Below are 57,671 nucleotides of genomic sequence, written 5' to 3'. Positions count from 1 at the left end.
TCCTGGACGGTCGGACGCATGTCCAACGTCGCCCGGAGGGGCTCGGTCACTGCGCGCACGGGTGGCAACGCCCCGTCTCGTCACTGGCTGTAGGGGACAGCGGACATTGCCAAGGCGCGCTCGCTCCGGCATGCTCCCTGGGACGCTCTCCAAGTGCGGCAAGCCCTGGGCAGGACAGGAGTGTCGCCGTACCCTGGTGGGTATGGGCTTGGGAAGATGCTTCCCGGACAGAGCTCCGTCACACTGCGTCGCCGATTTCGCCCCTGTTGCTTCCTCCAAGGACCTCTTCGCCGAGACACCCATGGCCGGTCACGAACTCCCCGAACCCGCGGACCGCAAGCGCAAACGGCTCGCCGACCCCGCGTCGGCCGCCGAGCTGCGTGCGGTGGAACAGACACGCTCCCCCTGCGACCCGGCCTTCCGGCACGGTGTCGTTGTGGGATTCGACGGATCGACGTCGAGCGAGCGTGCGCTCGCCTACGCGATCGGTATGGCCCGCCGCTCCGGATCGGGTCTGATCATCGTCCACGTGGCCAACCGACTGCCCACCACCGTGTGGGCGGGCTGTGAGCCCCCCGTCTTCGTGGACGTGCCGGACCACCGCACCGAGGTGTTGGGGCTGGAGCTGGCCTGCGCCGACTATCTGGCCGAAGTGCCATGGATTCTGGTCGAGCGCGGCGGTGACATCTGCCATGAGCTGGAGGAGGTGGGCCGGGAGTATTCGGCCGACGCCATCGTGGTCGGCTCCACGCACGGGATCGTGGGCCGGATCTTCGGCTCGGTGGCCGGGCGACTCGCCAAGCGCGCACAGCGACCGGTCGTTGTCATTCCGTGACCGCTTGTTAAGTCGATTGTGCGGTTGTGCCCTCGTGTAAAGGGTAGATAAATGCTGCTGGGACGCAGCACACAACTGCAGATCGAAGGGAGCCCGCCGTGGACAATGGTGTCTCTGCGGGAAGCACGGCCTCGACTTCGACCCTGGGGAACATCGCCCTGGGTCTCACCCTTCTCGCATTCGGTATCGGCCACACCGGCGTCATCGACGGCGTGTCCGCTGCCAGCTCCTTGCCGCTCGCGATGTACGTCGGCGGCGCCGCCCTCTTCCTCCTGGGCCTCCTGGAGTACCGCGGTGGCAACGGATTCAACGGCACCGCGTTCGCGGGCCTCGGCGTCTTCTGGTTCACCTGGGCCAAGGCGGCGGGCGGATCCGCCTCCGACGAGGCCGCCGGAACGTTTCTCGTCCTCTTCGCGATGCTCGCGCTGACCCTCACGGTGGCCGCCGCGAGCGGAGTGTTCAGCCAGGGCGTCCACGCCCTCCTGACCCTCTCCCTGGTCCTGCTCGCCGTGGCCTCGTTCATGGACAGCGGCGCTCTGGCCAAGGCGGGCGGCTGGGTCGCCGCCGTCTCCGGGCTGCTGGCCTGGTACGGGGCCACCGCAGCCCTGGCGCACTGGCCGATGGCCTTCGGCAGGGCCGGGCGCAGCGGCGCGGTCGCGGCGGGCTGAGCACGGCGCGCAGGAACGCGCGGGAACGCAGAGGAACGCGCGGGAATCGCAGGGACACACGGGAGCCTCCGTGCGCACAGCGCACGGAGGCTCCCGCATGGATGGTGTCCGGTGGTGGCCCGGGGCCGCTACTCGACGGTGACCGACTTCGCCAGGTTGCGCGGCTTGTCGATGTCCCGGCCCATGGCCAGGGCCGTGTGGTACGCCAGCAGCTGGAGCGGGATGCCCATGAGGATCGGGTCCAGCTCGTCCTCGTTCTTCGGGACCACGATGGTGTGGTCCGCCTTCTCCTGCTCGCGGTGGGCGACTGCGAGGATTCGACCGCTGCGGGCCTTGATCTCCTCCAGCGCCGCGCGGTTCTTCTCCAGCAGGTCGTCGTCCGGGACGATCGCGACCGTCGGCAGCGAGGGCTCGATCAGGGCCAGCGGGCCGTGCTTGAGCTCGGAGGCGGGGTAGGCCTCGGCGTGGATGTAGGAGATCTCCTTCAGCTTGAGGGAGGCCTCCAGGGCCACGGGGTAGCCGCGGACCCGGCCGATGAACATCATCGACTTGGCCTCGGCGAACTCGGCCGCGAGCTTCTTGATGTCCTCTTCGCCGTCGAGGATCTCCTGGATCTGCGCCGGCAGCCTGCGCAGGCCCTCGATGATCCGCTTGCCGTCGGTGACCGAGAGGTCCCGGATGCGGCCGAGGTGCACGGCGAGCAGCGCGAAGGCCACGACCGTGTTGGTGAAGCACTTGGTGGAGACGACGCACACCTCGGGGCCGGCGTGCACGTAGACGCCGCCGTCGGCCTCGCGGGCGATCGCGGAGCCGACCACGTTGACGACGCCCAGGACGCGGGCGCCCTTGCGCTTGAGCTCCTGCACGGCCGCGAGCACGTCGTAGGTCTCACCCGACTGCGAGACCGCGATGTAGAGGGTGTCGGGGTCCACGACCGGGTTGCGGTAGCGGAACTCCGACGCCGGCTCGGCGTCCGCGGGGATGCGGGCCATGCCCTCGATGAGGCCGGCGCCGATCAGGCCCGCGTGGTACGAGGTGCCGCAGCCCAGGATCTTGACCCGGCGGATGCCGCGCGCCTCGCGCGGATCCAGGTTCAGCCCGCCCAGGTGGACTGTGCTGAAGCGGTCGTCGATCCGGCCGCGCAGCACGCGGTCGACCGCGTCGGGCTGCTCGGAGATCTCCTTGTGCATGTAGGTGTCGTGACCGCCCATGTCGTAGGAGGCGGCCTCCCACTCCACGGTCTCCGGGGTGGCGTTCGTCGTCGTTCCGCCCGTGGTGTAGGTGCGGAAGTCGTCGGCCTTGAGGGTGGCCATCTCGCCGTCGTTCAGGGTGACGACCTGGCGGGTGTGGGCGATCAGCGCGGCGACGTCGGAGGCGACGAGCATCTCCTTCTCGCCGATGCCGAGGATGACCGGCGAGCCGTTGCGGGCCACCACGATGCGGTCGGTGAAGTCGGCGTGCATCACGGCGATGCCGTACGTGCCCTCGATCACCTTCAGGGCCTCGCGGACCTTCTCCTCCAGGCTGTCGGCCTGGGAGCGGGCGATCAGGTGGGTGATGACCTCGGTGTCGGTCTCGGAGGCGAAGACGACGCCGTCGGCCTCCAGCTTGGCCCGGAGCTCGGCGGCGTTGTCGACGATGCCGTTGTGGACGACGGCGACCTTGTTCTCCGGGTCGAGGTGCGGGTGGGAGTTGACGTCGCTCGGGGCGCCGTGCGTGGCCCAGCGGGTGTGGGCGATGCCCGTGGTGCCGGCGAAGCGCTTGGGGACCCGGGCCTCCAGATCGCGGACGCGGCCCTTGGCCTTGACCATCTTGAGCGCGCCGGCCTTCGGGCTGTTCACGACGATGCCCGCGGAGTCGTAGCCGCGGTACTCCAGCCGTGCCAGGCCCTCCAGCAGCAGCGGTGCCACGTCACGCTTTCCGATGTAACCGACGATTCCGCACATACGGTCCTGCCCCTCCTGAAGTTCGGTTCCTTGCCCGTCGTCCGCCCGCGGCCGCTCCGGCGGCGGCCGGTCAGCCGTAGACCATGCGGCGCAGCTGCCGGAGCGAGAGCTCCGGGGGCGCCACGGCGCGGTGCGGCAGCTCGGCCGCGATCCGCTCGAAGATCTCCGCGTTCACGGCTCCGCCGGCCTGTAGTTCGCGGTGGCGGCGGCGGACGAAGTCCTCCGTCGTCTCGTCGAAGTAGGCGAGCACGTCGAGGACCACCCGGGCCGCTTCGCCCCGCTGTAGCGAGGTGCTGCGCACCAGGTGTTCGACGAGATCGTCATAGGACGGGCGGCGGTCGAGCACCCGTAGATATTGACGCTTCCGGCCGCCCAACGCAAAGATCCTGCCCGATTCCGGGCAGGATCTCTCTGGTCTGGACCAGTGGAATGGATGCATCCGGTCAGAATCTACGCAAAACCGCCTGCTTCGCTGCGGCGAACTCGTCGGCCGTGAGGACTCCCGTCTGGTGCAGCTCCCCCAGCTCCCGCAGCCGCCGCAGCAGGGCGTCGTGGTCCTCCGCGACGCCGCCGGCCGGCGCGGCGAGCTCCTTCGGCGGGGCGTCCTCGACGGCCCGGTCCTGGACCGGCGCGGCCGGGTGCGGCAGCCGCAGTGCCACCGCCGCGGCGACCAGCGCCATCAGCGGGTCCTTCTTGAAACCGAACAGCTCGACCGTGTACGGGTCGTACTTGGGCGCGGCCGACTGCGCCGCGCCGGCCAGGACGAAGCGAAGCCAGCCGTTCTCCAGTCCCTTCGCCGGAGCCCACTCCACCGTCCGCAGATCCGTGACCCGGAACTCCCGCGGCCCGCCGGAGCGCTTGGCCTCCTCGGTCGTCCAGTTCCACTCCAGCGCGACCCGGTCACCGTCGAAGGTGACGGTCCCGTCACCCGCGCCCACCGCTATCGGCACGGTTGGACCGGGCAGCAGATAGCTCTCCGAGGGGCCCGGATCCACCTGCTCCAGCAGCAGGGCGTTGCGCACCGCGTCCACGAAGTACTCCGCGACCCCCGTCCGCTCCGGCTCCACGCTCAGCCGGAACGGGTCGGAGGACTCCGGCAGGCGCCCGCCCGTCACCTGGGTCAGCGGGTCGGCCCCCTCGCGCAGCCGCAGCCGGATCCGCCCCGCCTTGCGGCCCGGCTCGTAACTGATCCCCGCGAGTGCGCGCAACGGCACCACCACTTCGCCCAGGGTCTGCCGCAGCAACCCCACCCCCTTGTCACGGCCGGGCACGATGCGCACCGCGTCGCCGTCGAACGTCCAGGTTCCGTCCTTCTGGATGATTTCCGCCATTCGGCGATTCTCCCACCGTGCGCGGCAGGCCAGTTGGCCTATACCTGGGCACATGAGAGTCCTGCGACGCGCGCTCGGCACCCTCCTCGTCCTCGGTGCCGTCTCCTGCACCGCCGCCCACGGCGACGACGCGAACGCCGGTGACGACCCGCCCGCGGCCCCCGCCCCCTTCGAACGGCTCCTGCCGGCACCGGTCTCCGCGCGCGCCGGGGGCCCCGGCTACCCCTTCGGGCCGGGCACGGTCGTGCGTACGGGGCCGGGCGCGGACGAGGAGGTCCGCCGGGTGGGCCGGCTCCTCGCGGAGCAGCTGCGCGGGCCGAGCGGGCTGCCGCTGCCGGTGATCGACGGGGTGCGCGGGAACGGCATCCGGCTCAGGATCGACGCGGAGGCCGAGGGGGTCGGCCGGGAGGGGTACCGGCTGACGTCCGGGCCGACCGGGGTCGACCTCGTGGCGCGGACCCCGGCTGGACTCTTCCGGGCGGGCCAGACCCTGCGCCAGCTGGTGCCGGTGGCCGGGCCCGGGACGGTACCGGGCGGCACCGTCACCGACCGGCCGCGCTTCGCGTACCGGGGGGCCATGGTCGACATCGCACGTCACTTCTTCACCGTGGAACAGGTGAAGCGGTACGTGGACCAGCTCGCCCAGTACAAGATCAATGCACTCCACGTGCACCTCACCGACGACCAGGGGTGGCGCCTGGCGATCGACTCCTGGCCCCGGCTGGCGCAGTACGGGGGCGCCGGCGAGGTCGGCGGCGGGCCCGGCGGCCACTGGACGAAGGCCGAGTACCGCGAGCTGGTGGCGTACGCGGGCGAGCGGTACGTGGACGTGGTCCCCGAGATCGACATGCCCGGGCACACCAACGCGGCGCTGGCCTCCTACGCAGAGCTGAACTGCGACGGGAAGGCACCGCCCCGGTACACCGGGACCAAGGTCGGCTTCAGCTCGCTGTGCGTGGCGCAGGAGCGGACGTACACCTTCGTCGACGAGGTGCTCGGCGAACTGGCGGAGCTCACTCCGGGCCGCTACCTGCACATCGGCGGCGATGAGGCGCACGCCACGCCGGCGGCGGACTACGCGGCCTTCATGGACCGGGCGCAGGAGGTGGTGGGCCGCCACGGCAAGACGGTGGTGGCCTGGCACCAACTGGCCTCGGCACGCCCGGCGGCGGGCGCGGTCCTGCAGTACTGGGGCCACGACAGGACCCCGGCGGCGGACCGGTCGGCGGTGGCGGCGGCCGCGAGGGCCGGGCACCCGCTGATCCTGTCACCGGCCGACCGGGTGTACCTGGACATGAAGTACGGGGCGCAAACGGGGCCGGGGCTGGCCTGGGCGGGCCACGTCCCGGTGGCGCGGTCGTACTCCTGGGACCCGGGGGCCTATCTGGCAGGGGTGCCGGAGTCGGCGGTGCTCGGGGTGGAGGCCCCGCTGTGGACGGAGAACGTCGCGACGCGGGCCGAGTGGGAGCTGATGGCGTTCCCGCGGGTGCTGGGCCTGGCGGAGCTGGGCTGGTCCCCGGCGGCCGCCCTGGACTGGACGGCGTACAGCCGCCGCCTCGCCGCCCAGGCCCCCCGCCTGGACGCCCAGGACATCGGGTACTTCCGGGCCCCGGACGTGCCCTGGACACGGTGACGGGCGGGGCCTCCGCCCGGACGCGGCGAGGACGTGACGGCGAAGAGGGCCGACCGGCCACGCGATTGCGCCGCTACGCCGCCGGCGCGGGGGAGGTGTCGAGGGACCGTATCGGCACCTCCCCCGCCCCGTGTGTCACCGCCGGGCGAAGGCCGCGACGGGGTTCTTGAGGTTGCCGACCAGCTGGAGCGCGGCGGACGGGTCGGAGAGGTCGACCATCTGCGCGTTGTTGCGCAGCTGGAGGCGGTTGAGGCAGGACAGCTGGAACTCCTCCGCGAAGAAGTCGTAGCGCCGGAACTTCTCCGCCAGACCCGGCATGGAGTCCTGGTAGTCGTGGGCGCAGTCGGCAACGGCCTTCCAGAACGTGTCCTCGGTGCAGATGCCCTCCGTGACGAGGATCGAGGACAGGAAGCGGAAGAAGCAGTCGAAGACGTCCGTGAAGATCGACAGCAGCTTCATGTCCTCCGGGACGTCCGCCCGGATCCGCTCGACGGCGGGCGGCAGCACCGCGTCCGCGTCCATGATGACGATCTCCTCGGCGATGTCCTTGAAGATCGCACGCTGCACGACGCCGTCCTTGATGACCAGGATGGTGTTCTCGCCGTGCGGCATGTACGCGAGGTCGTACCGGTAGAAGCAGTGCACCAGCGGCAGCAGGTAGGCGCGCAGGTAGGGCTTCAGCCACTCGGCCGGGGTGAGGCCGGACTCCTCGATCAGGGCGCCGACGAACGAGGCGCCCTCGGCGTCCACGTGGAGGAGCGAGGCCATGGTGGCCAGCCGCTCGCCGTCCCCGAGGGAGTTCACCGGGGACTCGCGCCACAGGGCCGCCAGCATCTTGCGGTACGGCGAGTAGCGGTCGGTGGCGCGCTCGTACTGCAGGTGCCGGTAGCCGATGGCCGCCCGCTCACGGATGATCGAGAAGCCGACGGAGCGCAGGACCTCGTCGGACTCGATCAGCTGGTGCAGCCAGTCGTTGATGGCGGGGGTGGCCTCCATGTAGGCGGCCGACAGGCCCCGCATGAAGCCCATGTTCAGGACGGAGATGGCCGTCTTGACGTAGTGCTTGGTCGGGGTGGTGGTGTTGAAGAAGGTGCGGATCGACTGCTGCGGGAGGTAGGCGTCCTCGCCCTCGCCCAGCAGCACCAGCCGCCTGCTGGCGATCTCCGCGGCGAAGGTGACCGTGGTCTTGTTCCACCACTGCCAGGGGTGGATCGGGAAGAGCAGGTAGTGCGCCGGGTCCAGGTCCAGGGAGCGCAGTTTCGCGGCGAACAGCTCGACCGCCGCGTCGCCCAGCTCGGCGCGCAGGAAGCTGTCGTGCTCCAGGCCGGCGCCCGCGGTGAAGGTGGCGACGTCCTTGTGCGCGGCCGCCCAGATCAGGTGGACGGGGCTCGCGGCCTCCGGGGCGTACGCGTGGTACTCGTGCACGCCGAAGCCGAGCCGGCCGTTGTTGGCGACGAAGCAGGGGTGGCCCTCGGTCATGCCGGTCTCGATGTCCTGGAAGGAGGACTTGGCCAGCACGGCCGCGGCGATCTGCGGCTTCGTGTATTTGAACGCCGCGCCCGCCAGGGTGGAGGAGATCTCCTCCAAGTAGACCGGTAGGACGTCCGCGCTCAACCCCAGGGTCTGCCGGAACTCGATGTGGAAGTCGAGGGCGTCCAGCGGCTGCGGCAGCCCGTCCCGCAGCCGGGTGATGGTGGCCTCGTCGACGGCCCAGTGGTCCAGGACCTGCCGGGCGGCGTCGAAGCGGTACTCCACGGCGCCGTCGTCGGAGACGACCGCGTAGCGGTCGCCGCCGAGGGACACCGGGGTCAGCAGGCGCTCGTGCGCGAACTCGGCGAGGGCCTTGCGGACCAGGGCGCGGTTGGCGCGGTCCCACAGCTCGGGGGAGAGGTGGGAGACGGCGTCGGAGAGGCTCATGCGGACACCTCCCGGGTGATGCCGGTGGCGGCCTCGAACTGCTCGCGGGTGCAGAAGCTCAGCAGCGCCTCCTTCTCCGGCTTGGTGACCCGGCGCTCCGGCACGAAGCCGACGGCCTCGTTCAGGGCGTGCACGGCGGTGTTGGCGACGTCCGGCTCGACGACGACGCGGCGGGTGGCCGGGTCGGCGAAGAGCGCGGCCATGACGGTGGTGATCACCGCGCGGGTGAACCCGTGCAGCGGCCGGTCCGCGGGTGCGACCAGGAAGTGCATGCCGACGTCGCCGGGCCGTGCCTCGTACAGGCCGACCAGCTCCAACCGGCTCGGGTCGTAGGTCTCCATCAGGAAGGCCGGGCGGCCCTCGTGCAGGCCTATGAAGGCCTGGTGGTGCTCGTGCGCAGTGATGCGCACGTACTCGCGCTCCACGTCCGGCAGCGAGGCGTCCTGCATCATCCAGAACGAGGCCTTGGGGTGGGTGACCCAGCCGTGCAGCAGCTCCGCGTCGGCGAAGGGGTCCAGCGGGCGGATCGCGAAGTCCCCGAGGACCGGGTCGGTCCGGGAGAAGAGGGTGTCGGTGGTGCTCATGCGTGGGTGCCTTCCGGGGCGGCGAACTGCTGGAACGCGATGGACTTCTCGACCTTGTAGTACGCGCGGCCGAGCAGCTCACCGACGATGTACGCGTTGCGGTACGCGGCCATGCCCAGGTCGGGGGAGGTCAAGGAGTGGTTGTGGGTGGTGCCGTTCTGGAGGTACACCTCGTGGCCGGCGGTGTCGACGCTGTAGTTGCGCGCGGCGTCGAGGCGGCCGCGGCCGTCGAAGTTGAGGCGGCCTCGAACCGGGTTCAGGAAGTCGGGGGTGCGGTAGGTGTAGCCGGTGGCCAGCACCAGGCCCTCGGTGGCGAGGGAGAAGTCCCGCTCCTGCTCCTCCTGGCGCAGCCCCAGCGTGTAGGCGCCCGTGGTGGTGTCGTACGCGGTGCTGTTCAGCGAGGTGTTCGTCAGCAGGGTCGTCGGCACCGCCCCCGGCATGGTGACCTTCTTCTGGTAGAGCAGGTCGAAGATGGCGTTGACCAGGTCGCCGTCGATGCCCTTGAAGAGGTTCTTCTGCTGGGTCTCCAGCCGGTAGCGGGTGTCCTCCGGGAGGGCGTGGAAATAGTCCACGTACTCGGGGGAGGTCATCTCCAGGGTCAGTTTGGTGTACTCCAGCGGGAAGAAGCGCGGTGATCGCGTGACCCAGTTCAGCTGGTAGCCGTACACGTCGATCTCGGTGAGGAGGTCGTAGTAGATCTCCGCGGCGCTCTGGCCGGAGCCGATCAGGGTGATGGACTTCTTCTTCTGCAGCTCCGCCTTGTTCGGCATGTAGGCGGAGTTGTGCAGGAAGTCGCCGCCGAGGCCGGCGCAGGCCTGCGGGACGTGCGGCGAGGTGCCGGTGCCGAGGACCAGGCGGCGGGCGCGGTGGGTCTCGCCCCGGTCGGTGTGGACCTCGTAGAGGGCGGCGGCCTCGTCGTAGGTGACCTCGGTGACGGAGGTCGAGTACCGGACGTTGTCGAGGCGGTCGGCGGCCCAGCGGCAGTAGTCGTTGTACTCGGTGCGCAGCGGGTAGAAGTTCTCCCGGATGTAGAAGGAGTACAGCCGGTCCTGGTCCTTGAGGTAGTTCAGGAAGGAGAACGGCGACGTCGGGTCGGCGAGGGTGACCAGGTCCGACATGAAGGGCGTCTGCAGGTGCGCGCCGTCCAGGAACATCCCCGCATGCCACTCGAAGTGCGGCTTCGACTCGATGAACAGGCCGCTCAGCTCGTCGATCGGCGCGGTCAGGCAGGCCAGTCCCAGGTTGAAGGGACCGAGGCCGATGCCGATGAAGTCGTACGGCTCAGTGGTGGACGGCAAGGGATTCTCCCAGGAACTGCTCGGCGTGTGCGGCGAGGAGGTCGAGAACGGCTGCGATGTCGGCCGTCGTGGTCTGCGGGTTGAGGAGGGTGAACTTCAGGTACTGCCTCCCGTCCACCTTGGTGCCGGCGACGACGGCCTCGCCGGAGGCGAAGAGCGCCTTGCGGGCGTGGAGCTGGGCCTCGTCGAGGAGTTCCGCGGGAACGCCGTCGCCGGGCAGGAAGCGGAAGACGAGGGTGGAGATCTGCGGCTCGACGACGACCTCGAAGCGCGGGTCGGCCGCGATGACGTCGTAGCCGGCGGCGGCGAGGTCGATGACTTCGTCGAAGAGCGAGCCGACGCCGTCGGCGCCCATGATGCGCAGCGTCATCCAGAGCTTGAGGGCGTCGAACCGGCGCGTGGTCTGGATGGACTTGTCGACCTGGTTCGGGATCCGCTCCTCGGCCATGCGCCGCGGGTTGAGGTAGTCGGCGTGGTACGTGGCGTGCTTGAGGGTGTCGCGGTCGCGGACCAGCATCGCGCTGGAGCTGACGGGCTGGAAGAACGACTTGTGGTAGTCGACCGTGACCGAGTCGGCGTGCTCGATGCCGTCGAGGAGGTGCCGGCGGGTGGGCGAGACCAGCAGTCCGCAGCCGTAGGCGGCGTCCACGTGCATCCACGCGGAGTGCTCGGCGGTCAGGCGGGCGATCTCGGGGAGCGGGTCGATGGACCCGAAGTCGGTGGTGCCGGCGGTGGCGACGACGGCCATGGGGAAGAGGCCTTCGGCGGCACACTCCTCCAGCTCCAGCGCGAGGACGGAGGTGTCCATGCGACGGTTGCGGTCGACGGGCACGGAGATGACGGCCTCGTAGCCCAGGCCGAGCATGGCGGCCGACTTCTGCACGCTGAAGTGGCTGGCTTCGGAGGTGAAGATGCGGAGCTTCGGGAGCAGTTCGGCCTTGGTCAGGCCGATACCGGCTTCCTTGGCGCGCTTCATGACGGTGCGGCAGGCCTCATCGCGGGCCAGCAGCAGGGCGTGGAAGTTGGACTGGCTGCCGCCGGAGGTGAAGATGCCGTCCGCCTTCTCCCCGAGGCCGATGCGGCCGGTGGTCCAGTCGATGAGGCGGCGCTCGATGAGCGTGCCGCCGATGGACTGGTCCCAGGTGTCGAGGGAGGAGTTGACGGCGGCCATCACGGCCTCCGCGACCACCGCGGGGATGACGACCGGGCAGTTGAGGTGTCCCAGGTAGCGCGGGTGGTGGAAGTAGACGGCGTCGCGCAGGTAGACGTCCTCCAGCTCGGCGAGCGCGGCGGAGGAGTCCCCGAGCGGGGTGTCGAGGTCGATCCCGTCGATGACCGGGGCGAGCTCGTCGACGGATATACCGGTGTGCGGCCGTTCGGTGGTGGCGAGTTTGGCGGCGACACGGTCGACGCCCTCGGTGACGGAACGGCGGTAGATGTCCGCGGTCGTCTCGTTCAGCAGATGCCGGCGCATCAACTTTCCTCCGGACAGGGGGGAGAGGGGGAGGGTGGGGCGGGTGATGTTTAGGTTAGCCTAACCTAAGTGGAATGGCCAAATGAGGATGGGCCCCGGCCGAAGCCGGAGCCCATCGCGAACTGCCGTGCAAATCCTGGGAGCTGACTACAACTCAGAACCGGGGTCCTCGCTGGGAGCCTTGCCCGCGCACGCCTCCGCGAGGAGCTGCTCCTCGCTCGCGCCGAGCCGCCAGTAGCCGGTGAAGCGCACCGAGCGACGGTCGACGAATCGTTCCTGCACGAAGTGGCGGCGCACCGCGCGAACGGTGCCCGCCTCGCCGGCCAGCCACACGTACGGGGCTTCCACACCCTGCGTCTGTGCCTGTGCCTGTGCCTGTTCCTGCGCCTGTGCCTGCGCGGAGCGGAGCGCGTCCAGCACCCGCCCGGTCCGCTCCCGGTCGTCGCCCCCGCGCACGATCCACGTGATGTCCGCGTCGGCGGGCGCGGCGAGTGCGAGCCGGTCGTCCTCGTGTGGAACCTCGAACCAGGCCCGGACCCGGGTATCGGCCGGCAGCCGTTCCAGGATCCCGGCCGCGGCCGGCAGAGCGGTCTCGTCGGCGTACATCCAGACGGCGCCGGCGTCGGCCGGGGCCTGGAAGCGCACGGACTTGTTCTCGGCGACGGCCGGGCCGATCGCCAGGATCCGGCGGCCGGCGCTCGCCCGCCCGGCCCAGCGGGAGGCGGGGGAGGAGTCCCCGTGCAGCACGAAGTCGATGTCGACCTCGACCGCACCCGTCCCGTCGCGGCGCTGCTCGCGCACGGTGTAGGAGCGCATCACCGGCCGCTCCTCGTCCGGCATGCCGCGCCAGGCGGTGAACCAGGTGTCCTCGTCCGTGGACGGGAGCACGGTGTGCTCCGCGCCGGAGGGCGGCAGGAAGAGCGACAGGCTCTGGTCGAAGCCGCCGGAGCGGAAGTCCGCGAGGGACTCGCCGCCGAAGGTGACCCGCAGGAACGAGTGGCCCAGGCGGCGCGTACGGAGCACTTCGAGCGTGAAGAAGCGGAAGTGCGCCACAGCCGGGGCGCCGGACGCGGTGGCGGTCATGCGGGTGGTCCCCCTGGAAGTCGGTACGGCCTGCAGACGAGTCCAGGGCGTGCCCGCGCGGACCCGCCCTGGGAGCGGGCGCCCGGGGTCACCGGGCGCCGCGCGTGGGTCAGGCGACCTTCTTGGCGTTCTGGAGGGCCTTGGCGAGGTCCTCCAGGATCTGCGCGCACTTGTCGTACGAGTAGATCGGCTCGGTGGTCCGCGGGGCGACCTGGCCGGCCTTCACGGAGGGCAGCTCGGCCCAGGTGGCCTTGGCCTTCAGCTCCTCCGGCTGCAGGGTGCCGGTGCGGTTGTCGAGCAGGATGAGGTCGGCCTTGTACTTGCCGGCGTTCTCCCAGCTCAGGCTCTCGAAGAAGCCGCCCTCGTCCAGCTTGTCCGGGGTGATGAACTCCACGCCCAGGGTCTTGAAGTACTTCAGGTCGGCCGAGGTGTCCGGGGTGGAGGCGTAGAACAGGTCGGCGGAGCCGGAGCCGGCCAGGACCTTGATGCCCGGGTTGGCCTTGGTGGCCTCGCGGACCTTGGCGGCGGCGGCCTCGAAACGGGCCTTGCCGTCGGCGGCGGTCTTGGCGTTCATGTCGGCACCCAGGGACTTGGCGAGGTCCGCCGTGCGCTCCAGGGCCTTGTCCATCGAGACGTCGCCGCCGACGCCGATCGCGGCGTGCGGGGCCAGCTTCAGGATCTTGTCCTTGGAGGCCTCGGGCACGTACCAGTACGAGCCGTCCCAGGTGTTGGTGACGAGCAGGTCGGGCTTGAGGGCCGCGTACTTCTCGACGTTGAACTCGTCGTAGACGTTGCCGAGGATCTCGACCTTGGAGATGTCCATCGAGCCGGCCTGGACGTCGGGCTTGCCGTCGGCGGTCTTGGTCGGGCCGAAGACGCCCTTGACCTGGACGCCGTAGTCGTACAGCGCGGCGGCGGTGCCGGTGAAGGCGACGATGTTCTTCGGCGTGGACGTGGCGCTGACGTCCTTGCCGAGGTCGTCCTTGAAGCTCCAGGCGCCGGAGGACGCGGTGGCGGTGCTGCCCTTGTCGCCGTCGCCCTTCGCCGAGTCGGTGCCGCCGCACGCGGCGAGCGCGGCGACCAGCCCGAGGGCGCCGCCCGCGGCGACGAGGCCGCGACGGGTGAGGGAGTTGCTGCGGGACTTGGGCATAATCGATGTCCGTTTTCGTGCGTACCGGGGCGGCCACCAGCGTGCCGTTCGTGGGGAAGGTTAGCCTAACCTTGGCCGGAAACGGTAAGGGGGCCCTAAGTTTTTTCGGGCCCCCTCGCGCCGCCCGCGCCCGCACGGGCCGTCGAACTAGCCGGCGAAGCCCAACTCGCGTGCAATCAGCATGCGCTGGACCTCGCTGGTGCCCTCGCCGATCTCCAGGATCTTGGAGTCGCGCCACATGCGGGCCACCGGGTACTCGTTCATGAAGCCGTAGCCGCCGTGAATCTGCGTGGCGTCACGGGCGTTGTCCACGGCCACCGTGGAGGAGTACAGCTTCGCGATCGCCGCCTCCTTCTTGAACGGCTCGCCGGACACCAGCCGGGAGGCCGCGTCGCGCCAGCCGATGCGGGCCATGTGGGCGCGCATCTCCATGTCGGCCAGCTTGAACTGGATGGCCTGGTTGTCCCCGATCGCCCTGCCGAAGGCGTGCCGCTCCCTGGCGTACTTCACCGACTCGTCCACACAACCCTGCGCGAGGCCCGTGGCGAGCGCGGAGATGGCGATCCGCCCCTCGTCGAGGATCCGCAGGAACTGGGCGTAGCCGCGGCCCTCCTCGCCCACCAGATTGGCCAGGGGGACCCGTACGCCGTCGAAGGACAGCTCACGGGTGTCCGAGGAGTTCCAGCCCACCTTGGAGTAGGGGGCGGCCACCGTGAAGCCCGGCGTGCCGGACGGGACGATGATCGAGGAGATCTCCGGACGGCCGTCCGCCTTGCGGCCCGTCACGGCCGTGACGGTGACCAGGCCGGTGATGTCCGTACCCGAGTTGGTGATGAAGCACTTCGACCCGTTGATGACCCACTCGCCGCCGTCCTTGACGGCGGTCGTACGGGTACCGCCGGCGTCCGATCCCGCCCCGGGCTCGGTGAGGCCGAAGGCGCCCAGCACCTCGCCCGAGCACAGCTTCGGCAGCCACTGGCGCTTCTGCTCCTCGGTGCCGAAGAGGTACAGGGGCATGGCGCCGAGGGAGACGCCCGCCTCCAGGGTGATGGCGACGGAGGAGTCCACCCGGGCCAGCTCCTCCAGGGCGATGCCGAGGGCGAGGTAGTCCCCGCCCATGCCGCCGTACTCCTCCGGGAAGGGCAGACCGAACAGGCCCATGCGGCCCATCTCGGCGACGATCTCGTAGGGGAACTCGTGCCGCTCGTACAGGTCGCCGATCTTCGGGGCGACGACGTCGTGGGCGAACGCCTCGACGGTGCGGCGGAGTTCCTCGTGCTCAGGGGTGAGCCGGTGGTCGAGGGACATGGTGTGACTACTCCTTGTGGGAGAGGGCGCGGACGGTACGGGAGGGGCTGGGGCGTCCCAGCCGTTCGGCCATCCACACGCTCGTGGCGGTGAGGGCGGCCAGATCGACCCCGGTCTCGATGCCGAGACCGTCGAGCATCCACACCAGGTCCTCAGTCGCGAGGTTGCCGGTGGCGCTCTTGGCGTACGGGCAGCCGCCGAGGCCGCCCGCGGAGGCGTCGACGGTGGTCACCCCGTGCTGGAGCGCGGCGAGGGTGTTGGACAGGGCCTGGCCGTAGGTGTCGTGGAAGTGCACGCCGATCCGGTCGGTGGTGACACCGGCCTCGTTCAGCGCGGAGAGCAGGGCCTGGACGTGGCCCGGGGTGGCGACCCCGATGGTGTCGCCGAGGCTCAGCTCGTCACAGCCGAGGTCGAGCAGGGCCTTGGCCACGGAGACGACCTGGTGGACCGGGACGGCACCCTCCCAGGGGTCGCCGAAGCACATGGACAGATAGCCGCGCACGTGCGCCCCGCCCTGCCGGGCACGGGCCACGACGGGCTCGAACATCGTGAGGGACTCGGCGACGGTCCGGTTGAGGTTGCGGGAGGCGAAGGTCTCCGTGGCCGATCCGAACACCGCGATACGGGTGGCCCCGAGCGCGAGCGCGCGGTCCAGGCCGCGCTCGTTCGGCACCAGGACGGGCAGCGCGGCGTCCACGTCGGCGAGCAGCGGGAAGAGCTGCTCGGCGTCCGCCAGCTGGGGCACCCACTTGGGGTGCACGAAGCTGGTCGCCTCGATCGTGGTCAGGCCGGCGGCGGCGAGGCGGCGCACGAACTCCGCCTTGACCTCGGTGGGGACGGTCGTCTGCTCGTTCTGCAGGCCGTCGCGGGCGCCGACCTCGTGGATGCGGACCCGGGCCGGCAGACCGGTGGCCGGGACGGTCATGGGCAGCCCGATCATGCGCCCTCCTCCTCGTCCGGGGTGACGACGGCCAGGACCTGGTCCATGGCGACGGTGGTGCCGGGCGAGACGTCCAGCTCGGTGACCGTGCCGGCGTGCGGTGCGGACATGACGTGTTCCATCTTCATCGCCTCGACCACCAGCAGGCTCTGACCTGCCGTCACCCGGTCGCCGACGGCCACCTTGACGACGGTGACGGTGCCGGGCATGGGGGCCGCGAGGGTGTCCGCCCCGGCACCGGCCGCGCCGTGGGCGGACACCGGGTCGTGGCGCTGGACGTGCCAGGAGTCGCCGTCGCGGCCGAGCCAGGTCCCCTCCGGGGAGGCGGCGTGGCTGAAGCGGTGGGTGACGCCGTCGAGTTCGACGGTGACGGCGTCACGGGTGAGGGCGACGATCCGGCCGCGGGCCGGTGCGCCGCCACCGACCGCGTCCAGCAGGATCTCCTGCTCGGCGCCCAGTTGCCGGGTACGGACCTCCACCGGGTCCTGGCCGGGGAGGCGGAAGTGGTGGGCCGTCCAGGCGGGGGTGCCGCCCAGGCGCCAGCCGCTCGCGGCGTCGAAGGGGTCGACCCATCCCGCCGCCGGCGGCTCCGGCGCGGTGCCCGCCAGCAGCGCGGCCGCCGCGTACACCTCGTCCGGCACCCCCTCCGGGAGCAGGGCCGGCAGGTCCCGTTCGACCAGACCCGTGTCCAGCTCCCCGGACACCACATCGGGGTGGGCCAGCAGCCGCCGCAGGAAGCCGGCGTTCGTCTGGACGCCCAGGATCACCGTGTCGGCCAGGGCCCCCCGCAGCATGCGCAGCGCGGTGGCCCGGTCCGGCCCGTGGACGATGACCTTGGACAGCATCGGGTCGTACGTCGAGCCCACCGGCACGCCCGCGGTCAGCCCGGAGTCGGTGCGGACCGCACCGCCCGACGGCTCCGACAGTGCCAGGACCGTGCCGCCGGACGGCAGGAAGCCGCGCGCCGGGTCCTCGGCGCAGACCCGGGCCTCGATGGCCTGCCCGGTCAGCGTCACCTCGGACTGGGTGAGGTCGAGGGGCGCGCCCGCGGCGACGCGCAGCTGCTGCTCCACCAGGTCCAGGCCGGTGATCAGCTCCGTTACCGGGTGCTCGACCTGGAGGCGGGTGTTCATCTCCATGAAGTAGTAGGAGGACGGGTCGCCGCCCGGGACGATGAACTCCACCGTGCCCGCGCCGACGTAGCCGCAGGAGCGGGCCGCGTCGACCGCCGCCGCGCCCATGGCCGCGCGGGTCTTCTCGTCGAGCAGGACCGAGGGGGCCTCCTCGATGACCTTCTGGTGCCGGCGCTGGAGCGAGCACTCGCGCTCGCCCAGGTGGACCACATTGCCGTGGGCGTCCGCCAGGACCTGGATCTCGATGTGCCGGGGCCGGTCCACCCACCGCTCGACCAGCAGCGTGTCGTCGCCGAAGGACGAACGCGCCTCGCGGCGGGCCGCCGCGATCTCCTCGGCCAGCACCGCCTCGTCGCGTACGAGCCGCATGCCCTTGCCACCGCCGCCCGCGGAGGGCTTCAGCAGGACCGGCATGCCGATCTCCGAGGCGGCCGCGACCAGTTCGGCGTCGGTCAGTCCGCTGCCCGAGGAGCCGGGCACCACGGGCACGCCCGCCGCCTTCACGGTCTCCTTCGCGCGGATCTTGTCGCCCATGAGGGAGATGGCGGAGGCGGGCGGGCCGATGAAGGCCAGCCCGGCGTCCGTGCAGGCCTGCGCGAAGGCGGCGTTCTCGGCGAGGAAGCCGTAGCCGGGGTGGACGGCCTCGGCGCCCGTCCGCCGCGCGGCATCCAACAGCCGCTCCACCGACAGATAGCTTTCCGCGGCCGCCGCCGGGCCGATCCGGACGGCCGTGTCGGCCTCCCGTACGTGGCGGGCGTCGGCGTCCGCGTCGCTGAAGACGGCCACGGAGCGGATGCCGAGCTCCCGCAGGGTGCGGATGACCCGGACCGCGATCTCGCCGCGGTTCGCGACCAGAACAGTGCTGAACATCAGTGAGGTCCTCACGTCACATCACGTCACATACGGAAGATGCCGAAGCCGCGATCGCCCAACGGGGCGTTCGCGCACGCGGTCAGGGCCAGTCCCAGCACCTGCCGGGTCTCCAGGGGGTCGATGACCCCGTCGTCCCACAGCCGCGCCGTGGCGTAGTAGGCGTTGCCCTGCTCCTCGTACTGGGCGCGGACCGGGGCCTTGAAGGCCTCCTCGTCCTCGGTCGGCCACTCCTGGCCGGCGCCCTCGATCTGGTCGCGCTTGACCGTGGCCAGGACGGACGCGGCCTGCTCGCCCCCCATGACGGAGATCTTGGCGTTGGGCCACATCCACAGGAAGCGGGGCGAGTAGGCCCGGCCGCACATCGAGTAGTTGCCGGCGCCGTACGAGCCGCCGACCACCACCGTCAGCTTCGGGACGCGAGCGCAGGCCACGGCCGTCACCATCTTGGCGCCGTGCTTGGCGATGCCGCCCGCCTCGTAGTCGCGGCCGACCATGAAGCCGGAGATGTTCTGGAGGAAGAGCAGCGGGATGCCGCGCTGGTCGCACAGCTCGATGAAGTGCGCGCCCTTCTGGGCGGACTCGGCGAACAGGATGCCGTTGTTGGCGATGATCCCGACCGGGTGGCCGTGGATCCGGGCGAAGCCGGTGACCAGCGTCTGGCCGAACTCGGACTTGAACTCCTGGAAGCGGGAACCGTCCACGACCCGCGCGATGATCTCGCGGGCGTCATAGGGGGTGCGCGAGTCGACGGGCACCGCGCCGTACAGCCCAGCCGGGTCCACCTTCGGCTCCTCGGGGGCCTCGACCGACCAGGGCAGGGCCCCGCGCCCGGGCAGGGTCGCCACGATGTTGCGGACGATCCGCAGCGCGTGCGCGTCGTCCTCCGCGAGGTGGTCGGTCACGCCGGAGATCCGGGAGTGGACCTCGCCGCCGCCGAGCTCCTCGGCCGTGACCACCTCACCGGTGGCCGCCTTCACCAGCGGCGGGCCGCCGAGGAAGATCGTGCCCTGGTTGCGGACGATGACGGCCTCGTCGCTCATGGCCGGCACGTACGCCCCGCCCGCGGTGCAGGAGCCGAGGACGGCGGCGATCTGCGGGATGCCGGCGCCCGACATGCGCGCCTGGTTGTAGAAGATGCGACCGAAGTGCTCCCGGTCCGGGAAGACCTCGTCCTGCATCGGCAGGAAGGCGCCGCCGGAGTCGACCAGGTAGAGGCAGGGGAGACGATTCTCCAGGGCCACCTCCTGGGCCCGGAGGTGCTTCTTGACGGTCATCGGGTAGTACGTGCCGCCCTTGACGGTGGCGTCGTTCGCGACGACCACGCACTCGCGGCCGCTCACCCGGCCGATGCCGGCGATGACCCCGGCGGCGGGGGCGGCGCCCCCGTACATGCCCTCGGCGGCCAGCGGCGCCAGCTCCAGGAAGGGCGAGCCCGGGTCGAGGAGGGCGTCCACGCGGTCGCGCGGGAGGAGCTTCCCGCGGGCGGTGTGGCGGGCGCGGGCCTTCTCGCCGCCGCCGAGCCGGGCCGCGTCGAGCCGGGCGCGCAGGCCCTCGGTCAGCTCGCGGTGGGCGGCCTCGTTGGTCCGCCAGGCCTCGGACGCCGGGTCCGCGGCGCTCGTCAGCACTGGTGCCTGCTGCATCGGTCGAGCTCCCTTGCTCGTTCCAGGCGGTTAATGAGCGTTAACGCTCGTGAGCTCAGGTTAACGACCGCTAACGGCCCTGTCTAGAATGGTTTCCCATGAGCACCAGAGCGGCCGCCCCGACCCGACGCGAGCAGATCCTCAGCGAGGCCGCCCGCCTCTTCGCCGCGCGCGGGTTCCACGGCGTCGGCGTGGACGAGATAGGGGCCGCCGTGGGCATCAGCGGCCCCGGCCTGTACCGGCACTTCGCGGGCAAGGACGCCATGCTCGCCGAGCTCCTCGTCGGCATCAGTGAACGGCTGCTCACCGGCGGCCGCCACCGGGTCGCGGAGGCGGCGGGGGACCCGGCCCGGGTCCTGTCCTCCCTCATCGACGGCCACATCGACTTCGCACTCGACGACCGGGCGCTGATCACCCTGCACGACCGGGAGCTCGACCGGCTGCGGGAGGAGGACCGCAAGCTCGTACGGCAGCTCCAGCGCCAGTACGTGGAGCTGTGGGTGGAGGTCGTACGGGAACTGCACCCCGAGACGGGCGAGGCCGAGGTACGGGTCGCCGTGCACGCGGTCTTCGGCCTGCTCAACTCCACCCCGCACCTGGCGGCCCTCGGCCGGGAGGCGACGGAGTCGCTGCTGCGCAGGCTCGCGCACGGGGCGTTCGGGGCGCTGTCGGCGTGACCCGGGGCGTCCGCCGACTGGAATGGACGCGCCGCCTCCGGCCCGGCGGCGGCAGAATGGCCCGTATGCCGAAGCCGATAGAGACGCCCGACCGATCCGTGGGAACGCCGAGCCGCGCCGAACTCGTCGACCATCTGGTCCGCACGCGGATCGCAGGGCAGGTCGCGACGCCGCGCGAGAACAACCTCTCCCACTACCGCAAGCTCGCCAACGGCGACCGGCACTACTGGCTCGGCCTGGAACTGGGCGACCGCTGGACCGACGAGCAGGACGTCCTCGCCGTGATGGCCGAGCGCTGCGGCGTCGTGGACGACCCGGCGTTCCGCTTCGGCCAGGACACCATCGACCCCGAGCTGACGGTGGCCGGCCTGGACCGGCTGGCGGCCCGGCTGCGCAAGGCGGCGGCCGACCGGCAGAGCGTGCTGCTCGCCACCGGTCACCCGGGCGGCCTGCTGGACGTCCACCGGGCGACGGCGGCGGCCCTGCGGGCCGCGGGCTGCGAGATCGTGGTGATCCCGCAGGGCCTGATGGCGGACGAGGGCTCGGTGTGGCAGTTCGCGGACGTCGCCGTGCTGGAGCGGGGCGCGACCCTGTGGCACACCCACTCGCCGGAGCCGATGGCCGCCATCCTGGACGGGCTGACGGCGCAGAACCGGCCGCAGCCGGACCTCGTCGTCGCCGACCACGGCTGGGCGGGCTGCGCGGCCCAGCGCGGCCTGGACGCGGTGGGCTACGCCGACTGCAACGACCCGGCCCTCTTCCTCGGCGAGGCCGAAGGCACCCTCCAGGTCGCGGTCCCGCTCGACGACCACGTCCGCGACCCGCGCTTCTACGACCCGATGGTGGCGTACCTGCTCGACGCGGCAGGCCTGAGCTGACGGCGGGCCCGGGCGGGCGGCGAGAAGGCCCCGGCCGCGATTCCCGGCCGGTGTCCGGCACGCCGTCGGCGGCCGGGGTCGCGGTCGTCGCACGGCGAAGCCTCTGAAGCGGCGCGATCCGCTCTCCGTCCAGGCCGATGACGCTCAAGGGCGTGCCGCGGGGGTCGGACTTGCCGCCGGGCGGGGTCGTCCGCAGGCCCGGGCGGCACCCGCGGGGGAATGTCCCCGAGCCGTTGGTGAGGGTGTCCGGCGTGGCTGCGCACCCCGCGCGCCGCACCCCGGAAGGCACGGCCGCCGAGTGGCGGACGGTGCCGTCGCAGGACCGCCCGGGGGCGCAACGCCGTTGGCGGAATGGCGAGCTCGCGCCGGAGCGGGTGTCCGGCCCCGATGGCCGCCACGTCGAGCCGGTGCTGCGAGAGTTCTGGAGCGGGGCGGCGGTCCCGGACTCCGGTCCGCCGCGCCGTCAGGTCCGCGGGACGCGGACCACGCCCTCCTGGATGACCGTGATCGCCAGGCGGCCGTCCTGGGTGTAGATGCGGGCCTGGCCCAGGCCGCGGCCGCCGTGGGCCGAGGGGGACTCCTGGTCGTACAGCAGCCATTCGTCCGCGCGGAAGGGCCGGTGGAACCACATCGCGTGGTCGAGCGACGCGCCGACCACGTCGCCCACCGCCCAGCCGCCGCGCCCGTGCGCGAGCAGGACCGCGTCGAGCAGGGTCATGTCGGAGACGTAGGTGGCCAGGCAGGTGTGCAGCAGCGGGTCGTCGGCCAGCTTGCCCTGCGTGCGGAACCAGACCTGCGAGCGCGGTTCCAGCGGTTCGCCGACGGTGCCCCAGGGCGGGGTGGTCGCGTACCGCAGGTCCACCGCGCCGCGCGCCTCCAGCAGCCGCTCGACGGTGCCCGGGTCGCGGAAGGTCTCGCGGTACCGCGGCAGCGCCTCGGCGGCCGTCGGCAGGGACTCGGGGTCCGGTGCGGACGGCATCGGGACCTGGTGCTCCAGCCCTTCCTCGTACGTCTGGAAGGACGCGGAGAGGTGGAAGATCGGCTGCCCGTGCTGGACGGCGACCACGCGCCGGGTGGTGAAGGACCGCCCGTCGCGGATCCGGTCCACGGAGTAGACGATCGGGGCGCCGGAGTCGCCGGTGCGCAGGAAATAGGAGTGCAGCGAGTGCGGCAGACGGTCCGCGGGCACCGTGCGCCCGGCCGCGACCAGGGCCTGCGCGGCCACCTGGCCGCCGAACACGCGCGGCACCAGGGAGGTACGGCTGGTGCCGCGGAAGATGTTCTCCTCGATCTGCTCCAGGTCGAGCAGATCGAGGAGATCCGTCAGTGCCTCGTTCAAGGGGACTTACAGACCCATCGACTTGGCGATGATCGACTTCATGATCTCGCTGGTGCCGCCGTAGATGCGGTTGACGCGGTTGTCGGCGTACAGGCGGGCGATCGGGTACTCGTTCATGTAGCCGTAGCCGCCGTGTAGCTGGAGGCAGCGGTCGATGACGCGGTGCGCGACCTCAGTGCAGAACAGCTTCGCGGAGGCGGCCTCGGCCGGGGTCAGCTCGCCGGCGTCCAGGGCCTCCAGGGCGCGGTCGGCGACGGCCTGGGCGGCGTCCACCTCGGCCTGGCAGGCGGCCAGTTCGAACTTGGTGTTCTGGAAGTGCGCGACGGGCTTGCCGAAGACGGTGCGCTCAGTGACGTACTGCTGGGCGAACCGGACGGCCGCGGCGGCCTGGGCGTACGCTCCGAAGGCGATGCCCCAGCGCTCGGAGGCGAGGTTGTGGCCGAGGTAGTAGAAGCCCTTGCCCTCCTCGCCCAGCAGGTCCTCGACCGGGACCTTCACGTCGACGAACGCCAGCTCGGCGGTGTCGGAGGTCTTCAGGCCCAGCTTGTCGAGCTTGCGGCCGATGGAGTAGCCCTCGGACTTGGTGTCCACGGCGAACAGGGAGATGCCGAAGCGGCGGTCGTCCTCGCTCGGGGCGGAGGTGCGGGCGCAGACGATCACGCGGTCGGCGTGCACGCCGCCGGTGATGAAGGTCTTGGCGCCGTTCAGGACGTAGTGGGTGCCGTCCTCGGAGAGCTTGGCGGTGGTCTTCATGCCCGCGACGTCGGAGCCGGTGCCCGGCTCGGTCATGGCCAGCGCCCACATCTCCTCGCCGGAGACGAACTTCGGCAGGAAGCGCTTCTTCTGCTCGTCGTCGGCGAGCATCTTGATGTAGGGCAGGGCGAGCAGCACGTGCACGCCGGAGCCGCCGAAGTTCACGCCCGCGCGGGAGGTCTCCTCGTAGAGGACGGCCTCGAACTTGTGGGTGTCCAGGCCGGCGCCGCCGAACTCCTCGGGCACGTTGATGCCGAAGACGCCCAGCTCGCCGAGCTTGTAGTAGAAGTCGCGCGGCGCCTGGCCGGCGGCGAACCACTCGTCGTAGACGGGGACGACCTCGGCCTCGACGAAGGCGCGGATGGTCTCGCGGAACGCCTCGTGGTCCTCGTTGAAAACGGTGCGGCGCACGGCCGGCTCCCTTCGGTCGCGGCGGTCCGCCGCCTATGGCTAAGCGCTTGCTCAGACTAAGTTACCGGTCGGTCAATCTGGCTGTCCAGAGCGGAGCCGCCGCGGGTGGAGTGGGGTGGCTCACCCGCGTGGCCGACGGCGGTCGACGTGCCGCCTCCGTCCGGTCGCACCGCCCTGCCGCCCGCACGGCCGGGGTGCCGCGCGGCGTCCGTCCCACCGCCCGACGCCGCCCCGCCGGATGAGCCTGTGCCGCCGCTCGGCTCCAGGGTGCGCGGCTCCGGGGTGCGCAGCGCGAACCACAGCTCCATCCGGACGTCCGGGTCGTCCGCGTCCCGGTCCAGGAGTGCCGCGGCGCGGGCGATCCGCTGGCGCACGGTGTTGCGGTGCACCCCCAGGGCGGCTGCCGCGCGGTCCCAGCTGCCGTGGTGCGCCAGCCAGGCCCGCAGCGTCTCGCGCAGCGCGGGGGAGAGCGGGCCGAGCAGGGCCTCGGCGTGGGCGCGGGCCTCGGCCTCCCCGACCAGGCCCGCGAAGCCGGTATCGGTGTGCCGGGCCAGCGGGGTGCGGGCCGCCTCCGCGCGCCGGAGGGCCCGCTCGGCCTGGGCGCCGGCGGCCGGCAGCGCGTCCGGCGCCGCCGGGGCGCTCACGCCCAGCCGCCAGCCGGGCTGCGCGCCGGGCTCCCGCTCGGTCAGCAGGCGTACGCCGCCCTCGTGCGGGTCCAGCAGTACGGCGCCCAGCGCGGCCGCCAGGGCCCGCGGGTCCCCGGTGCCGCGGGCGTGCACGGCGTACCACGGCCCGGCCGCCAGGGCGGCGGCCGGATCCCCGTCGAGCAGCAGCCGGGTCAGGGCCGCGGCCTCGACCCCGGCGGGCCGCTCGGCGGTGAGCAGGGTCAGCAGTACGGCGGCCACCGAGGCCACGGTGTGGTCGCCGGGCGTGCGGGCCGGGGTCGCGGTGCCCAGTGCGGCCCGCCCGGCCAGGGTGTAGGCGGCCAGGTGGTGTCCGCCCGCCCGGTCCGTCGCCGTGGCGGGACCGTCCTCGCGGCCGACCCGGGCCAGCAGCGCGGAGAGCGCCTCCCGGGCGAGGGGCGGCAGCTCCGGGCCCGCCGTCCGGCCGCCCGGCCACAGGGCGACCGAGCCGCCCAGGCTCGCGGCGAGCCGGGCCAGCACCGCCGGGACCGGATCGGGCCGGGCCGCGGCCGCCGCCAGGGCCTGCTGGGCCTCGGTGGTCCGGCGCAGCTCCCGGGTCCGGGCCTCCGCGGTCAGCCGCCCCACCGCGCGGGCGACCGCCGAGAAGGGGGTCCGCGGGGGAACCTCCAGCAGCGGCAGCCCGTGCCGGGCGCAGGCTTCGACCAGTGCGGCCGGGACCTCCTCGTGCACCGGGGCCACGCCGAAGCCGAGGGCGGCCGCCCCCGCCCCGGCCAGCCGGGCCACGTACCCGTCGGGGTCCTCGGCCGGGCCCGCCCCGGCGGTCAGCAGCAGCTCGCCGCCGAGCAGGTAGGGGGAGGGGTCGGGCATCTCGGAGGCGTGCACGCCGTGCACCCCGGCGGCGGCCGGTCCGGCCAGGTGGCGCAGGCCGAGCTCCCGGTCGGCGAGCAGCGAGGTGAGGGACACCGGCGGGGTGAACGGCTCACCTGCCGGTCCGTTGCCGTACTCCGGATCACGAGCAGCGGCAGCCATGGATACTCCGTACACATCAGCAGGGCCAGATGGATGAAACGTACACTCCCCACCCGCGTGTGGCGCACTTACGCTCGAAGGACCGCACACGTCAGGCCAGAGAAAGAGGCACAGCCATGAGCACGCAGCCGCGCGGACCCGTCGACTCCTCCCGCATCCCGCGCTACGCGGGCCCGGCGACCTTCGCCCGGCTGCCCCGCCTCGACGAGGTCGGCTCCGCCGACGTCGCCGTCGTCGGCGTGCCCTTCGACTCCGGCGTCTCCTACCGCCCCGGCGCCCGCTTCGGCGGCAACGCCATCCGCGAGGCCTCCCGCCTGCTGCGCCCCTACAACCCGGCGCAGGACGCCTCCCCCTTCGCCCTCGCGCAGGTCGCGGACGCCGGTGACATCGCGGTGAACCCCTTCAACATCAACGAGGCCGTCGAGACGGTGGAGGCCGCTGCCGACGAGCTCCTCGCGGGCGGCTCCCGCCTGATGACCCTCGGCGGCGACCACACCATCGCCCTCCCGCTGCTCCGCTCCGTCGCCAAGAAGCACGGTCCGGTCGCCCTGCTGCACTTCGACGCGCACCTGGACACCTGGGACACCTACTTCGGCGCCGAGTACACCCACGGCACGCCGTTCCGCCGCGCCGTCGAGGAAGGCATCCTCGACACCGAGGCCCTCTCCCACGTCGGCACCCGCGGCCCGCTGTACGGCAAGCAGGACCTCGACGACGACGCGAAGATGGGCTTCGGCATCGTCACCTCGGCGGACGTCTACCGCCGCGGCGCCGACGAGGTCGCCGACCAGCTGCGCCAGCGCATCGGCGACCGCCCGCTCTACATCTCCATCGACATCGACGTCCTGGACCCGGCGCACGCGCCCGGCACCGGCACCCCCGAGGCGGGCGGCATGACCTCCCGCGAGCTGCTGGAGATCATCCGCGGATTGTCCTCCTGCAACCTCGTTTCCGCCGACGTCGTCGAGGTCGCCCCGGCGTACGATCACGCGGAGATCACCTCGGTCGCGGCCTCGCACACCGCGTACGAGCTCACCACCATCATGAGCCGCCAGATCGCGGCGTCGAAGGCGAAGTAGGCCGAAGGCGAAGCAAGGCGAGGCGAAGCAAGGAGGGCACCGCACCCCGTGACGCACGACCACGACCTGGTACTCCGTCCCACCGCGGCCCAGACGGCCGCCGCGCTCGCGCCGCCGCCGGGGCGCACGGGCGGAGACCTGGTCGTGGAGACGCTGCGCTCGCTGGGCGCCACCACCGTGTTCGGACTGCCGGGGCAGCACGCCCTCGGCCTCTTCGACGCGGTGGGGCGCTCCGACCTGCGGCTGGTCACCCTGCGGGTGGAGAACAACGCCGGATTCGCGGCGGACGCGTACGGCCGGATCACCGGCGAGGCGGCACCCCTCCTGCTGTCCACCGGCCCCGGCGCGCTCACCGCCCTGCCGGCCCTGGCGGAGGCGGCGGCGGCCTCCGCGCCGGTGCTCGCCATCTCCTCCCAGGTGCCGGTCGCAGGCCTCGGCGGCGGGCGGCGCGGCCACCTGCACGAGCTGCGCGACCAGTCCGCGTCCTTCCGCGACGTGGTCAAGTCGGTCCACGAGGCGCGCACCGCCTCCCAGATCCCCTCGGTCGTCGCCGAGGCCTGGGAGTCAGCGCTCACGGCCCCGCACGGCCCGGTCTGGGTGGAGATCCCGGAGGACGTCCTGCAGTCGGAGACGATCGTCCCGCAGGTCACGGGCATGGACGCGACCCCGCACGAGCTCGCGCCCCGCCCGGAGCTGACCGCGGTGGCGGCCCACTGGCTGTCGCGGGCCTCCCGCCCGGTGATCATCGCGGGCGGCGGGGTCGTCCGCTCGGACGCCTCCGGCAAGCTCAGGCAGCTGGCGGAGCGGCTGGGCGCACCCGTGGTCACCACCTTCGGCGGCAAGGGCGCCTTCCCCTGGACGCACCCGCTGTCCCTCCAGTCCTGGCTGGAGGACCGCCACATGACGGACTTCCTGGAGGACGCCGACGTGCTCCTCGTCGTCGGCTCGGGCCTGGGCGAGCTGTCCTCGAACTACCACACCTTCTTCCCCACGGGCCGGATCGTCCAGATCGACGCGGACCTCGGCAAGCTGGAGTCCAACCACCCGGCCCTGGGCATCCACGCCGACGCCCGCCTCGCCCTCCAGGCGCTGCTGGAGACCGTGGACGAGCGGCAGGACGACCACGCCCCCGAGCGGGTCCGCATGGTCCTGGAGGACATCGCGGCCCGCCTCGCGGACCAGGACCTGGCCCTGGAGCAGTCCCTCCTGGCCTCGATCCGGACCGCGCTGCCGGCCCGCTCGCCGTCCTTCTGGGACATGACGATCCTGTCCTACTGGGCGTGGTCGGCCTTCGACGCCAGGCACCCCAACACCATGCACTCGGCCCAGGGCGCGGGCGGCCTCGGCTACGCCTTCCCGGCGGCCCTCGGCGCCTGCGTCGCGGAGCCGGGCACCCCGGTGCTCGCCGTCTCGGGGGACGGCGGCGCGATGTACTCGCTCGCGGAGCTGGCGACGGCCCGGCAGCACGATCTGGACGTCACCTGGCTGATCGTGGACGACGGCGGCTACGGCATCCTGCGCGCGTACATGACCGACGCCTTCGAAGGCCGCACCACGGGCACGGACCTCACCCGCCCGGACTTCGCCGCCCTGGCGCGGTCCTTCGGCGTCCCGGCGGCCACGACCACCCCGGAGTCGCTGACGGGTGACCTCAGGAAGGCCCTCGCCACCCCGGGCCCCTCGGTCCTGGTCCTCCCGGCCACCCTCAGGATGTTCGCCCCCACCCACCTCTGAACCCGTACCCGTCTGAACCCGTACCCGCGCGAAGCGGCCCCGCGACCCGGACGGACCACGAACCGGGGCTCCCCGGGTGCGCCGGAGGCGCCCGGAGTACACGTTCGAATGGTTGCGGCGGGATGAAATCCGCCGGTCGGGGCGTTCCCGCTTCCGGCAGGACAGGACCGAACGGGGAGGCCTACGTGGCGGCGGCACAGACAGCGGCGGGGGAGAAACGGGGCTGGGTCAGGCGGCTGGCCGCCCACACCTGGCGGTACAGGGCGAACGTGCTGCTCGCGCTCGGCTCCTCGCTGGCGGGGATGGCCGTCATGGCGCTCGTGCCACTGGTCACCAAGGTGATCATCGACGACGTCATCGGGGACCGCTCCAAGCCCATGGGTCCCTGGGCGGGGATGCTCGTGGCCGCGGCCCTGCTCGTGTACGTGCTCACCTACATACGCCGGTACTACGGCGGACGCCTCGCCCTCGACGTGCAGCACGACCTGCGCACCGAGATGTACGACACCATCTCCCGCCTCGACGGGCGGCGCCAGGACGAGCTGTCCACCGGGCAGGTCGTCGGGCGCGCCACCACGGACCTGCAGCTGATCCAGGGCCTGCTCTTCATGCTCCCGATGACCATCGGGAACTTCCTGCTCTTCGGGATATCCCTCGGGATCATGCTGTGGCTGTCGCCGCTGCTGACCGTCGTCGCGCTGCTGATGGCGCCCGCGCTCTGGTTCATCGCCAAGCGCAGCCGCAGGAAGCTCTTCCCCGCCACCTGGCACGCGCAGAGCCAGGCGGCCGCGGTCGCGAGCGTGGTCGACGGGGCCGTGACCGGCGTACGCGTCGTCAAGGGCTTCGGCCAGGAGGAGCAGGAGACCGGCAAGCTCCGCGAGGCCGGGCGCCGGCTGTTCGCCGGGCGGATGCGGGCCATCCGCCTCAACTCGCGCTACACCCCCGCCCTCCAGGCCGTGCCCGCGCTCGCCCAGGTCGCCATGCTGGCCCTCGGCGGCTGGATGGCCACCGAAGGGCAGGTCACCCTCGGCACCTTCGTCGCCTTCTCCACCTACCTCGCGCAGCTCGTCGGCCCCGTCCGCATGCTCGCCATGGTCCTCACCGTCGCCCAGCAGGCCCGGGCCGGCGCGGAGCGGGTCTTCGAGCTCATCGACACCGAGCCCGCGATCCGGGAGGGCGTACACGAACTGCCCGCCGACGCGCCCGCCACCGTCGAGTTCGAGGACGTCCGCTTCGGCTACGACCCCGAGCGGCCCGTCCTCGACGGCTTCTCGCTGTCGGTGGCGGAGGGCGAGACCGTCGCCGTCGTCGGCGCCTCGGGCAGCGGAAAGTCCACCGTCTCCCTCCTCATGCCGCGCTTCTACGACGCCGACCGCGGCACCGTCCGCATCGGCGGTCACGACGTCCGCGAGCTGACCTACACGTCCCTGCGCGGCGCGATCGGCCTCGTCCCCGAGGACTCCTTCCTCTTCTCCGACACCATCCGGGCGAACATCGCCTACGGGCATCCCGACGCCACCGACGAGCAGATCCAGGCCGCCGCCCGCGCCGCCCAGGCCGACGGATTCGTCCGGGCGCTGCCCGCCGGGTACGACACCAAGGTCGGCGAGCAGGGCCTGACCCTCTCCGGCGGCCAGCGCCAGCGCATCGCCCTGGCCCGCGCCATCCTCACCGACCCCCGGCTGCTGCTCCTCGACGACGCCACCTCCGCCGTGGACGCCCGCGTCGAGCACGAGATCCACGAGGCCCTGCGCGCCGTCATGGCCGGCCGGACCACCCTGCTGATCGCCCACCGCCGCTCCACGCTCGCGCTGGCCGACCGGATCGCCGTGCTGGACCGCGGGCGGCTCGCCGAGATCGGGACGCACGAGGAGCTCCAGAAGCGCTCGCCGCTCTACCGCAGGCTGCTGACCGACCCCGACGCGCTCGGCGCCGGTTCGCCGCGGACCCCGGACGCCCTCGCGATGGCCGAGTTCGAGAGCGAGCTCGACCGCGACCTCGAACGCGACATCGAGCTGGAAGCCGAGATCGACTCCGAGCCCGTCAACGCCAAGCGCAGGGTCCCCGCCGGGATCACCCCCGAGCTGTGGCGCCGACGTGAGGAGCCGGACGCGGCGACCGGCCCCGGCACGGCCCCCGCCGCCGGTGCGGGCGTGCCCGGAGCCGGCCACTCGATGGCCGGTGCGGTGGCCGGGACGCCCGCCACTCCCGAACTGCTCGCCCAGGTGGCCGCGCTGCCGCCCGCCGACGACCGGCCCGACGTGGACGAGACCCGCGCGGCCGCCGCCGAGGACAGCTATGGGCTGCGCCGCCTGCTCAGGGGGTTCTGGGCACCGCTCGCCATCAGCCTCGCCCTCGTGGCCGTGGACGCGGGATCCGGACTGCTCCTGCCGATCCTGATCCGCCACGGCATCGACCAGGGCGTGGAAGCGGCCGTGCTCGGCGCCGTCTGGGTGGCCGCCGGGCTCGCCCTCGCCGTCGTCGTAGCCCAGTGGGCCGCACAGTTCGCCGAGACCCGGATGACGGGCCGCACCGGCGAGCGCGTCCTGTACTCCCTCCGCGTCAAGATCTTCGCCCAGCTCCAGCGGCTGGGGCTCGACTACTACGAGCGCGAGCTGACCGGCAAGATCATGACCCGGATGACCACGGACGTGGACTCGCTGTCCACGTTCCTCCAGACCGGGCTGGTCACGGCCGTCGTCTCCGTCTTCACCTTCTTCGGGATCCTGATCGCCCTGCTCGTCCTGGACGTCGAGCTCGCGCTGATCGTCTTCGCGACCCTCCCCGTCCTGGTCGTCGGGACGATCGTGTTCCGCCGCAGGTCGGTCGCCGCCTACGAGCTCGCCCGCGACCGGGTCAGCCTGGTCAACGCCGACCTCCAGGAGTCCGTCTCCGGCCTGCGCATCGTGCAGGCCTTCCGCCGCGAGGGCTCCGGCGCCACCCGCTTCGCCGAGCGCAGCGACTCCTACCGGCAGGCCCGGGTCCGCGGCCAGTGGCTGATATCGGTCTACTTCCCGTTCGTCCAGCTCCTGTCCTCGGCCGCCGCGGCCGCCGTGCTCATCGTCGGCGCGGGCCGGGTGGAGGCCGGGACGCTCACCACCGGCGCCCTCGTCGCGTACCTGCTCTACATCGACCTCTTCTTCGCCCCGGTCCAGCAGCTCTCCCAGGTCTTCGACGGTTACCAGCAGGCCACCGTCTCCCTCGGCCGCATCCAGGGGCTGCTGCGGGAGCCCACCACCACCCCGCGGCCCGCCGCCCCGCGTGAACTGCCGGAGCTGCGCGGCGAGATCGCCTTCGAGAACGTCCGCTTCCAGTACGGGACGGCCGCCGAACGCGGCGAGAAGGGCGACGCCCTGGCCGGGATCAGCCTGCGCATACCCGCCGGGCAGACCGTGGCCTTCGTCGGCGAGACCGGGGCGGGGAAGTCCACGCTGGTGAAGATGGTGGCCCGGTTCTACGACCCGACCTCCGGGCGGATCACCGCCGACGGCACCGACCTGCGGGAGCTCGACCTGACGGAGTACCGCCACCGGCTGGGCGTCGTCCCCCAGGAGTCGTACCTCTTCCCGGGGACGGTTCGCGACGCCATCGCCTACGGTCGGCCGGACGCGAGCGACGCCGAGGTGGAGGCCGCCGCCCGCGCGGTCGGCGCCCACGCCATGATCGCCACCCTGGACGGCGGCTACCTGCACACCGTCGCCGAACGCGGCCGCAACCTCTCCGCAGGCCAGCGCCAGCTGATCGCGCTGGCCCGCGCCGAGCTGGTCGACCCGGACGTGCTGCTGCTGGACGAGGCCACCGCCGCCCTCGACCTGGCCACCGAGGCCCAGGTCAACCAGGCGACGGACCGGCTGGCGGGCCGGCGCACCACCCTGGTCGTGGCGCACCGGCTGACCACCGCCGCGCGCGCCGACCGGGTCGTCGTGATGGACCGGGGCCGCGTCGTCGAGGACGGCCCGCACGCCGACCTCCTCGCGCTCGGCGGGCGGTACGCGGAGCTGTGGCGCACCTTCGTCGGGGAGGACGAGCACGCGGCGGCCTGAAAGGCAGGGCCCCCGGGTCAGAACTCGCCGAACAGCAGGTTCCCCGGGGCGTCCTCGTCCTCGCCGGTGTAGTAGTCCCGTACCGCGCCGAGGAGTTCGTCCACGGTCAGGGTGCCGTCCCCGTCCGCGTCGATCCGCCGGAACAGCGCCTCGGTGTGGGCGGGGCTCAGGTTCGTGTCGAAGGCCTCCTGCGCCCGGTGGAACTCCTCCGGGCTGATGCGCCCGTCGCCGTCGGTGTCCACGATCGTGAGGAGCGCCCGCATCATCGGGCGGAAGGAGCGGTCGTAGGCCGGCCCGCCCTGCGCGTACAGCCGGGTCATGCCCAGCTTGTACTCCTCGGGCGTGACCTTGCCGTCGCGGTCCAGGTCCAGCTCGGTGAAGAGGTCCTGCCAGAAGTCGGCCAGCCCGCCCATCACGAGGGCGGCCCTCGGCGAGTCGGCCGGCTCCGCGAGGGCGGTCAGCAGCCGGGAGCCGAGCGCGATGATGTCGTCGGCGTCGATCACCCCGCTCCGGTCGGCGTCCAGGTGCGTGAAGGCGCGCTCCAGCTTGCGGTCGAGCAGGTCGTTCGTCATGTGAGTGCCTTTCACGGCTCTGTCCGCCCCCGGCTCTGCGGACACGTTGTGCGGGCTTGCGGTCACCTAGCGTAATGTCCCGGTGGGTTGCGAACTCCCCCGTTCCCGCCGGGGAGTTGCGGATGCACCCGTACGAGCGAGGGGCGGACCGGGGCGGGATGGGTTCGGTCCTTAGGGGCGGCAACCTTTCGCGGCGTCCGGGCGTCGTACGTGCGTGCGCGCGTGCGTCGTGCGTACGACCGATCGGGGGACTGGATGGTGAACGGGCTGAGCGGGCGGGGCCGTCGGGCCGCGTCGCTGGGAGCGCTCACAGCGGCCCTGTGGCTCTGCGTCGGCGGGCTGTTCGCCGGGGCGCCCGTCCGGGCCGCCGGCGGCGGGTGTGCGGGCCGGCTGGTCCGGACGGTGCCCTTCGATGCGGGCGAGCTGCGCGTCTACAAGAGCCGCAGCCGGGCCTGTGCGATGGCCGTGGCCCGGACCGCCGGAGAGCGGCGGCGGATGGCGGTGAGCATCCAGCCGCGCGGCGGCGCACCCGTGCGCGACGGCGGACGGTTCACCCGGCATGCCGGGCCCGTCACCGTGGGGGCGATCAGCCGCTGTGTGTACGTCAAGGGGAACGTGGGAGCCGGCTCGGCCGACTCCGGCTGGATCCTTTGCTGACGGACAGTCCCAACTGAGTCTGTTCAGGAGCGTGTTGGCCCCGCTAGGTTCACGGCGACCGAAGTGAACCCAAGGGGAGGGCGAATGCGCAAGACGCTCGGATGGCTGCTGTCGCTCGTGGTGCTCATCGGCACCATGGGTGCGGCCGGCTCCACGGCTCAGGCGGCCACCGCCGCGGGGCCGGCGGCCGCCGCGGACATCAAGGACCAGATCCTCGGCATTCCCGGGATGAGCCTGATCGAGGAGAAGCCGTACCCCGGCTACCGATTCTTCGTGCTGAACTACGAGCAGCCGGTCGACCACCGGCAGCCGTGGAAGGGCACCTTCACCCAGCGCCTGACCCTGCTGCACAAGGACTTCTCGCGTCCTTCGGTGTTCTTCACCTCCGGCTACAACGTCAGCACCAACCCGCGCCGCAGCGAGCCGACGGCCATCATCGACGGCAACCAGGTGTCCATGGAGTATCGGTTCTTCACGCCCTCCCGGCCCGCCCCGGCCGACTGGGCCAACCTCGACATCTGGCAGGCCGCCAGTGACCAGCACCGCATCTTCACCGCCCTGAAGAAGATCTACAAGAAGAACTGGCTGGCCACGGGCGGCAGCAAGGGCGGCATGACGGCGACGTACTACGAGCGCTTCTACCCGCACGACATGGACGGTGTGGTCGCGTACGTCGCGCCCAACGACGTCGTCGACCAGCAGGACTCGGCCTATGACCGGTTCTTCGCCAAGGTCGGCACCAAGGAGTGCCGCGACAGGCTGAACGCCCTCCAGCGCGAGGCCCTCGTGCGCCGCGAGCCGCTGGAGGCCAGGTACGCGGCGGCCGCCGCCGAGAACGGCTGGACCTTCACCACCGTCGGCAGCCTGGACCGGGCCTACGAGGCCGTCGTGCTCGACTACGTGTGGGCCTTCTGGCAGTACAGCCTGCTGGCCGACTGCGGCTCGATCCCGGCCGCGGCCACCGCCACCGACCAGCAGATCTGGGACTCGATCGACGCGATCTCCGGCTTCTCCGCCTACACCGACCAGGGCCTGGAGACGTACACGCCGTACTACTACCAGGCGGGCACCCAGCTCGGCTCCCCGAACATCAAGCAGCCGCACCTGGGCAACCTGAGCCGCTACGGCTACCAGCCGCCGCGCAACTTCGTGCCCCGCGACATCCCCATGACCTTCCAGCCGGGAGCCATGGCGGACATCGACCGGTGGGTGCGCGACAACGCCCACCAGATGCTGTTCGTGTACGGGCAGAACGACCCGTGGGGCGCCGAGCCGTTCCGCATCGGGTACACGGCGCACGACAGCTACGTGATGATCGCCCCGGGCGCCAACCACGGCGCGAACGTCGCCAAGCTCATGGACGGCGAGAAGGCCCTGGCCACCGCCAAGATCCTCCAGTGGGCCGGGGTCGCCCCGGCCGCCGCGCTCGCCGATCCGGGCCGGGCGGCACCGCTGGCCGCCCCGGACGCCGAGCTCGACCTGCGCGACCTGGAGCGTGAGCCCCAGCTGCGCCCGTAGCCCCGGCCGGTGGGCGGCGAGGGCGTGTCCGCATCCCGCGGGCACGCCCTCCGCCGTGTCGGACCTCGGACACCGGATGCCCCGTCTCGGGTCCGCGTCTCAGGTGTCGAGCGTCAACCCGTGGCCCAGTGGGTAGCGGCCCGGTACCGGAACGGGCAGGCGGCCCTCGGGCCGGGCCGCCCCGGTGAGGACCCGGGCCGCCGCGCGCATCTCCGCGTCCCCCCAGGAGTACGTGGCCAGCTCCGCCGCGCAGGCCGGCAGGCGGGCCGAGTCGTAGGGATTGCGGAGCGCCACCAGAATCACCGGGACACCGGTGGCGAGCAGGTCGGCCACCAGGGTGCGCTGCGTCCCGCCCTCCTCCGGGACGTTGTACGTGCACACCAGCACCGCCGCGTGCCCCGGCGCCGCGGCGGCCGCGCGCGCCGGCGCCACCGCCGCGGCCCGACAGCCCAGCGCGGTCAACTCCCGGGCCAGCACGACCGTGGGCGGTCCGGTGCCGGCGGTGGGGGAGATCGGATCCGTCCCGGTGACCAGCAGTCGGGGCGCGGCCCCGGCGTCGAGCGGCACCAGCCCGCCGGGGTTCGCCAGCAGGGTCGTCGTGGCGGCCGCGATCCGGTCGGCGGCGTCGAGGTGCCCGCGCACGCCGACGGTCGCCTCCACCGCCTGGGCCGAGGGACGGACCTCGTCGAACAGGCCCCGACGGGCCTTCAGCTCCAGGATCCGCAGCACCGACTCCTCGACGCGGCTCTCGGCCAGCTCGCCCGACGCGACGGCCGCCATCACGCTGCGGTGGGCCAGCGGCAGGTCCGGCGGGTTCAGCAGCTGGTCACAGCCCGCCAGGAGAGCCAGTACGGGCACGCGATCGTCGCCGTACTTCTGGCGGACCCCGGCCATGTCCAGGGCGTCGGTGACCACCACCCCCCGGAAGCCCAGGCGTTCGCGCAGGATGCCGGTGACGATCGGCCGGGAGAGGGTCGCCGGGTCACCCGAGGGATCCAGCGCGGGGAAGACGATGTGCGCCGTCATGACCGCGTCGACGCCGGCCTCCACCGCGGCCCGGAAGGGCGGCTCGTCCAGCTCCTCCCAGGCGGCGCGGGTGTGCCGCATGACCGGCAGCCCGACATGGCTGTCGGTCTCGGTGTCGCCGTGACCGGGGAAGTGCTTGGCGGTGGCGGCCACGCTGGCGCCCTGGTAGCCGCGCACCTGGGCCGCCACCAGCTCCGCCACGGCCTGCGGGTCGGAGCCGAAGGAGCGTACGCCGATGACCGGATTGGCCGGGTTGACGTTGACGTCGGCCACGGGTGCGTAGTCCTGCCGGATGCCCATGGCGGCGAGTTCGGCACCCGCGATGCGGGCGGCGCGCCGGGCGTCGGCGGCGGAACCGGAGGCGCCGAGGGCCATCGCCCCCGGGAACAGGGTCGCGGGCTTGCCGATACGGGCGACGGCACCGTGCTCCTGGTCGGTGGAGAGCAGCAGCGGGATCCGGGAGCCGGTGGTGAGGGCGGCCTGCTGGAGGCCAGCCGAGAGCGCCGCGATCTGCTGCGGGGTCCGGGTGTTGTGGGCCCAGGCGAAGTAGACGATCCCGCCCAGGTGGTAGCGGGACACCAGCTCGGCGGCGGTGCGCACGCCGAACTGCGCCCGGTTCTCCTCGGCGTCGGCCGGGTCGGGATCGGTCGCGGAATGCCCGTAGGCCCGGCAGACGAAGAGCTGGCCGACCTTCTCGGCGAGGCTCATGCGGTCGACGGCGTGTCGCAGCCGGGCCGGGTCGGGCCGGCGGCCCGCGGGTTCCTCGGGGTTGCGGGCGTCTACGGCGGTGGTCCGGGCGGGCCCCGAGGTGGCGGCGACAGCCCCCACGGCCGTGGCGGCGGCCGCGGCGGCCGCGGCGAGCAGGTTCCGGCGGGAGGCGTGGTTCGGCACGGGCCGGACCCTACCCCTGCCGTCCGGGCGGGGCCGGGCGTGTCGGGGCGTGTCGCCCCGCCGGTGCGGGCGGTCCGCCGGCCGGGGGACCGCCCGCACGGGGGGCCGACGCGGCCCAGTGCTCCTGGAGGGTGCGGACCGTCTCGGTAATGGCCGGGCGGCGGGCGGCGCCGGTCCGCCAGAGGGCGTACAGCCTGCGGACGGGCCCCGGCTCCAGCGCGACGGCCACGGCCCCCGGAGGCAGCACGCCGGTGCCCAGCCGGGGGACGACCGCCACCCCGAGACCGGCCGCGACCAGGGCGACGATGGTGTGGTTCTCCTCGGCGACGTGCACGATGTCCGGCTCGAAGCCGGCGGTGCGCAGCGTCCGCATCAGCCAGTCGTGGCAGACCCTTCCGGGCGGCTGGCACACCCAGCGCTCACCGCCGAGGTCGGAGCGCCGGACGGTTTCCCGGGCGGTGAAGGCATGCCCGGCCGGCACCACCAGGTCGCAGCGGTCGTCCCCGATCAGGGCCTGCTCCACCCCCTCGGGAGCGGGCAGCGGGGCGATGTCCCAGTCGTGGGCCACGGCCAGATCGGTGACGCCGCGGGCCACGAGGTCGACGGACAGGTGCGGGTCGACCTCGGTCAGGCGCACGTCCAGGGCCGGGTGACGGCGGGCCAGATCGGCCAGCACCCCCGGCAGCAGGCCGCGCGCGGCCGAGGCGAACGCGGCGACCGTGAGCAGCCCGCTCGGCCGGCCGCGCCGCTCCTCCAAAGTGGTCTCGGCGCGCTCCACGATCGCCAGCAACTCCCGTGCGGTGTCCGCCAGGTGGCGGGCCTCCTCGGTGAGGGCGACCCCGCGTCCGCGCCGCTCCAGCAGGGTGGTGCGGGTCTCCCGTTCCAGCTTGGCGATCTGCTGCGAGACGGCGGAGGGGGTGTAGCCGAGGGCGGCCGCCGCGCCCGCGACCGAGCCGTGGACGGAGACGGCGTGCAGTGCGCGCAGCCGGGCGAGATCGAGCATGCCCCCCATGCTATTCGTCAGCGATGCTTCATCCATGGATGAAGAGATCCGTGCTGGTGCTACACGGTCGGGCCGGTCGATGCTCGGTTCATGCGTCCCGTACACACCGCACTCGCCGTGCTCGTCGCCGCCGTCTGGGGTTTCAACTTCGTGGTGATCGAGGTCGGACTCGACCACTTCCCGCCCCTGCTGCTGTCCGCGCTGCGCTTTCTCGTCGCCGCCCTGCCCGCCGTGTTCTTCGTCGGGCCGCCCAAGGTCGCCTGGAAGTGGATCGTGGGGGTGGGGGTCGCCCTCGGCATCGCCAAGTTCGGACTGCTCTTCACCGGCATGGACGCGGGCATGCCGGCCGGGCTGTCCTCCCTGGTCCTGCAGGTCCAGGCCGTCTTCACCGCCGTCCTGGCCGCCGTCGTGCTCCGGGAGCGGCCGGGCCGGGCCAGGGTGACCGGCATGGCCGTGGCGCTCGCCGGGATCGTCGTCGCCGCCGTGGACGGGGGAAGCTCCGGGCCGGTGCTCGGCTTCACGCTGGTCGTGGCGGCCGCCGCCTGCTGGGGCGTCTCCAACGTGCTGACCCGCAAGGCATCCCCGCCCGACGCGCTGAACTTCATGGTGTGGGTGTGCACCGTGCCGGTGCTGCCGCTGCTCGGGCTGTCGCTGCTGCTGGAGGGGCCCGAACGCGACCTGGCCGCGCTGCGGGCCCTGGACTGGTCCGGGGCGGGCGTCATCGCCTACGTCGCGTGGGTCTCGACCGTGTTGGGCTTCGGGGCCTGGGGCTACCTGCTGCGCCGCTACCCGGCCTCGGCGGTGGCACCGTTCAGCCTGCTCGTACCGGTCTTCGGGATGTCATCGGCCGCGCTGTTGCTGGGGGAGCAGGTGTCGGGCCTGCGCTGGGTGGCGGCGGTGCTGCTGGTGGGCGGGGTGGCACTGACGTCGCTGGCCCCCGCACGGCCGGGGCCCCGTACGGCCGCCCGCGCGCCGGTCGGCGGGGCCGTCAGCGCGGCGAGCCGTCCTGCAGCGGCAGACGCCAGTCCTGCCCGATGAGGGAGACCCCGTAGGAGCGGTGCGGGCGCTCGGCGACCAGGGTGAAGCCCGCCCTCAGGTAGAGCCCGCGGGCGTCGGTCAGCACGTCGTTGGTCCACAGCACCAGCTCGCGGTAGCCCACCGAGCGGGCGAAGGAGACGACCGTGTCGACCAGCAGGCTGCCGATGCCGCGGCCGCGTCCCGCCGGGTCGACCAGGAGCAGCCGCAGCCGGGCGGTGCCGGGTGCGCCCTCCTCGCGTACGCACATCACCGAGCCCACCGGCCGTCCGTCCAGCTCGGCGATCCAGACCCGTTCGAGGTACGGGTCGTGGTCCTCGGCGAAGTCGGCGACGATCCGGGCCACCAGGCCCTCGAACGAGGCGTTCCAGCCGTACTCGGCGGCGTACAGCGCGCCGTGCCGCTGGACGATCCAGCCCAGCTCGCCGGGTGCCGGGTCGCGCAGGAGCAGGCCCTTCGCCCCGGGGTCCGCAGGTGCCTGGGGTGCCGCGGGCGTGTCCATGGCGCCCGAGGATAGCGCGCGGGGCGGTCCGGGGGGACGCCCCGCGCGCGCCGGACCGCCCGGCCCGTGCGGGCACCGGGGCGGCTACTTCCTGTCGCCGCCGAGGACCTGGCCCAGCAGGTCGCCGAGGCCGCCCCCGCCCGCGGGGGGCGCGCCGGGGGCTCCTCCGGCGGGCGTGCCGGCGGCCCGGCCGGAGGCGGCGCGCTTGGCGAACACCGCCAGCAGGACCGGGATCAGCAGCTCGACGACCCGGCTGACGGTGGCCGCGGGGATCCCGGTCTTCTTCGCGACGGCGTCGGCCACGGGCCGGCTCAGCCTGGCCAGCACCCCGGCCATCATTCCGCCGCTCAGCAGCCCGCCGAGACCGCCGCCCAGCGTGGACACGCCCTGCAGCGGGGGCTCGGCGACCTCGGCGAGGGCCCTGCGGACCTCCGCGCCGTCCGCGTCGTCGGCGTCGGCCTGCTGCCGGAGGCCGCCGGTCATCGCCCCGACCGTGGTCGTCACCGTGTCGCGCGCTCCGGCGGTGTCCGTGCCGAGCAGCGAGGCGATCTCGTTCAGCCGGTCGTCACCGAGCTCGCCCAGCACGTCGTCCTGCAATGAGGATTCGCTCATGCCTGAAACGCTACGTCCGTACCGATTTGCCAGCACCTCGGGTAGGCGTTGGGTAACGGAAACATAAAGGTGGGACTTCGGGTGCAACCCTGCGGTGGGGGTCGAGGGTCGTAGGGTGCGTCGGGACTTCCGGGGAGGGATCCGGGGGGATCGGGAAGTCCGACACGGGAGGGGTAACCGTGAGGGGGTCCGGCCGCGAGGCGGGACCCCCTTCGCGCTGTCCGAGGCCTCGTCCACAGGCCTGACGGGATGTCGGCGCGGCCCGGTAGTTTCGGGTCATGGAAACGGACGGGGTACGGGCGGCGGTGCAGCGGGCGGTGGTCGAGGGCGTCCTCGAACGCATCACCTACGCCAATGAGGAGAGCGGCTACACCGTCGCCCGCGTCGACACCGGCCGCGGCGCCGGCGACCTGCTCACCGTGGTCGGCTCCCTGCTGGGCGCGCAGCCCGGCGAATCACTGCGCATGGAGGGCCGTTGGGGCTCCCACCCGCAGTACGGCAAGCAGTTCACCGTGGAGAACTACCGGACCGTCCTGCCGGCCACCATCCAGGGCATCCGCCGGTACCTCGGATCCGGCCTGATCAAGGGCATCGGACCCAAGATCGCCGACCGGATCGTGGAGCACTTCGGGACCGGCACGCTCGACGTGATCGAGGCCGAGCCGAAGCGCCTGATCGAGGTCCCCGGGCTGGGGCCCAAGCGGACGAAGCTGATCGGTGCCGCCTGGGAGGAGCAGAAGGCCATCAAGGAGGTCATGGTCTTCCTTCAGGGCGTCGGCGTCTCCACCTCCATCGCCGTGCGCATCTACAAGAAGTACGGCGACGCCTCCATCTCCGTCGTCAACAACCAGCCCTACCGTCTCGCCGCCGATGTGTGGGGCATCGGCTTCCTGACGGCGGACCGCATCGCGCAGGCCGTCGGGATCCCGCACGACAGCCCCGAGCGCGTCAAGGCCGGATTGCAGTACGCGCTGTCCCAATCCACCGACCAGGGCCACTGCTTCCTGCCCGAGGAGAAGCTCATCGCCGACGGGGTCAAACTGCTCCAGGTCGACACCGGGCTGGTGATCGAGTGCCTGGCCGAGCTCGCCGCCGACCCCGAGGGGGTCGTGCGGGAGTCCGTGCCGGACCCGCAGGGCGGGCCCGACCCGCTGACCGCCGTGTACCTGGTGCCCTTCCACCGGGCCGAGCTGTCCCTGGTCGGGCAGGTGCGCCGGCTCCTGCGCGCCGAGGACGACCGGCTGCCGTCCTTCCAGGACGTGGACTGGGACAAGGCCCTCGGCTGGCTCGCCGGGCGTACCGGGGCCGCGCTCGCCCCCGAGCAGCGGGAGGCGGTCAGGCTGGCGCTGACCCGCCGGGTCGCCGTCCTCACCGGCGGGCCCGGCTGCGGCAAGTCCTTCACCGTGCGCTCCATCGTCGAGCTGGCCCGGGCGAAGAAGGCCAAGGTGGTGCTGGCCGCACCCACCGGACGGGCCGCGAAGCGGCTGTCGGAGCTCACCGGGGCCGAGGCCTCCACGGTGCACCGGCTGCTGGAGCTCAAACCGGGCGGGGACGCCGCGTACGACCGGGACCGGCCGCTGGACGCCGACCTGGTCGTGGTCGACGAGGCCTCGATGCTGGACCTGCTGCTGGCCAACAAGCTGGTCAAGGCGGTGGCCCCGGGGGCCCACCTGCTGCTGGTGGGGGATGTGGACCAGCTGCCGTCGGTGGGCGCGGGGGAGGTGCTGAGGGACCTGCTGGCCGAGGACGGCCCGGTGCCCGCGGTGCGCCTGACCCGGATCTTCCGGCAGGCCCAGCAGTCCGGCGTGGTCACCAACGCGCACCGCATCAACACCGGGCTGCCGCCGATCACCGACGGGCTGCCGGACTTCTTCCTCTTCCCCGAGGAGGACACCGAGGCGGCGGGCGTGCTCGCCGTGGACGTGGCGGCCCGCAGGATCCCGGCCAGGTTCGGCCTCGATCCCCGGCGGGACGTCCAGGTGCTCGCACCCATGCACCGCGGCCCGGCGGGCGCCGGGAACCTCAACGGGCTGCTCCAGCAGGCGATGACGCCGGCCCGCCCCGACCTGCCGGAGAAGCGCTTCGGCGGCCGGGTCTTCCGGGTGGGCGACAAGGTCACCCAGATCCGCAACAACTACGAGAAGGGGGCCAACGGCGTCTTCAACGGCACCGTCGGGGTGGTTGTCGGCCTGGACGCGGACGAACAGCGCCTGACGGTGCGGACGGAGGAGGACGAGGAGATCGGCTACGAGTTCTCCGAGCTCGACGAGCTGGCCCACGCCTACGCCGTCACCATCCACCGCTCCCAGGGAAGTGAATATCCCGCCGTGGTGATCCCGGTCACCACCGGGGCTTGGATGATGCTCCAGCGCAATCTGCTCTACACGGCGGTGACCAGGGCGAAGAAGCTGGTCGTCCTCGTCGGGTCCCGAAAGGCTCTCGGTCAGGCCGTGCGGACCGTTTCCGCAGGTAGGAGGTACACGGCGGTGGCGGCGCGGCTCTCCGGCCGCATACCGGTGGGAAACATCACCTAAATGATCGATCATTTGGGGTTCCCGCCGCCGTTCGGAGGGGGCAGGATGGACAAGTTGGCGGCACTCAGTGCCGTCGGAAGGACCAAACGCCGACCCCGAGTGCACTCTCCTGCGCCAAATGGGGGAAGGTAGAGGCAGTCAGGGCACCTCGAAGAAGAGGCACTACGTCGGTGAGGGATGACGTGAGCGACAACTCTGTAGTACTCCGGTACGCGGACGGCGAATACACCTACCCGGTGGTTGAGAGCACCGTCGGCGACCAGGGCTTCGACATCTCGAAGCTGCGGGCCCAGACCGGGCTCGTGACGTTGGACAGTGGCTACGGCAACACCGCCGCCTACAAGTCCGCGATCACCTACCTCGACGGTGAGCAGGGCATCCTGCGCTACCGCGGCTACCCGATCGAGCAGCTGGCCGAGCGGTCGTCCTTTATCGAGGTGGCCTACCTGCTGATCAACGGTGAGCTGCCCACCGTCGACGAGCTCGCGTCCTTCCGCAACGAGATCACCCAGCACACGCTGCTCCACGAGGACGTGAAGCGCTTCTACGACGGCTTCCCGCGCGACGCCCACCCGATGGCCATGCTGTCGTCCGTGGTCAGCGCGCTGTCCACGTTCTACCAGGACAGCCACAACCCGTTCGACGAGAAGCAGCGCCACCTCTCGACGATCCGCCTGCTGGCCAAGCTCCCGACGATCGCGGCCTACGCGTACAAGAAGTCGGTCGGCCACCCGGTGGTCTACCCGCGCAACGACCTCAGCTACGTCGAGAACTTCCTGCGCATGACCTTCTCCGTGCCGGCCCAGGAGTACGACCTGGACCCGGTCGTCGTCTCCGCGCTCGACAAGCTGCTGATCCTGCACGCGGACCACGAGCAGAACTGCTCCACCTCCACGGTGCGCCTGGTCGGCTCCTCGCAGGCGAACATGTTCGCCTCGATCTCCGCCGGCATCTCGGCCCTGTGGGGTCCGCTGCACGGTGGTGCCAACCAGTCCGTCCTCGAGATGCTGGAAGGCATCAAGAACGACGGCGGCGACGTCGACGCCTTCATCCGCAAGGTGAAGAACAAGGAGGACGGCGTCCGCCTGATGGGCTTCGGGCACCGCGTCTACAAGAGCTTCGACCCCCGGGCGAAGATCATCAAGGCGGCGGCGCACGATGTCCTCTCGGCACTCGGCAAGAGCGACGAGCTGCTCGACATCGCGCTCAAGCTGGAGGAGCACGCGCTCGCCGACGAGTACTTCGTCTCGCGCAACCTCTACCCGAACGTGGACTTCTACACCGGTCTGATCTACCGGGCCATGGGCTTCCCCACCGAGATGTTCACCGTGCTCTTCGCGCTCGGCCGCCTCCCGGGCTGGATTGCCCAGTGGCAGGAAATGATCAAGGAGCCGGGTTCCCGCATCGGGCGCCCCCGCCAGATCTACACGGGCGAGGTCCTGCGCGACTTCGTTCCCGTCGAGGCCCGCTGACCCGAGGCCCCAGGGTGCCCCGCCGAGCCGCGCGGCACCGCCCCAGGCACACAAGAAGCGCCCCGCCGTCGATCCCCCCACGGGTCGACGGTCGGGGCGTTTCCCATTCCCCCCGAAACGGATTCCCCCCACGGGACCCGGATCGGGGCGTCCTTGAGCCGGGACCCGTTCGGGTAGGGAGGGCCGCTCAAAGCCTCCCGCGGGCACGTGTCCCGGCCGGCGGGTGCCACGGAAAACCCCCAAGGTTTCCGTGGAACGTCCCCCAAGACGTTCCTGGCACCGCCCCATTAGACCCGTCACGGCCCCGGATGGTTACGCCGAGGTCACTGTGATCTGCGTCTCCCGTGAAGGAAGTGTGGGAACGATGCGAAGGTCATCCCCTATCGGAAGGACCTCAACCGCAGGCTGTTGGTCACCACGAAGACCGAGGAGAAGGCCATCGCGGCTCCCGCGATCATCGGGTTGAGCAGGCCGGCCGCCGCCAGCGGCAGCGCGGCGACGTTGTAGCCGAAGGCCCAGAAGAGGTTGCCCTTGATGGTGGCCAGGGTCCGGCGGGAGAGCCGGATCGCATCCGCCGCCACCCGCAGGTCGCCCCGTACGAGGGTCAGGTCGCCGGCCTCGATGGCTGCGTCGGTGCCGGTGCCCATGGCCAGCCCCAGGTCCGCCTGGGCCAGCGCGGCCGCGTCGTTGACCCCGTCGCCGACCATGGCGACCGTGCGCCCCTCGGCCTGGAGGCGGCGCACCACGTCCACCTTGTCCTGCGGGAGCACCTCGGCGATCACCTCGTCGATGCCCACCTCGCGGGCCACCGTCTCGGCCGCGGCCCGGTTGTCGCCGGTCAGCAGGACCGGGGTCAGGCCCAGCTCCCGCAGTCGCGCGACCGCCTCGGCGCTGGTCTCCTTGACCGCGTCGGCCACGATCAGGACCCCGCGCGCCGCTCCGTCCCAGGCCACCAGTACCGCGGTGCCGCCCTCGGCCTCGGCGGCCGCCTTGGCCTGTGCGAGCCCCTCGGGCAGGGTGATCGACCAGTCGGCCAGCAGCCGCTCGCGGCCCACCAGGACGGCATGCCCGTCGACCACGCCCTGGACGCCGAGCCCGGCGATGTTCTCGAAGCCCTCCGGCACGGGCAGGGCGCCCGCCCGGTCGGCGGCGGCGGTGGCCACGGCCCGGGCGATCGGGTGCTCCGAGGCGTGCTCCAGGGCCCCGGCCAGGCGCAGCAGTTCGAGTTCGTCGATCCCTTCGGCGGTGACGGCGCGGGAGAGGGTCATCCGGCCGGTGGTGACGGTGCCGGTCTTGTCGAGGACCACGGTGTCCACCCGGCGGGTGGACTCCAGCACCTCGGGGCCCTTGATCAGGATGCCGAGCTGTGCGCCCCGCCCGGTGCCGACCATCAGCGCGGTCGGCGTGGCCAGTCCCAGGGCGCACGGGCAGGCGATGATCAGGACGGCAACGGCGGCGGTGAAGGCGGCCGTCGCGTCGTCGGTGGCGAGCAGCCAGCCGGTCCAGGTGGCGAGCGCGAGGACCAGGACGACGGGCACGAAGACCCCGGAGATCCGGTCGGCGAGGCGCTGCACCTCGGCCTTGCCGCTCTGCGCGTCCTCGACCAGCTTGGCCATCCGGGCGAGCTGGGTGTCGGCCCCGACCCTGGTCGCCTCCACGAGCAGGCGCCCAGAGGTGTTGACGGTGGCGCCGGTGACGGAGTCGCCCGCGGACACCTCGACCGGGACGGATTCACCGGTCAGCATGGAGGCGTCCACGGCGGAGCTGCCCTCGACGACCGTGCCGTCGGTGGCGATCTTCTCGCCGGGGCGCACGACGAAGCGGTCGCCCACGGCGAGCTCGGCCACCGGGATGCGCACCTCCCCGCCCGCGCGCAGGACGACGACGTCCTTGGCGCCCAGTTCCAGCAGGGCCTTGAGGGCCGCGCCGGCCTTCCGCTTGGAGCGCGCCTCCAGGTAGCGGCCGAGGAGGATGAAGGTGACGACCCCGGCCGCGACCTCCAGGTAGATGGCGGAGGAGCCGTCCGTGCGGGAAATGGCGAAATCGAAGCCGTGCCGCATGCCGGGCATGCCCGCGTGGCCGAAGAACAGGGCCCACAGCGACCAGGCGAAGGCGGCGAGCGTGCCGACCGAGACCAGGGTGTCCATGGTCGCGGCACCGTGCCGGGCGTTGGTCCAGGCGGCCTTGTGGAAGGGGAGGGCCCCCCACACCACGACGGGCGCAGCCAGGGTCAGCGACAGCCACTGCCAGTTGTCGAACTGCAGGGCGGGGATCATCGCGAGCAGGACGACGGGCAGGGCGAGTGCCGCGGAGACCAGCAGGCGCTGCCGCAGGGCGGACAGCACCGGGTCGGGCGCCGGTGCCCGGTCCGCTTCCTCGCCGCCGCTTCCCCCGGCGGCCGCGGGGGCGGCAGGGGTGGGCGGCGCGGGCTCCTCGGCGGTGTAACCGGTCTTGACGACGGTCGCGATCAGGTCCGCGACCCGGACGTCGCCGCTGTAGGAGACGTGGGCCTTCTCGGTGGCGTAGTTCACCGTGGCCTCGACGCCGTCCATCCGGTTGAGCTTCTTCTCGATGCGGGCTGCGCAGGAGGCGCAGGTCATCCCGCCGATCGAGAGTTCGACCGCCGTTATCGGTCCGTCGTGCACTGTGCTGGTCATGTTCCGGCTCCAGGGGGATGGCCGGGCCGTGCGGGTCCAGTATGAGCTGGCCGGCACGGCCCGGCGGGTGCTGCGCAATGCCGCGGGTGCGGCCGAAGGGGGACGGGTGTCGCTCAGAGCCGTCCGGCGAACTCGTAGCCGGCCTCGTCCACGGCGGCGCGGACGTCCTCGTCGGCCAGCGGGGCGGCGGAGATCACGGTGACCTCGCCGGACGCGGCGACGGCCTTGACCGAGGTGACGCCCGGCAGTGCGGCGATCTCGCTGTTCACCGCGCCCTCGCAGTGGCCGCAGGTCATGCCGGTCACCCGGTAGACGGTGGTGGTCTGGGTGTCCGTCTCGGCGCTCATGTCGTTCTCCTCTTCAGCGGTGTGTCCGGTCGCCGGGGTGGCGGCCGATGCTCCCACCGTCCTCCCGACGACCCAAGAGTATACCCCTGGGGGGTATAAAGCGAGCATCGGCGTCCGGTCCCTCTCCGCCGTGGCGGGCTCAGTCCTCGCGGCGCCCCCGGTTGCCGGGCCGCCGGGCCACCCATGCGCGGACCGTGTCGGCGTACCAGTAGGGCCGGCCGCCCTCCACGTGGTCGGGCGGGGGGAGAAGTCCGTGCTTGCGGTAGGAGCGCACGGTGTCCGGCTGGACCCGGATGTGTGCGGCGATCTCCTTGTACGACCACAGCTGTCGGTCGCTCATCTGGGACACCCTCCTGGTCCACACCGCCGGGCCGGCCGGGAGGCCGTCGGGGGATCCGGCGCGCGGACGCTGACGATCACGTGCCCGGGGAACGACGCGGGCCGGGGGCCGGGGAGGGGCTGTCGACCGCCTGTGACGGAAGACCCGCGTAACGCGGACATGCGTGACACGAGGGCGACCCCCGTGACCGAAGAGTCACGGGGGCCGAAGGGGAGAACGCCGGGGGATGGGCCCCGTGAATCAGCGGTATAGGGCCGGCCGGTCCGCCAGCTCCACCACCGTCCGCGCACCGGTGCGCGCGGCCGCGAGGCCCGCCTCCGAGACGGCCGCCGCCGCGTAACCGTCCCACGCCCCGGGCCCCGTCACGCGGCCGCGTGCGGCCGCGGCCACCCAGCGCCGCAGTTGCCGGTCGTAGGCGTCGGCGAAGCGCACCGTGAAGTCCTGGACGATCTCCCCGCCCCACCGGCCCGCCGCCTGCACCACCATCGCGTGGCCGTCGCCGATCCGGGCGCTGCCCGCCTCACCGACCGCCTCGCACTGCACCTGGTAGCCGAAACCACAGTTGACGAAGATCTCCACGTCGACGACGGCCCCACCGGAGGTCTCCAGCACCACCATCCGGGGATCGGCCAGCCCCTCGGGCGCCGCCGACGTGGGCCGCGGCGACAGCACCGTCACTGCGGTGATCTCGTGCCCCAGCAGCCAGCGGGCCGCGTCCACCTCGTGCACCACGGAGTCGCTGATCAGCATGTCGCTGGTGAAGAAGGACGGCGAGGAGGCGTTGCGGTGCCGGCAGTGCAGGAAGAGCGGACGGCCGATCCCGCCCGCGTCCAGCAGCTCCTTGAGTCGCTCGTACTCGCTGTCGTACCGCCGCATGAACCCCACCTGGACCAGGCGCCGCCCCAGCCGCTGCTCGGCTTCCATCACGCGCAGCGCCCCCTCCGGCTCCGGAGTCAGCGGCTTCTCGCACAGCACCGGCAACTCCCGCTCCAGGGCCCGCAGGATCGCCTCTTCGTGGGCGGGCCCCGGGGACGCGATCAGGACGGCCTGCACCCCGGGCGCGGCTATCGCCGCCGCCGGGTCGGTGTGCGCACTCGCGCCGTCGAGGGCGCCCGCGACCTCCTTGACCCGATCCCCGTCCGGGTCGGCCACGGCCACCACCCGGGCGCCACCGACGGTCCGCCCGAACCGGCGCACGTGGTCCGCGCCCATCTTCCCGGTGCCGATGACGGCGATGCCGAGCGTGCTGGTCATGTGGTGTTCCTTCCGGAGTGTCAGCGGGCGCCGCAGGAGCGGAGGTAGGCACGGGTACGACGGGCGATCGGCAGCGGCCGGTCAGGCGGGCAGGGATACATGTCCTGCTCCACGATGGCGAACAGGTCCACGCCCAGACGCTGGGCCGCGGCCAGTACGGGTTCCAGCGCGGGCACCCCCGACGGCGGTTCGCACATCACCCCGCGGCCCACCGCCGGCCCGAAGGGCAGCTCCTCGGCGACGACTTCGGCGAGGATCCGCGGATCGACCTGCTTGAGGTGGAGGTAGCCGATCCGCTCGGCGAACGTCTCGACGGCCTGCACGCTGTCGCCGCCGCAGTACGCGTAATGGCCGGTGTCCAGGCAGAGCGAGACCAGGGCGGGGTCGGTGGCGTCCAGGAAACGGGCCACGTTCTCGGGGGTGTCGATGTGGGTGTCGGCGTGCGGGTGGACGACGATCCGCAGCCCGTACCGGTCCTGGACCTCGTGGCCGAGCCGCTCGGTCTGGGAGGCCAGGTGGCGCCACTGGGAAGCGGTGAGGGTGCGATCCTCCAGCACCTTCCCGGTCCTGTCGTCCCGCCAGAAGGAGGGGATGACGACGAGATGGGCGGCGCCCACGGCCCGCGTCAGCGCCGCGATCCGCGACACGTGCTCCCAGGTCTCCTCCCACACGGCGGGTCCGTGATGGAGTCCGGTGAAGACCGTTCCGGCCGAGACGCGCAGGCCGCGCGCGGCCGTTTCCTCGGTGAGCCGGGCGGGATCCGTGGGCAGGTAGCCGTACGGGCCGAGCTCGATCCACTCGTACCCGGCGTCGGCGACCTCGTCGAGGAAGCGCCGCCAGGGGGTCTGCTGCGGGTCGTCGGGAAACCAGACACCCCAGGAGTCCGGAGCCGAACCGATGCGGATACGGGTCAACGCGGGCGGGGAGGACGTCATAACGGCCACCTTAGGGTGGAGGACGAGTGGGAGGACTGACTGTGACCGGCACCGGCGATCCGTATCCGTTCGACCTGATCACGATGGGCCGGATCGGGGTGGATCTCTACCCGTTGAGGACCGGCGTACCACTGGCCGAGGCGGAGACCTTCGGCCGGTTCCTGGGCGGTTCCGCGGCCAACGTGGCCGTCGCCGCGGCCCGCCTCGGGCGGCGGACCGCGCTGATCAGCCGTACCGGTGCGGACCCTTTCGGCACGTATCTGCGCACTGAGCTGCGGGGCTTCGGGGTGGACGGCCGCTGGGTGGCCGAGGTCGCCGGGCTCCCCACACCGGTCACCTTCTGCGAGATGTTCCCGCCCGACCGCTTCCCGCTGTACTTCTATCGGCTGCCGAAGGCGCCGGACCTGGAGATCGCAGCGGACGAGGTGGACCTGGCGGCGGTACGGGCGGCCCGCGTGTTCTGGATGACGGGCACCGGCCTGAGCGAGGAGCCCTCGCGGGCGGCGACGCTGGCGGCACTGGAGGCCAGGGGCCGGACGGGCACGACAGTGTTCGACCTGGACTGGCGGCCGATGCTGTGGCGGGAGAAACCGGAGCCGTACTACGCGCGGGCGCTCGCGCACGCGACGGTGGCCGTCGGCAACCCGGAGGAGTGCGAGATCGCCACCGGCGAGTCCGAGCCGTACGCGGCGGCCCGGGCGCTGCTCGCCGCGGGGGTGGAACTGGCGGTGGTCAAGCGGGGGCCGCTGGGCGTGCTGGCGGTCCACCGCGACGGGACGACGGTGGAGGCTCCGTCGGTCGAGGTCGACGTGGTCAACGGGCTCGGCGCGGGTGACGCGTTCGGCGGGGCCCTGTGCCACGGGCTGCTGGCGGGGTGGGAGTTGGGGCGGACCGTGCGCTACGCCAACGCGGCGGGGGCCATCGTGGCCTCGCGGCTGGCGTGCTCCAGCGCGATGCCGTTCTCCCCCGAGGTGGAGGAGGTGCTGGGGCGTGCCGGTGGTGTCTGAGTGGGGGATGGAGTGGACCCGGCTGAGCGTGCTGGAGCTCGATCCGGGGGAGGCGTACCGGTTCCCGTCGGTGGACTGCGAGTGGATCGTGCTCCCGCTGTCGGGCGGCTGCGAGGTCCGCTGCCGGGTCCTGCCCGGACCCGGGGGCGCCGACCCCGCGGCGGAGCAGCACGTCTTCGAACTGCGCGGCCGCAAGGGGGTCTTCGGCGGACCCACCGACTTCGCGTACCTGCCCCGCGATGCGCACACCGAGATCCGCTCCGCCGCGGGCGGCAGGTTCGCTCTCGCAGGTGCCCGCTGCCCGCGCCGCCTGCCCCCGCGGTACGGACCGGCCGAGGGCGTGAGCGTCGAGTTGCGCGGCGCCGGCCGGTGCTCGCGGCAGGTCAACAACTTCGCCGCCGCGGGCCCGGAGGGCTTCGACTGCGACCGGCTGATCGCCGTCGAGGTGCTCACCCCCGGCGGGAACTGGTCCTCGTACCCGCCCCACAAGCACGACGAGCACCACCCCGGCGAGGAGTCCCGCCTGGAGGAGATCTACTACTTCGAGATCTCCCCCCACGGGGACACCCCCGGCCTCGGGTACCAGCGCGTCACGCCCTCCCCGGCCGGGAAGACCGACATCCTGGCCGAGGTGCGGACCGGCGACGCCGTGCTGATCCCCGATGGCTGGCACGGCCCGTCCATGGCCGCCCCCGGGCACGACATGTACTACCTGAACGTGATGGCCGGACCGGGCGGCGGGCCGCGGGAGTGGCTGATCCGCGACCACCCCGACCACGGCTGGATCCGCCACACCTGGGCGGGGCAGGACGTCGACCCCCGGCTGCCCTTCCCCCGAGCAGGAACGGAGGACCACCGATGAGGCTCACCGTCGCCCAGGCGCTCGTACGCTTCCTCGCCGCCCAGTACACCGAGCGCGACGGCCGCCGCCACCGGCTGATCGCCGCCACCTGGGGGATCTTCGGGCACGGCAACGTGGCCGGCATCGGCCAGGCCCTGCTGGAGACCGGCGGGACCGGGCCCGGCGCCATGCCCTTCCTCCAGGGCCGCAACGAACAGGCCATGGTGCACGCCGCCGTCGGCTACGCCCGCCAGAGCGGCCGGCTCTCCACCCACGCGGTCACCACGTCCATCGGCCCCGGTGCCACCAACCTCGTCACCGGCGCCGCCCTCGCCACGATCAACCGGATCCCGGTCCTCCTGCTGCCCGGTGACACCTTCGCGACCCGGCCCGCCGATCCGGTCCTCCAGCAGCTGGAGGTCCCGTACGCCGGTGACGTCTCCGTCAACGACGCCCTGCGGCCCGTCTCCCGCCACTTCGACCGGGTCACCCGGCCCGAGGCCCTGATCCCGGCCGCCCTCCAGGCCGTACGCGTCCTCACCGACCCGGTGCAAACCGGCGCCGTCACCCTCGCGCTGCCGCAGGACGTGCAGGCGGAGGCGTACGACTGGCCCGCGGAGTTCTTCGCCGAGCGCGTCTGGACGGTGCGCCGTCCGCGGCCCGACCGCGCCGAACTCGCAGCCGCCGCGGACGCCGTACGGGGCGCCGCGCGCCCGCTGGTCGTCGCCGGCGGCGGAATCCGGCACAGCGCGGCCCAGGACTCCCTCGCCGCCCTCGCCGAGGCCACCGGGATCCCGGTGGCCGTCACGCAGGCGGGCAAGGGCGTGCTGCCTCACGGCCATCCCGCCGACGTCGGCGGGATCGGCCACACCGGAACGGCCACCGCTGCCGCTCTCGCCCGGGAGGCCGACCTGGTCCTCGCCGCCGGAACCCGGCTCAGCGACTTCACCACCGCCTCGGCGACCCTCTTCCAGAACCCGGCCGTCCGGTTCGTCGGGCTCAACCTGGATCCGCACGACGCCCACAAGCTCGCCGCCCGCCCGCTGGTCGCCGATGCCCGCGAGGCCCTCGACGCCCTCCGGGAGGCGCTGGCCGGCCACCGCGTGGACGCCGGCTACGAGGCGGCGTACCGGCAGGAGGCCGCCCGCTGGGAGGCCCGCGTGGACCGGGCCTACGCCGTAAGCGCGCCCGAGGAGGAGCTCCCGCCCACCCAGGCCCAGGTGCTCGGGCTCCTCGACCGCCTCGTCGACGGCTCCGACATCCTGGTCAACGCGGCCGGCTCGCTCCCCGGCGACCTGCACAAGCTGTGGCGGGCCCGGTCCGCGGACCAGTACCACCTGGAGTACGGCTACTCCTGCATGGGCTACGAGATCCCGGCCGCCCTCGGGGTCGCGCTCGCCGCCCCCGGCCGGCCCGTGTGGGCGCTGGTCGGCGACGGCACCTACCTGATGAACCCGACCGAGATCGTCACCGCCGTCCAGGAGGGCGTCCCCATCAGGGTGGTCGTCCTCGACAACCACGGCTACGCCTCCATCGGCGGCCTCTCGGGGGCGGTGGGCGCCGAGGGCTTCGGCACCGCCTACCGCTTCCGGGCGTCCGACGGCGCGTACACCGGAGACCCCCTCCCGGTGGACCTGGCCGCCAACGCGGCCTCTCTCGGAATGGCCGTGATCCGCGCCCACACCGTACGTGACCTGCGGGAAGCCCTCACCGAGGCCCGTTCGGCGACGCGCCCCACATGTGTCTACGTACAGACCCGAACGCCCGACACTGTGTCGGGCCCACCCCCGGCACCGGCGTGGTGGGATGTTCCTGTGGCCGAGACCGCGACCCGCAAGGCGGCGTCCCGGGCCCGTGAAGAGTACGACCGGCAAGCCGCGCAGCGACGTCGCCATCTGTGAAGGAGCAATAGGCATGAAGACCGTCAACCACTGGATCGGTGGCAAGACCGTCGAGGGCGCGTCGGGCACCTACGGTCCGGTCACCGACCCGGCCACCGGCGAGGTCACCACACAGGTCGCCCTCGCCTCGGCCGAGGAGGTCGACGCCGCGGTACAGGTCGCCAAGGAGGCCTTCCTGTCCTGGGGCCAGTCCTCGCTGGCCGCCCGTACCAAGGTGCTGTTCGCCTACCGGGCCCTGCTCGATGCCAACCGCGACGCCGTCGCCGAGCTGATCACCGCCGAGCACGGCAAGGTCCACTCGGACGCGCTGGGCGAGGTCGCCCGCGGCCTTGAGATCGTCGAGCTGGCCTGCGGGATCACCACACAGCTCAAGGGCGAGCTGTCGACGTCGGTCTCCAACCGGGTGGACGTGGCCGCCATCCGCCAGCCGCTCGGCGTCGTCGCGGGCATCACGCCCTTCAACTTCCCGGCGATGGTCCCGATGTGGATGTTCCCGCTGGCCATCGCCTGCGGCAACACCTTCGTCCTCAAGCCGAGCGAGAAGGACCCGTCGGCGTCCAACAAGCTGGCCGAGCTGATGGCCGAGGCCGGTCTGCCGGCCGGCGTACTGAACGTCGTCCACGGCGACAAGGCGGCCGTCGACGCGCTGCTCGCCCACCCCGACGTGGCGGCCGTCTCCTTCGTCGGCTCCACGCCGATCGCCCGCCACATCCACACCACCGCCTCCGCCCACGGCAAGCGCGTGCAAGCGCTCGGCGGTGCCAAGAACCACATGCTGGTCCTGCCCGACGCCGACCTGGACGCGGCCGCCGACGCGGCGGTCTCCGCCGCCTATGGCTCGGCCGGTGAGCGCTGCATGGCCATCTCCGCCGTCGTCGCCGTCGGCTCCATCGGCGACGCCCTCGTCGACAAGATCCGCGAGCGGGCCGAGAAGATCAAGATCGGCCCCGGCAACGACCCGGCCTCCGAGATGGGCCCGCTGATCACGGCCGCCCACCGCGACAAGGTCGCCTCGTACGTGAAGGGCGCGGCGGCGCAGGGCGCCGACGTGGTCCTGGACGGCACCGGATACACGGTCGAGGGCAAGGAGAACGGCCACTGGATCGGCCTCTCCCTGCTCGACCACGTCCGCACCGACTCCGACGCCTACCGCGACGAGATCTTCGGCCCGGTGCTGTGCGTCCTGCGCGCCGAAACCTACGAAGAGGGCGTGGCCCTCATCAACGCCTCGCCGTTCGGCAACGGCACCGCGATCTTCACCCGCGACGGCGGCGCCGCCCGCCGCTTCCAGTTGGAGATCGAGGCGGGCATGGTCGGCGTCAACGTCCCGATCCCGGTGCCGGTGGGCTACCACTCCTTCGGCGGCTGGAAGGACTCGCTCTTCGGCGACCACCACATCTACGGCAACGACGGCATCCACTTCTACACCCGCGGCAAGGTCGTCACGACCCGCTGGCCGGACCCCTCGGACGCCCCCGCCGGCGTGGACCTGGGCTTCCCGCGCAACCACTGATCCACGCCCGCGCCCGTCCGGGAGCCCGGGCCGCCGTACGTACGATCCGTACGGCGGCCGGGCCGCGGGCCCCGAAGGACCGACCCGCCCCCCCCGCGACCTCACCGCGGGGGGCGGGTTCCGTGTTGCGGCGGGTCAGAACCTCGACCAGACGTCCGACGCGGCCGCGCCGGCCCGGACCGCGTCGCCGTGGCCGTAGCCCGGGACCACGTCGAAGGAGACGTGCGCGTTGCCGCCCGCGCGGATCAGCTCCGCACCGCGCGGGTGGTCGCCCCGGCCCAGCTCGGTGTTGAGCCAGACCACCTCCGCGGTGATGCGGTCCCAGGCGATCCGGTACGTGTCCTCGTCGCCCGCCCAGACCGCCGCCAGATCCCGCAGCAGCGCCGCCGGAAGCAGGCCGCTGCCGAGGGCCGCGGTCGCCGCGTGCCAGGTCGCCAGCGAGGTCCGGGTCAGGGCGAAGCGGTCCTCGGCGGGAGTCGCTCCGAAGTCGTAGGTCCCGGCGGAGCGCCCCTGGGTGTGGATCCAGTTCGTGGGCCCCGGAAGCGCGGCCGTGCGGATCAGGGCGAAGTGGGCGAGTCCGGCCTGGGTGAAGCGCAAGGTCCGGTCCGGCGGCCACGGCGCCGGGGAGACGCCGTCCGGATCGGCCACCGCCTTCGAGATCAGGGCCGCGAGCCCCGGATCGACCCCGGGGACGCCCTGTGCGAGCTGGGTGGCGTACGCGTCCCGGGCGTCGGCCGCCCGCAGCGCGAGATCGCCCGTGTAGGGCCCGGTCGTGTCCAGGGCCACCACCCGGCGCAGCCGGGGCGAGGCGTCGTGCGAGGCCGCGTCCAGCGCGAGGGCGGCCCCCGCCGCGTGCCCCACGTACGCGTAGGGGAGTCCCAGTTCGCAATCCAGCGCGTCCACCACTCGGGCCAGGTCCCGGCGGTGCGCTTCGAGGCCCCAGGCGGCGGAGACGTCGGCGGGAGCGGCGGCATCCTCGCGCGGGGTGACCCCGACGACGAGCAGGCCCCGGCGGCGCAGCGTATGGGCGAGGTTGCGCTCACCCCGGCCGCCCTCGGTGACCACACCATGCGGAGCGCCCGCATTGGCCGGAGTGATCGGAGTGATCGGAGTGAAGAATTCCGCCGCGAAGTTCAGTCCGCCGCCGGGCAGCAGGTACGCGATCCCCTCCGGTTCCCGGGCCGTGTCCGCGACCACGTCCACCGTGACGGGGGCCGGGCCGCCGTCGTCGAGCGGGAGGGTGAGGCGGATCCAGCCGTCGCCGGGCAGGTAGGCAGCGGTGCCGGTGCCCAGGGCGCGCTCGATGCGGGTCAGCAGTCCGATGCCCCCGGCCGCGTCGCCGTGCTGTCGTTCCCTCACAGGTGTCCCCCTTGAGCCGGTGATGGCCGAATACCGTCACCTGGGGACACCCTTGCCGGTCAGCGCCTTCCAGCCAAGTCCAGGACGGAATCATCCTGTTCGCTCTCGGCGCGACGGCGGCCGCGCAGCACCCGCATGGTGATGCCCGCGCCCGCCAGGACCAGCAGCAGGCCGGCGGCCGGCCAGGGAACGGCGACGAACTCGGTCTCGGACCGGGAGGTGAGACCGGGGTGGGCGGCGGCACCCGCCGTGACTCTGACGGTCACCCGGTCCGACTGGGGCGCGTCCGGCCACGGTTCGGTCAGCTCGATCCGCCGGCCCGGCAGCAGCGTCAGCTTCAGTTCCCGTGCCGGCCGGTCCAGCACCCGGCGGCCGAACAGTCCCTCCGCGGACACCGCCACCGTCGGCTCGACCACCACGTTGCCGCGGTTGACGAGCGTGTAGCGGACCGTGGCGCGGGCCTCCCGCACCCAGGGCAGCAGCGGCGCGGACCGGGTGACCCGCACGTCCTCCACGCTCAGCCCGGGCGTGACGGGACCCGGCACCCGCAAGTACAGGCGGGCGCCCACCGAACGCCGCACCCCGACCTGGACCTTGCCGTCCTGCTGTACGCCCTCCACCGCGGTGCCCAGGGCCACGATCCCGCCCACGTGGTCACCGGGCGTCGCGTCCGCCGGGACCCGCAGGGTGAAGGGGATGTCCTTGCGGCCCCCGGCGGGAACGGTGACGTTGCCCGCCGTCTCCGGCGCCAGGGTGATCCACGCGCCGACGTCCTCCGGCGCCGTCTCCACCGGCAGTAGCGCGAACGCGCCGCCGTCGGTGGTGTTCACGGCATCGGTGGCGAAGATCCGGAAGGTCAGGTCCCGGTCCGAGGAGTTCAGCACCGTCACGCTGTCGGAGAGCGTGGTCCCGGCCGCGCCCTGGTGGAAGAAGTACCCACGGCCGGTCATGGCAGCGCCGGCCGATGGCGTCGGGAACACCGCCCATGTGCCGTTGTCCGCGGCCGCCGCCGGGCCCGCCGCCAGCGGGCCGGCGCCCAGCAGCAGCCCGAGGAGCAGGCAGCTGAGAAGCAGACCGGGGAGACCGGTGCGGGTGCGGGAGCGGCCGGGTATGCGCGTGCGGGAGCGGCCGGGCGTGCTGCTGCGGGTGGGCATGGGCGGTCTCCAGGCGGCGCGGAGAAGGGGAGGGGGTGGTGGGGGGCCGGGGCGCCCCCCCCCCCCCGCGGCGCCGGCCGGACCGGGGGCGGGCACGCGGAAGACACAGGAAACAACCCCAGGGTGGTGTGGGCCCAAAAA

The 57,671-nt window shown here is 72.5% G+C and carries 44 protein-coding genes and 1 pseudogene; 17 read left to right on the top strand and 28 right to left on the bottom strand.

What is annotated here, in order from left to right:
• Positions 1–301: 301 nt before the first annotated feature.
• Positions 302–835 (top strand): universal stress protein, encoded by a 534-nt coding sequence (locus ACFW2G_RS04200; protein ID WP_037923491.1) that lies wholly within the window; start codon positions 302–304, stop codon positions 833–835.
• 98 nt (positions 836–933) lie between these two features.
• Positions 934–1,503, top strand: coding sequence for an acetate uptake transporter (locus tag ACFW2G_RS04195; protein ID WP_037923494.1), 570 nt, complete (start codon positions 934–936; stop codon positions 1,501–1,503).
• A 128-nt stretch (positions 1,504–1,631) separates the two neighbouring features.
• Here the strand turns inward: ACFW2G_RS04195 and glmS are convergent, their stop codons facing one another.
• The 3 genes from glmS to ACFW2G_RS04180 all read right to left on the bottom strand — a co-directional run bounded on the left by glmS (position 1,632) and on the right by ACFW2G_RS04180 (position 4,780).
• Entirely contained in the window at positions 1,632–3,449 is a 1,818-nt protein-coding gene (glmS, locus tag ACFW2G_RS04190) for a glutamine--fructose-6-phosphate transaminase (isomerizing) (RefSeq protein WP_037923497.1), read from the bottom strand.
• A 70-nt stretch (positions 3,450–3,519) separates the two neighbouring features.
• The gene (locus ACFW2G_RS04185; protein WP_037923499.1) at positions 3,520–3,795 is read right to left on the bottom strand and encodes a hypothetical protein; all 276 of its coding nucleotides are present in this window, start codon (positions 3,793–3,795) and stop codon (positions 3,520–3,522) included.
• Positions 3,796–3,892: 97 nt separating this feature from the next.
• Entirely contained in the window at positions 3,893–4,780 is an 888-nt protein-coding gene (locus ACFW2G_RS04180; protein WP_037923501.1) for a DUF4429 domain-containing protein, read from the bottom strand.
• A 52-nt stretch (positions 4,781–4,832) separates the two neighbouring features.
• Here ACFW2G_RS04180 and ACFW2G_RS04175 point away from each other — a divergent pair, with 52 nt between their 5' ends.
• Positions 4,833–6,413 (top strand): beta-N-acetylhexosaminidase, encoded by a 1,581-nt coding sequence (locus ACFW2G_RS04175; RefSeq protein ID WP_384445965.1) that lies wholly within the window; start codon positions 4,833–4,835, stop codon positions 6,411–6,413.
• A gap of 135 nt (positions 6,414–6,548) precedes the next feature.
• Here the strand turns inward: ACFW2G_RS04175 and ACFW2G_RS04170 are convergent, their stop codons facing one another.
• The 10 genes from ACFW2G_RS04170 to ACFW2G_RS04125 form a co-directional block, all read right to left on the bottom strand.
• Complete coding sequence (locus tag ACFW2G_RS04170) at positions 6,549–8,330, bottom strand: IucA/IucC family protein (RefSeq protein ID WP_384580690.1); 1,782 nt, start codon at positions 8,328–8,330, stop codon at positions 6,549–6,551.
• A complete protein-coding gene (locus ACFW2G_RS04165) occupies positions 8,327–8,914 on the bottom strand; it encodes a GNAT family N-acetyltransferase (protein ID WP_384580693.1) in 588 nt (195 codons plus the stop codon). Before ACFW2G_RS04165 ends, ACFW2G_RS04170 begins: the two co-directional genes overlap by 4 nt.
• Entirely contained in the window at positions 8,911–10,212 is a 1,302-nt protein-coding gene (locus ACFW2G_RS04160; RefSeq protein ID WP_384580695.1) for a lysine N(6)-hydroxylase/L-ornithine N(5)-oxygenase family protein, read from the bottom strand. The genes ACFW2G_RS04165 and ACFW2G_RS04160 overlap by 4 nt, the downstream gene beginning before the upstream one ends.
• The gene (locus tag ACFW2G_RS04155) at positions 10,196–11,686 is read right to left on the bottom strand and encodes an aspartate aminotransferase family protein (protein WP_037923514.1); all 1,491 of its coding nucleotides are present in this window, start codon (positions 11,684–11,686) and stop codon (positions 10,196–10,198) included. Before ACFW2G_RS04155 ends, ACFW2G_RS04160 begins: the two co-directional genes overlap by 17 nt.
• A 147-nt stretch (positions 11,687–11,833) precedes the next feature.
• Positions 11,834–12,769 carry a siderophore-interacting protein gene (locus tag ACFW2G_RS04150; protein ID WP_384580697.1) on the bottom strand — a complete coding sequence of 312 codons (936 nt, stop codon included), beginning with the start codon at positions 12,767–12,769 and terminating at the stop codon, positions 11,834–11,836.
• Between the two features lie 109 nt (positions 12,770–12,878).
• Complete coding sequence (locus tag ACFW2G_RS04145; RefSeq protein ID WP_384445960.1) at positions 12,879–13,919, bottom strand: ABC transporter substrate-binding protein; 1,041 nt, start codon at positions 13,917–13,919, stop codon at positions 12,879–12,881.
• A 147-nt stretch (positions 13,920–14,066) separates the two neighbouring features.
• Positions 14,067–15,227: an acyl-CoA dehydrogenase family protein gene (locus ACFW2G_RS04140; RefSeq protein ID WP_037923521.1), complete on the bottom strand. Its 1,161-nt coding sequence runs from the start codon at positions 15,225–15,227 to the stop codon at positions 14,067–14,069.
• 7 nt (positions 15,228–15,234) lie between these two features.
• Positions 15,235–16,167, bottom strand: a complete 933-nt coding sequence (locus tag ACFW2G_RS04135) for a hydroxymethylglutaryl-CoA lyase (protein WP_384580699.1) — start codon at positions 16,165–16,167, stop codon at positions 15,235–15,237.
• Entirely contained in the window at positions 16,164–18,170 is a 2,007-nt protein-coding gene (locus ACFW2G_RS04130; RefSeq protein WP_384580701.1) for an acetyl/propionyl/methylcrotonyl-CoA carboxylase subunit alpha, read from the bottom strand. Before ACFW2G_RS04130 ends, ACFW2G_RS04135 begins: the two co-directional genes overlap by 4 nt.
• Before the next feature lie 26 nt (positions 18,171–18,196).
• A complete protein-coding gene (locus ACFW2G_RS04125) occupies positions 18,197–19,813 on the bottom strand; it encodes a carboxyl transferase domain-containing protein (RefSeq protein ID WP_384580703.1) in 1,617 nt (538 codons plus the stop codon).
• A 98-nt stretch (positions 19,814–19,911) separates the two neighbouring features.
• On the opposite strand from ACFW2G_RS04125, the gene ACFW2G_RS04120 reads away from it, so the two are divergent.
• Entirely contained in the window at positions 19,912–20,490 is a 579-nt protein-coding gene (locus ACFW2G_RS04120; protein ID WP_384445956.1) for a TetR/AcrR family transcriptional regulator, read from the top strand.
• Positions 20,491–20,546: 56 nt separating this feature from the next.
• Positions 20,547–21,368 (top strand): phosphatase, encoded by an 822-nt coding sequence (locus tag ACFW2G_RS04115; protein WP_384445955.1) that lies wholly within the window; start codon positions 20,547–20,549, stop codon positions 21,366–21,368.
• A 463-nt stretch (positions 21,369–21,831) separates the two neighbouring features.
• On the opposite strand, the gene tesB is transcribed toward ACFW2G_RS04115, so the two are convergent.
• The 3 genes and pseudogenes from tesB to ACFW2G_RS04100 form a co-directional block, all read right to left on the bottom strand.
• Positions 21,832–22,707, bottom strand: coding sequence for an acyl-CoA thioesterase II (tesB, locus tag ACFW2G_RS04110; protein ID WP_037923538.1), 876 nt, complete (start codon positions 22,705–22,707; stop codon positions 21,832–21,834).
• A gap of 6 nt (positions 22,708–22,713) precedes the next feature.
• Entirely contained in the window at positions 22,714–23,871 is a 1,158-nt protein-coding gene (locus ACFW2G_RS04105) for an acyl-CoA dehydrogenase family protein (RefSeq protein ID WP_384445954.1), read from the bottom strand.
• 284 nt (positions 23,872–24,155) lie between these two features.
• Positions 24,156–25,544 (bottom strand): annotated as a pseudogene (locus ACFW2G_RS04100) (helix-turn-helix domain-containing protein); the annotation flags it as partial.
• A gap of 116 nt (positions 25,545–25,660) precedes the next feature.
• Here ACFW2G_RS04100 and speB point away from each other — a divergent pair.
• From speB to ACFW2G_RS04085, 3 genes are all read left to right on the top strand, one after another.
• A complete protein-coding gene (gene speB / locus ACFW2G_RS04095) occupies positions 25,661–26,623 on the top strand; it encodes an agmatinase (RefSeq protein WP_030840481.1) in 963 nt (320 codons plus the stop codon).
• Positions 26,624–26,671: 48 nt separating this feature from the next.
• Positions 26,672–28,357 carry a thiamine pyrophosphate-binding protein gene (locus tag ACFW2G_RS04090; protein WP_384580705.1) on the top strand — a complete coding sequence of 562 codons (1,686 nt, stop codon included), beginning with the start codon at positions 26,672–26,674 and terminating at the stop codon, positions 28,355–28,357.
• A 185-nt stretch (positions 28,358–28,542) separates the two neighbouring features.
• Positions 28,543–32,400 (top strand): ABC transporter ATP-binding protein, encoded by a 3,858-nt coding sequence (locus ACFW2G_RS04085; RefSeq protein WP_384580707.1) that lies wholly within the window; start codon positions 28,543–28,545, stop codon positions 32,398–32,400.
• Between the two features lie 17 nt (positions 32,401–32,417).
• Here the strand turns inward: ACFW2G_RS04085 and ACFW2G_RS04080 are convergent, their stop codons facing one another.
• Positions 32,418–32,972, bottom strand: a complete 555-nt coding sequence (locus ACFW2G_RS04080; RefSeq protein WP_037923544.1) for an EF-hand domain-containing protein — start codon at positions 32,970–32,972, stop codon at positions 32,418–32,420.
• A 255-nt stretch (positions 32,973–33,227) separates the two neighbouring features.
• Here ACFW2G_RS04080 and ACFW2G_RS04075 point away from each other — a divergent pair, with 255 nt between their 5' ends.
• Together ACFW2G_RS04075 and ACFW2G_RS04070 are read left to right on the top strand one after the other, a co-directional pair.
• Complete coding sequence (locus ACFW2G_RS04075; RefSeq protein WP_384445951.1) at positions 33,228–33,629, top strand: hypothetical protein; 402 nt, start codon at positions 33,228–33,230, stop codon at positions 33,627–33,629.
• A gap of 84 nt (positions 33,630–33,713) precedes the next feature.
• Positions 33,714–35,147: a S28 family serine protease gene (locus ACFW2G_RS04070; RefSeq protein WP_384580709.1), complete on the top strand. Its 1,434-nt coding sequence runs from the start codon at positions 33,714–33,716 to the stop codon at positions 35,145–35,147.
• Between the two features lie 99 nt (positions 35,148–35,246).
• On the opposite strand, the gene ACFW2G_RS04065 is transcribed toward ACFW2G_RS04070, so the two are convergent.
• On the bottom strand, positions 35,247–37,064 hold the full coding sequence (locus tag ACFW2G_RS04065) for a glycoside hydrolase family 3 protein (protein WP_384580712.1): 1,818 nt from the start codon (positions 37,062–37,064) through the stop codon (positions 35,247–35,249).
• Positions 37,065–37,074: 10 nt separating this feature from the next.
• On the bottom strand, positions 37,075–38,067 hold the full coding sequence (locus tag ACFW2G_RS04060; protein WP_384580715.1) for a LysR substrate-binding domain-containing protein: 993 nt from the start codon (positions 38,065–38,067) through the stop codon (positions 37,075–37,077).
• Positions 38,068–38,157: 90 nt separating this feature from the next.
• Here ACFW2G_RS04060 and ACFW2G_RS04055 point away from each other — a divergent pair, with 90 nt between their 5' ends.
• Complete coding sequence (locus tag ACFW2G_RS04055) at positions 38,158–39,105, top strand: EamA family transporter (RefSeq protein WP_384445947.1); 948 nt, start codon at positions 38,158–38,160, stop codon at positions 39,103–39,105.
• On the opposite strand, the gene ACFW2G_RS04050 is transcribed toward ACFW2G_RS04055, so the two are convergent.
• Both ACFW2G_RS04050 and ACFW2G_RS04045 read right to left on the bottom strand, forming a co-directional pair.
• Positions 39,056–39,604, bottom strand: a complete 549-nt coding sequence (locus tag ACFW2G_RS04050) for a GNAT family N-acetyltransferase (RefSeq protein WP_052030849.1) — start codon at positions 39,602–39,604, stop codon at positions 39,056–39,058. The genes ACFW2G_RS04055 and ACFW2G_RS04050 overlap by 50 nt on opposite strands.
• A gap of 84 nt (positions 39,605–39,688) precedes the next feature.
• The gene (locus ACFW2G_RS04045) at positions 39,689–40,216 is read right to left on the bottom strand and encodes a DUF937 domain-containing protein (protein ID WP_384445945.1); all 528 of its coding nucleotides are present in this window, start codon (positions 40,214–40,216) and stop codon (positions 39,689–39,691) included.
• A gap of 278 nt (positions 40,217–40,494) precedes the next feature.
• Between ACFW2G_RS04045 and ACFW2G_RS04040 the strand changes: the two genes are divergently transcribed.
• Both ACFW2G_RS04040 and ACFW2G_RS04035 read left to right on the top strand, forming a co-directional pair.
• A complete protein-coding gene (locus ACFW2G_RS04040; RefSeq protein ID WP_384445944.1) occupies positions 40,495–42,750 on the top strand; it encodes an ATP-dependent RecD-like DNA helicase in 2,256 nt (751 codons plus the stop codon).
• Positions 42,751–42,932: 182 nt separating this feature from the next.
• On the top strand, positions 42,933–44,222 hold the full coding sequence (locus ACFW2G_RS04035; protein ID WP_037923550.1) for a citrate synthase: 1,290 nt from the start codon (positions 42,933–42,935) through the stop codon (positions 44,220–44,222).
• A gap of 380 nt (positions 44,223–44,602) precedes the next feature.
• Here ACFW2G_RS04035 and ACFW2G_RS04030 read toward each other — a convergent pair whose 3' ends face one another.
• The 5 genes from ACFW2G_RS04030 to ACFW2G_RS04010 form a co-directional block, all read right to left on the bottom strand.
• Positions 44,603–46,879 carry a heavy metal translocating P-type ATPase gene (locus tag ACFW2G_RS04030; protein ID WP_384445943.1) on the bottom strand — a complete coding sequence of 759 codons (2,277 nt, stop codon included), beginning with the start codon at positions 46,877–46,879 and terminating at the stop codon, positions 44,603–44,605.
• Positions 46,880–46,992: 113 nt separating this feature from the next.
• Positions 46,993–47,226, bottom strand: coding sequence for a heavy-metal-associated domain-containing protein (locus ACFW2G_RS04025; protein WP_037923552.1), 234 nt, complete (start codon positions 47,224–47,226; stop codon positions 46,993–46,995).
• 139 nt (positions 47,227–47,365) lie between these two features.
• A complete protein-coding gene (locus ACFW2G_RS04020) occupies positions 47,366–47,566 on the bottom strand; it encodes an AlpA family transcriptional regulator (RefSeq protein ID WP_037923554.1) in 201 nt (66 codons plus the stop codon).
• A 240-nt stretch (positions 47,567–47,806) separates the two neighbouring features.
• Positions 47,807–48,820 (bottom strand): Gfo/Idh/MocA family protein, encoded by a 1,014-nt coding sequence (locus tag ACFW2G_RS04015; protein WP_384445942.1) that lies wholly within the window; start codon positions 48,818–48,820, stop codon positions 47,807–47,809.
• 20 nt (positions 48,821–48,840) lie between these two features.
• A complete protein-coding gene (locus ACFW2G_RS04010) occupies positions 48,841–49,755 on the bottom strand; it encodes a sugar phosphate isomerase/epimerase family protein (protein ID WP_384580718.1) in 915 nt (304 codons plus the stop codon).
• Positions 49,756–49,838: 83 nt separating this feature from the next.
• Between ACFW2G_RS04010 and iolC the strand changes: the two genes are divergently transcribed.
• From iolC to ACFW2G_RS03990, 4 genes are read left to right on the top strand one after another with little or no spacing between them, the layout of a single operon-like run.
• Complete coding sequence (iolC, locus tag ACFW2G_RS04005) at positions 49,839–50,762, top strand: 5-dehydro-2-deoxygluconokinase (RefSeq protein WP_384580756.1); 924 nt, start codon at positions 49,839–49,841, stop codon at positions 50,760–50,762.
• 7 nt (positions 50,763–50,769) lie between these two features.
• Positions 50,770–51,624, top strand: a complete 855-nt coding sequence (gene iolB, locus ACFW2G_RS04000; protein ID WP_384580758.1) for a 5-deoxy-glucuronate isomerase — start codon at positions 50,770–50,772, stop codon at positions 51,622–51,624.
• Entirely contained in the window at positions 51,621–53,504 is a 1,884-nt protein-coding gene (iolD, locus tag ACFW2G_RS03995) for a 3D-(3,5/4)-trihydroxycyclohexane-1,2-dione acylhydrolase (decyclizing) (protein WP_384580720.1), read from the top strand. Before iolB ends, iolD begins: the two co-directional genes overlap by 4 nt.
• A gap of 13 nt (positions 53,505–53,517) precedes the next feature.
• A complete protein-coding gene (locus ACFW2G_RS03990; protein ID WP_037923561.1) occupies positions 53,518–55,017 on the top strand; it encodes a CoA-acylating methylmalonate-semialdehyde dehydrogenase in 1,500 nt (499 codons plus the stop codon).
• A 135-nt stretch (positions 55,018–55,152) separates the two neighbouring features.
• Here ACFW2G_RS03990 and ACFW2G_RS03985 read toward each other — a convergent pair whose 3' ends face one another.
• Both ACFW2G_RS03985 and ACFW2G_RS03980 read right to left on the bottom strand, forming a co-directional pair.
• Positions 55,153–56,376 (bottom strand): hypothetical protein, encoded by a 1,224-nt coding sequence (locus tag ACFW2G_RS03985; protein ID WP_384445940.1) that lies wholly within the window; start codon positions 56,374–56,376, stop codon positions 55,153–55,155.
• Positions 56,377–56,435: 59 nt separating this feature from the next.
• Positions 56,436–57,530, bottom strand: a complete 1,095-nt coding sequence (locus tag ACFW2G_RS03980) for a WxL protein peptidoglycan domain-containing protein (RefSeq protein WP_384445939.1) — start codon at positions 57,528–57,530, stop codon at positions 56,436–56,438.
• Positions 57,531–57,671: the final 141 nt, after the last annotated feature.

This window comes from Streptomyces sp. NPDC058880 (assembly GCF_042742535.1).
Lineage (GTDB): Bacteria > Actinomycetota > Actinomycetes > Streptomycetales > Streptomycetaceae > Streptomyces.
The sequence above is the reverse complement of the archived record's forward strand: the minus strand, read 5'-3'. Positions and strand labels throughout refer to the sequence as shown.

Coding starts and splice junctions, on each gene's coding strand:
- ACFW2G_RS04200 (WP_037923491.1), top strand. CDS start 302: ATGGCCGGTCACGAACTCCCCGAACCCGCGGACCGCAAGCGCAAACGG.
- glmS (WP_037923497.1), bottom strand. CDS start 3,449: ATGTGCGGAATCGTCGGTTACATCGGAAAGCGTGACGTGGCACCGCTG.
- ACFW2G_RS04180 (WP_037923501.1), bottom strand. CDS start 4,780: ATGGCGGAAATCATCCAGAAGGACGGAACCTGGACGTTCGACGGCGAC.
- ACFW2G_RS04175 (WP_384445965.1), top strand. CDS start 4,833: ATGAGAGTCCTGCGACGCGCGCTCGGCACCCTCCTCGTCCTCGGTGCC.
- ACFW2G_RS04170 (WP_384580690.1), bottom strand. CDS start 8,330: ATGAGCCTCTCCGACGCCGTCTCCCACCTCTCCCCCGAGCTGTGGGAC.
- ACFW2G_RS04165 (WP_384580693.1), bottom strand. CDS start 8,914: ATGAGCACCACCGACACCCTCTTCTCCCGGACCGACCCGGTCCTCGGG.
- ACFW2G_RS04155 (WP_037923514.1), bottom strand. CDS start 11,686: ATGCGCCGGCATCTGCTGAACGAGACGACCGCGGACATCTACCGCCGT.
- ACFW2G_RS04150 (WP_384580697.1), bottom strand. CDS start 12,769: ATGACCGCCACCGCGTCCGGCGCCCCGGCTGTGGCGCACTTCCGCTTC.
- ACFW2G_RS04145 (WP_384445960.1), bottom strand. CDS start 13,919: ATGCCCAAGTCCCGCAGCAACTCCCTCACCCGTCGCGGCCTCGTCGCC.
- ACFW2G_RS04140 (WP_037923521.1), bottom strand. CDS start 15,227: ATGTCCCTCGACCACCGGCTCACCCCTGAGCACGAGGAACTCCGCCGC.
- ACFW2G_RS04135 (WP_384580699.1), bottom strand. CDS start 16,167: ATGATCGGGCTGCCCATGACCGTCCCGGCCACCGGTCTGCCGGCCCGG.
- ACFW2G_RS04130 (WP_384580701.1), bottom strand. CDS start 18,170: ATGTTCAGCACTGTTCTGGTCGCGAACCGCGGCGAGATCGCGGTCCGG.
- ACFW2G_RS04125 (WP_384580703.1), bottom strand. CDS start 19,813: ATGCAGCAGGCACCAGTGCTGACGAGCGCCGCGGACCCGGCGTCCGAG.
- ACFW2G_RS04120 (WP_384445956.1), top strand. CDS start 19,912: ATGAGCACCAGAGCGGCCGCCCCGACCCGACGCGAGCAGATCCTCAGC.
- ACFW2G_RS04115 (WP_384445955.1), top strand. CDS start 20,547: ATGGCCCGTATGCCGAAGCCGATAGAGACGCCCGACCGATCCGTGGGA.
- speB (WP_030840481.1), top strand. CDS start 25,661: ATGAGCACGCAGCCGCGCGGACCCGTCGACTCCTCCCGCATCCCGCGC.
- ACFW2G_RS04080 (WP_037923544.1), bottom strand. CDS start 32,972: ATGACGAACGACCTGCTCGACCGCAAGCTGGAGCGCGCCTTCACGCAC.
- ACFW2G_RS04075 (WP_384445951.1), top strand. CDS start 33,228: ATGGTGAACGGGCTGAGCGGGCGGGGCCGTCGGGCCGCGTCGCTGGGA.
- ACFW2G_RS04070 (WP_384580709.1), top strand. CDS start 33,714: ATGCGCAAGACGCTCGGATGGCTGCTGTCGCTCGTGGTGCTCATCGGC.
- ACFW2G_RS04060 (WP_384580715.1), bottom strand. CDS start 38,067: ATGCTCGATCTCGCCCGGCTGCGCGCACTGCACGCCGTCTCCGTCCAC.
- ACFW2G_RS04055 (WP_384445947.1), top strand. CDS start 38,158: ATGCGTCCCGTACACACCGCACTCGCCGTGCTCGTCGCCGCCGTCTGG.
- ACFW2G_RS04050 (WP_052030849.1), bottom strand. CDS start 39,604: ATGGACACGCCCGCGGCACCCCAGGCACCTGCGGACCCCGGGGCGAAG.
- ACFW2G_RS04045 (WP_384445945.1), bottom strand. CDS start 40,216: ATGAGCGAATCCTCATTGCAGGACGACGTGCTGGGCGAGCTCGGTGAC.
- ACFW2G_RS04040 (WP_384445944.1), top strand. CDS start 40,495: ATGGAAACGGACGGGGTACGGGCGGCGGTGCAGCGGGCGGTGGTCGAG.
- ACFW2G_RS04030 (WP_384445943.1), bottom strand. CDS start 46,879: ATGACCAGCACAGTGCACGACGGACCGATAACGGCGGTCGAACTCTCG.
- ACFW2G_RS04025 (WP_037923552.1), bottom strand. CDS start 47,226: ATGAGCGCCGAGACGGACACCCAGACCACCACCGTCTACCGGGTGACC.
- ACFW2G_RS04020 (WP_037923554.1), bottom strand. CDS start 47,566: ATGAGCGACCGACAGCTGTGGTCGTACAAGGAGATCGCCGCACACATC.
- ACFW2G_RS04015 (WP_384445942.1), bottom strand. CDS start 48,820: ATGACCAGCACGCTCGGCATCGCCGTCATCGGCACCGGGAAGATGGGC.
- ACFW2G_RS04010 (WP_384580718.1), bottom strand. CDS start 49,755: ATGACGTCCTCCCCGCCCGCGTTGACCCGTATCCGCATCGGTTCGGCT.
- iolC (WP_384580756.1), top strand. CDS start 49,839: ATGGGCCGGATCGGGGTGGATCTCTACCCGTTGAGGACCGGCGTACCA.
- iolB (WP_384580758.1), top strand. CDS start 50,770: ATGGAGTGGACCCGGCTGAGCGTGCTGGAGCTCGATCCGGGGGAGGCG.
- iolD (WP_384580720.1), top strand. CDS start 51,621: ATGAGGCTCACCGTCGCCCAGGCGCTCGTACGCTTCCTCGCCGCCCAG.
- ACFW2G_RS03990 (WP_037923561.1), top strand. CDS start 53,518: ATGAAGACCGTCAACCACTGGATCGGTGGCAAGACCGTCGAGGGCGCG.
- ACFW2G_RS03980 (WP_384445939.1), bottom strand. CDS start 57,530: ATGCCCACCCGCAGCAGCACGCCCGGCCGCTCCCGCACGCGCATACCC.